40 protein-coding genes, 2 tRNA genes, 1 pseudogene and 2 riboswitches are annotated in these 43,623 nt (G+C 73.2%); of the genes and pseudogenes, 18 read left to right on the top strand and 25 right to left on the bottom strand.

Annotated elements, in window-relative coordinates:
- Positions 1–132: 132 nt before the first annotated feature.
- The 4 genes from Q6349_RS05390 to Q6349_RS05375 form a co-directional block, all read right to left on the bottom strand.
- A complete protein-coding gene (locus Q6349_RS05390; RefSeq protein ID WP_304603211.1) occupies positions 133–987 on the bottom strand; it encodes an aldo/keto reductase in 855 nt (284 codons plus the stop codon).
- A 227-nt stretch (positions 988–1,214) separates the two neighbouring features.
- Positions 1,215–1,287, bottom strand: a tRNA-Ala gene (locus tag Q6349_RS05385).
- Between the two features lie 96 nt (positions 1,288–1,383).
- Positions 1,384–2,535, bottom strand: coding sequence for a DUF4231 domain-containing protein (locus Q6349_RS05380; RefSeq protein WP_304603210.1), 1,152 nt, complete (start codon positions 2,533–2,535; stop codon positions 1,384–1,386).
- An 80-nt stretch (positions 2,536–2,615) separates the two neighbouring features.
- On the bottom strand, positions 2,616–3,254 hold the full coding sequence (locus Q6349_RS05375; RefSeq protein ID WP_369810856.1) for a GNAT family N-acetyltransferase: 639 nt from the start codon (positions 3,252–3,254) through the stop codon (positions 2,616–2,618).
- 64 nt (positions 3,255–3,318) lie between these two features.
- Here Q6349_RS05375 and Q6349_RS05370 point away from each other — a divergent pair, with 64 nt between their 5' ends.
- A complete protein-coding gene (locus tag Q6349_RS05370) occupies positions 3,319–3,975 on the top strand; it encodes a 5-formyltetrahydrofolate cyclo-ligase (protein ID WP_171247112.1) in 657 nt (218 codons plus the stop codon).
- A 16-nt stretch (positions 3,976–3,991) separates the two neighbouring features.
- On the opposite strand, the gene Q6349_RS05365 is transcribed toward Q6349_RS05370, so the two are convergent.
- Positions 3,992–6,649, bottom strand: coding sequence for a penicillin acylase family protein (locus Q6349_RS05365; RefSeq protein ID WP_370375398.1), 2,658 nt, complete (start codon positions 6,647–6,649; stop codon positions 3,992–3,994).
- 71 nt (positions 6,650–6,720) lie between these two features.
- On the opposite strand from Q6349_RS05365, the gene Q6349_RS05360 reads away from it, so the two are divergent.
- The 3 genes from Q6349_RS05360 to mscL all read left to right on the top strand — a co-directional run bounded on the left by Q6349_RS05360 (position 6,721) and on the right by mscL (position 8,346).
- Complete coding sequence (locus tag Q6349_RS05360; RefSeq protein ID WP_304603209.1) at positions 6,721–7,038, top strand: FmdB family zinc ribbon protein; 318 nt, start codon at positions 6,721–6,723, stop codon at positions 7,036–7,038.
- A 94-nt stretch (positions 7,039–7,132) separates the two neighbouring features.
- A complete protein-coding gene (locus Q6349_RS05355; RefSeq protein ID WP_304603208.1) occupies positions 7,133–7,792 on the top strand; it encodes an SAF domain-containing protein in 660 nt (219 codons plus the stop codon).
- Positions 7,793–7,944: 152 nt separating this feature from the next.
- Positions 7,945–8,346: a large conductance mechanosensitive channel protein MscL gene (mscL, locus tag Q6349_RS05350; RefSeq protein ID WP_369810854.1), complete on the top strand. Its 402-nt coding sequence runs from the start codon at positions 7,945–7,947 to the stop codon at positions 8,344–8,346.
- A 64-nt stretch (positions 8,347–8,410) separates the two neighbouring features.
- Here the strand turns inward: mscL and Q6349_RS05345 are convergent, their stop codons facing one another.
- Together Q6349_RS05345 and Q6349_RS05340 are read right to left on the bottom strand one after the other, a co-directional pair.
- A complete protein-coding gene (locus Q6349_RS05345; protein ID WP_304603207.1) occupies positions 8,411–8,626 on the bottom strand; it encodes a hypothetical protein in 216 nt (71 codons plus the stop codon).
- 31 nt (positions 8,627–8,657) lie between these two features.
- Positions 8,658–12,788: a hypothetical protein gene (locus Q6349_RS05340; protein ID WP_304603206.1), complete on the bottom strand. Its 4,131-nt coding sequence runs from the start codon at positions 12,786–12,788 to the stop codon at positions 8,658–8,660.
- Between the two features lie 296 nt (positions 12,789–13,084).
- Here Q6349_RS05340 and Q6349_RS05335 point away from each other — a divergent pair, with 296 nt between their 5' ends.
- Positions 13,085–14,299, top strand: coding sequence for an MFS transporter (locus Q6349_RS05335; RefSeq protein ID WP_246246580.1), 1,215 nt, complete (start codon positions 13,085–13,087; stop codon positions 14,297–14,299).
- A gap of 104 nt (positions 14,300–14,403) precedes the next feature.
- Here Q6349_RS05335 and Q6349_RS05330 read toward each other — a convergent pair whose 3' ends face one another.
- From Q6349_RS05330 to Q6349_RS05320, 5 genes and pseudogenes are all read right to left on the bottom strand, one after another.
- Positions 14,404–14,919 carry a DinB family protein gene (locus Q6349_RS05330; protein ID WP_304603205.1) on the bottom strand — a complete coding sequence of 172 codons (516 nt, stop codon included), beginning with the start codon at positions 14,917–14,919 and terminating at the stop codon, positions 14,404–14,406.
- A gap of 119 nt (positions 14,920–15,038) precedes the next feature.
- Positions 15,039–15,422 carry a zinc ribbon domain-containing protein gene (locus tag Q6349_RS15300; protein ID WP_370375607.1) on the bottom strand — a complete coding sequence of 128 codons (384 nt, stop codon included), beginning with the start codon at positions 15,420–15,422 and terminating at the stop codon, positions 15,039–15,041.
- Positions 15,423–15,447: 25 nt separating this feature from the next.
- Positions 15,448–16,470, bottom strand: a pseudogene (locus Q6349_RS15295) (RNA-guided endonuclease TnpB family protein); the annotation flags it as partial.
- A gap of 46 nt (positions 16,471–16,516) precedes the next feature.
- Positions 16,517–16,589 (bottom strand) — tRNA-Arg (locus Q6349_RS05325).
- 84 nt (positions 16,590–16,673) lie between these two features.
- Positions 16,674–17,912 carry an ROK family protein gene (locus Q6349_RS05320; RefSeq protein WP_304603204.1) on the bottom strand — a complete coding sequence of 413 codons (1,239 nt, stop codon included), beginning with the start codon at positions 17,910–17,912 and terminating at the stop codon, positions 16,674–16,676.
- Between the two features lie 95 nt (positions 17,913–18,007).
- On the opposite strand from Q6349_RS05320, the gene xylA reads away from it, so the two are divergent.
- On the top strand, positions 18,008–19,171 hold the full coding sequence (gene xylA / locus Q6349_RS05315; RefSeq protein WP_304603203.1) for a xylose isomerase: 1,164 nt from the start codon (positions 18,008–18,010) through the stop codon (positions 19,169–19,171).
- A gap of 122 nt (positions 19,172–19,293) precedes the next feature.
- Positions 19,294–20,790: a xylulokinase gene (locus Q6349_RS05310; RefSeq protein WP_304603202.1), complete on the top strand. Its 1,497-nt coding sequence runs from the start codon at positions 19,294–19,296 to the stop codon at positions 20,788–20,790.
- Between the two features lie 10 nt (positions 20,791–20,800).
- Here Q6349_RS05310 and Q6349_RS05305 read toward each other — a convergent pair whose 3' ends face one another.
- Positions 20,801–21,370, bottom strand: coding sequence for a dihydrofolate reductase (locus Q6349_RS05305; RefSeq protein ID WP_304603201.1), 570 nt, complete (start codon positions 21,368–21,370; stop codon positions 20,801–20,803).
- A 2-nt stretch (positions 21,371–21,372) separates the two neighbouring features.
- On the bottom strand, positions 21,373–22,191 hold the full coding sequence (locus tag Q6349_RS05300) for a thymidylate synthase (RefSeq protein ID WP_304603200.1): 819 nt from the start codon (positions 22,189–22,191) through the stop codon (positions 21,373–21,375).
- Positions 22,192–22,233: 42 nt separating this feature from the next.
- On the opposite strand from Q6349_RS05300, the gene Q6349_RS05295 reads away from it, so the two are divergent.
- From Q6349_RS05295 to Q6349_RS05270, 6 genes are all read left to right on the top strand, one after another.
- Positions 22,234–22,836, top strand: coding sequence for a hypothetical protein (locus Q6349_RS05295; protein ID WP_304603199.1), 603 nt, complete (start codon positions 22,234–22,236; stop codon positions 22,834–22,836).
- Positions 22,837–22,872: 36 nt separating this feature from the next.
- On the top strand, positions 22,873–23,340 hold the full coding sequence (locus Q6349_RS05290; protein ID WP_171247100.1) for an OsmC family protein: 468 nt from the start codon (positions 22,873–22,875) through the stop codon (positions 23,338–23,340).
- An 11-nt stretch (positions 23,341–23,351) separates the two neighbouring features.
- Positions 23,352–23,834 carry an SRPBCC family protein gene (locus Q6349_RS05285; protein WP_304603198.1) on the top strand — a complete coding sequence of 161 codons (483 nt, stop codon included), beginning with the start codon at positions 23,352–23,354 and terminating at the stop codon, positions 23,832–23,834.
- Positions 23,835–23,844: 10 nt separating this feature from the next.
- The gene (locus tag Q6349_RS05280) at positions 23,845–24,672 is read left to right on the top strand and encodes a hypothetical protein (protein WP_304603197.1); all 828 of its coding nucleotides are present in this window, start codon (positions 23,845–23,847) and stop codon (positions 24,670–24,672) included.
- A gap of 10 nt (positions 24,673–24,682) precedes the next feature.
- A complete protein-coding gene (locus Q6349_RS05275) occupies positions 24,683–25,969 on the top strand; it encodes an aminotransferase class I/II-fold pyridoxal phosphate-dependent enzyme (protein ID WP_304603196.1) in 1,287 nt (428 codons plus the stop codon).
- 259 nt (positions 25,970–26,228) lie between these two features.
- Positions 26,229–27,278, top strand: a complete 1,050-nt coding sequence (locus Q6349_RS05270; protein ID WP_304603195.1) for a hypothetical protein — start codon at positions 26,229–26,231, stop codon at positions 27,276–27,278.
- Between the two features lie 145 nt (positions 27,279–27,423).
- On the opposite strand, the gene Q6349_RS05265 is transcribed toward Q6349_RS05270, so the two are convergent.
- From Q6349_RS05265 to ehuB, 4 genes are read right to left on the bottom strand one after another with little or no spacing between them, the layout of a single operon-like run.
- The gene (locus tag Q6349_RS05265; RefSeq protein WP_171247096.1) at positions 27,424–28,212 is read right to left on the bottom strand and encodes an amino acid ABC transporter ATP-binding protein; all 789 of its coding nucleotides are present in this window, start codon (positions 28,210–28,212) and stop codon (positions 27,424–27,426) included.
- Between the two features lie 28 nt (positions 28,213–28,240).
- On the bottom strand, positions 28,241–28,885 hold the full coding sequence (ehuD, locus tag Q6349_RS05260) for an ectoine/hydroxyectoine ABC transporter permease subunit EhuD (RefSeq protein ID WP_171247095.1): 645 nt from the start codon (positions 28,883–28,885) through the stop codon (positions 28,241–28,243).
- Positions 28,882–29,634 (bottom strand): ectoine/hydroxyectoine ABC transporter permease subunit EhuC, encoded by a 753-nt coding sequence (gene ehuC / locus Q6349_RS05255; RefSeq protein WP_304603194.1) that lies wholly within the window; start codon positions 29,632–29,634, stop codon positions 28,882–28,884. The genes ehuD and ehuC overlap by 4 nt, the downstream gene beginning before the upstream one ends.
- A gap of 4 nt (positions 29,635–29,638) precedes the next feature.
- Positions 29,639–30,601, bottom strand: a complete 963-nt coding sequence (gene ehuB, locus Q6349_RS05250) for an ectoine/hydroxyectoine ABC transporter substrate-binding protein EhuB (RefSeq protein WP_304603193.1) — start codon at positions 30,599–30,601, stop codon at positions 29,639–29,641.
- A gap of 240 nt (positions 30,602–30,841) precedes the next feature.
- On the opposite strand from ehuB, the gene Q6349_RS05245 reads away from it, so the two are divergent.
- The gene (locus Q6349_RS05245; RefSeq protein WP_304603191.1) at positions 30,842–31,597 is read left to right on the top strand and encodes a GntR family transcriptional regulator; all 756 of its coding nucleotides are present in this window, start codon (positions 30,842–30,844) and stop codon (positions 31,595–31,597) included.
- A 19-nt stretch (positions 31,598–31,616) separates the two neighbouring features.
- Here Q6349_RS05245 and Q6349_RS05240 read toward each other — a convergent pair whose 3' ends face one another.
- Positions 31,617–33,095: a serine hydrolase gene (locus tag Q6349_RS05240; RefSeq protein WP_304603190.1), complete on the bottom strand. Its 1,479-nt coding sequence runs from the start codon at positions 33,093–33,095 to the stop codon at positions 31,617–31,619.
- 106 nt (positions 33,096–33,201) lie between these two features.
- On the opposite strand from Q6349_RS05240, the gene Q6349_RS05235 reads away from it, so the two are divergent.
- Both Q6349_RS05235 and Q6349_RS05230 read left to right on the top strand, forming a co-directional pair.
- Positions 33,202–34,221 carry an ATP-binding cassette domain-containing protein gene (locus Q6349_RS05235; RefSeq protein WP_304603189.1) on the top strand — a complete coding sequence of 340 codons (1,020 nt, stop codon included), beginning with the start codon at positions 33,202–33,204 and terminating at the stop codon, positions 34,219–34,221.
- Positions 34,218–35,042, top strand: coding sequence for an ABC transporter permease (locus Q6349_RS05230; protein WP_171247090.1), 825 nt, complete (start codon positions 34,218–34,220; stop codon positions 35,040–35,042). Before Q6349_RS05235 ends, Q6349_RS05230 begins: the two co-directional genes overlap by 4 nt.
- 58 nt (positions 35,043–35,100) lie before the next feature.
- Here Q6349_RS05230 and Q6349_RS05225 read toward each other — a convergent pair whose 3' ends face one another.
- The 5 genes from Q6349_RS05225 to Q6349_RS05205 form a co-directional block, all read right to left on the bottom strand.
- A complete protein-coding gene (locus Q6349_RS05225; protein ID WP_304603188.1) occupies positions 35,101–36,108 on the bottom strand; it encodes a DUF559 domain-containing protein in 1,008 nt (335 codons plus the stop codon).
- 123 nt (positions 36,109–36,231) lie between these two features.
- Positions 36,232–37,182 (bottom strand): universal stress protein, encoded by a 951-nt coding sequence (locus Q6349_RS05220; RefSeq protein ID WP_304603187.1) that lies wholly within the window; start codon positions 37,180–37,182, stop codon positions 36,232–36,234.
- 201 nt (positions 37,183–37,383) lie between these two features.
- Positions 37,384–38,226 (bottom strand): C40 family peptidase, encoded by an 843-nt coding sequence (locus tag Q6349_RS05215; RefSeq protein WP_304603186.1) that lies wholly within the window; start codon positions 38,224–38,226, stop codon positions 37,384–37,386.
- 2 nt (positions 38,227–38,228) lie between these two features.
- Positions 38,229–38,393, bottom strand: a riboswitch (cyclic di-AMP (ydaO/yuaA leader).
- A gap of 263 nt (positions 38,394–38,656) precedes the next feature.
- The gene (locus Q6349_RS05210) at positions 38,657–39,454 is read right to left on the bottom strand and encodes a C40 family peptidase (protein WP_304603185.1); all 798 of its coding nucleotides are present in this window, start codon (positions 39,452–39,454) and stop codon (positions 38,657–38,659) included.
- A gap of 2 nt (positions 39,455–39,456) precedes the next feature.
- Positions 39,457–39,620, bottom strand: a riboswitch (cyclic di-AMP (ydaO/yuaA leader).
- Between the two features lie 135 nt (positions 39,621–39,755).
- Positions 39,756–40,457 (bottom strand): metal-dependent transcriptional regulator, encoded by a 702-nt coding sequence (locus tag Q6349_RS05205; RefSeq protein WP_304603184.1) that lies wholly within the window; start codon positions 40,455–40,457, stop codon positions 39,756–39,758.
- Positions 40,458–40,496: 39 nt separating this feature from the next.
- Between Q6349_RS05205 and serC the strand changes: the two genes are divergently transcribed.
- Positions 40,497–41,624 carry a phosphoserine transaminase gene (gene serC / locus Q6349_RS05200; protein WP_304603183.1) on the top strand — a complete coding sequence of 376 codons (1,128 nt, stop codon included), beginning with the start codon at positions 40,497–40,499 and terminating at the stop codon, positions 41,622–41,624.
- A gap of 42 nt (positions 41,625–41,666) precedes the next feature.
- On the opposite strand, the gene Q6349_RS05195 is transcribed toward serC, so the two are convergent.
- Positions 41,667–42,980: an MFS transporter gene (locus Q6349_RS05195; protein WP_304603182.1), complete on the bottom strand. Its 1,314-nt coding sequence runs from the start codon at positions 42,978–42,980 to the stop codon at positions 41,667–41,669.
- Positions 42,981–43,064: 84 nt separating this feature from the next.
- On the opposite strand from Q6349_RS05195, the gene Q6349_RS05190 reads away from it, so the two are divergent.
- Positions 43,065–43,532, top strand: a complete 468-nt coding sequence (locus Q6349_RS05190; RefSeq protein ID WP_304603181.1) for a hypothetical protein — start codon at positions 43,065–43,067, stop codon at positions 43,530–43,532.
- The last annotated feature ends 91 nt before the right edge of the window (positions 43,533–43,623 follow it).

Raw genomic sequence — 43,623 nt, 5'->3', positions numbered from 1 at the left:
GCACCCCCCCGGGCCCCGGCGGCCCCCCCCCCCCGGAACCCGGGGGGGGCCCCCCCCGCGCGCGGGGGGGGCCCCCGACAGGACCGTCGGCCGGTCAGGCCCGCGCGGAGGCGGCGACCGGACCGGCCGGGATCACGCGCCGCTGTAGACGGGGAAGACGGCGCTCTTGCCGTAGTCCGTGAACTGCACCCGGAACAGCGTGTCCATGTCCTCGTCCGAGATCTCGAAGTCGACGTCGGCGTTGCTGCGCATGTGGTCGGGGTTGGCGGTCTTGGGCACCGGGAGCGTGCCGAGCTGCAGCGTGTACCGGATGCACAGCTGCGGGACGGTCACGCCGTACTTCTCCGCCATCGCCACGACGTCCGGGTCCTTCAGGATCTCGCCGTGCGCGATGGGCGAATAGGCCTCCACGAGGATCCCGTTGCTCTCGCAGAAGTCGAGAAGGTCGAACGGGGTGTTGCCGACGTGCACGAGCAGTTGGTTCACGTGGGGCGTGACCGTGCTGCCCTCGAGCAGGTTCTCCAGGTCCTTCTGCTCGAAGTTGGACACCCCGATCGACCGCAGCTTGCCGGCCTGGTAGGCGTCCTCGAGCGCGCGCCAGGCCTCGCGGTTGCCGTCGGCGTAGTCCCCGCCCCGGAAGTCGTCCCAGGGCTGCGGGCTGTGGATCAGCATCAGGTCGACGTAGTCCAGGCCCATCGTCTCCAGCGACGCGTCGATCGACGCGACCGCCTCGTCGTAGGACTTGACCTCGGCGGCCAGCTTCGTCGACACGAACAGGTCCTCGCGGGGAACGCCGGCGGTGCGGACACCCTCACCGACCCCCCGCTCGTTGCCGTAGGCCTGCGCCGTGTCGATGTTCCGGTACCCGATCGCGACGGCGTCGCGCACGGCCTGGGCCACCACGTCGTCCTTGATGAACCAGGTCCCCAGGCCGATCCGGGGGACGGTCACGTCGTTGGACAGGGTGTACGTCTCGTTCAGCATCATGGTGGATCGCTCCTTCGGTTCGTGCGACGCCGTCCACGCTAGAACGGGCCCCGAGAACCTGCGAGGCACCACTGGTACACCTCTCGGGGGCGAACCCCACGACGCCGGCAGGACCGTCGCGCGCCAGGGCACGGCGCGGGGAGCGTCCACCCGCATCGACGTGCAGGAACGGGCCGGAGAGACGACGAAGGCCCGGAACCGCAAGGGTTCCGGGCCTTCGTGCCGGGTGGAGCTAGGGGGATTCGAACCCCCGACCTTCTCATTGCGAACGAGACGCGCTACCAACTGCGCCATAGCCCCGTGAAGCGGTAGTCAGATTAGCACCTGGCCACCGCTTCCGACCAAATCGGGGCGGCCCCGACGACGTGACGTGCGTCGCAGCGACCGACGGCGACCTCAGCCCGCCGCGCGCCGCCGCGCCAGGATCTGGTCCAGCGGCAGGCCCAGCGTCTCCGACCGCGGGCGCGGGTCGTCACCGGCCGACGGCTCCGGCGTCGTCGCAGCCGGTCCGTCCGCCGTCGACCGTCGGCCGGCACGGTCCTCCACGGTCCACCGCTCGCTGCGGACCCGGCCGCCCTCGCCGTGGGTCGAGCCGGCGAGCGAAGCCAGCAGCCCGGCCGTCGTGGAGCCGCGCGGCGGAGCCTCCGGCTTGGTCACGTAGGTCGGCAGCGGGACCGGGACCGGGTCCCAGGGAGCACCGCCGACGCGCCACGCCGTCCCGTCCGTGCCGTCCGGCGACCCCGGGCGCTCGTCGGCGGAGCGCTCGCTGACGTCGTCGGACGTCGGAGCCTGCGGAGAGGACCTCGGTTCGTCCTCCTCGGCGGGCTCGGCCGGCCGGTCGGAGGAAGGGGCCACGGTCTCCCGCCGGTCCCGGGCCGACGTGGCCGACGGCGGCGGCTGGACGCGCGGGATCATCTGGGTGTTCGTGTCCGAGGGGTGCACCGCGTACCCGGTCACCCGGGCACGGTTGCGCGGCGCGTACGGCCCGCCGTGCGCCAGCGTGCGGCGCTGGGTCGCACGCTGCTGCTCGGCACGACGCTCGGCGCGCCAGCGGGTGTCCGACCGGCGCGAGGTCATCACCGCCAGCCGGCCCAGCACCAGCACCACCGCCAGCAGCACGGACGGCACCGCGGCGACCGGCCACGGCACGGACCCGAGGGCCACGAGCGTCCACCCGGCCGCCGTCACGAGCGCCAGCACGACGCTCAGCGCGAGCCGGCGGCGCGCACGGGCCGCCCGGCGCTCCAGCACGGCGAGCCGTGACGCCCGCACCTGCGGCGTCATGCCCGACGCCGGGCCGGAGGTGTGCGCGGACACGCGAGGCGTGCTGCCCGTCGTGGGCCCGTGCCCCGCCGCGCGGTTCGTGGGCATCACTCGTCCCTTTCCTGCTCCGTCCGCCACCGTCAGCATCCGCAGGCCGCCGGAGAACCGGTCGTCGACCCTGGCCGCGGCGAGCTCGGTCCGTCGGCGCAGCTGAAGCGGCACCCAGTAGCCGAGCCAGAGCACGAACAGTGCGATGACTGCGAGCCCGGCCGGCGACGTTTCCATGACCTGACGGTAGGCGAGGTGGGCACGCCCGGGCCGCACCACGGGGCGGCGTGTCCGCGACCTGGACGGCGCGCGAGCGTTCAGGCCTCGTCGCGGGTCCGCTGCCAGCGGCTCAGCAGCCCCCCGGGGACCTCCTCGGTGGTGAGCGCGAACGTGCGATGGTCCCGCCAGTCCCCCTGGATGTGCAGGTACCGCTCGCGCACGCCCTCGTCGCGGAACCCGAGCTTGGCCACCACCCGCAGGCTGGCGGCGTTCTCCGGGCGGATGTTGATCTCCACCCGGTGCAGCCCGACCACCTGGAAGCAGTAGTCGGTCACCATGGCCACCGCGGTCGGGGTGATGCCCCGGCCCGCCTGCTCCCGGGAGATCCAGTAGCCGATGCTCGCCGAGCACAACGACCCGTACTGGATCGACGACACGGTGAGCTGGCCGACCAGCTCACCGTCCAGCTCGACGGCGAAGGGCAGCGCCGTCCCCGCACGGGCCTGCGCGCTCAGGGCCCGGACGTACTCGCCGAACGACGACGTCCCGGGCCGGTCCCCCGGCGTCGTGGCCTCCCAGCGGTCCAGCCAGTCCGCGTTCGCACGCCGCAGCCGCATCCACGCGGCGCCGTCGCGTCGGCGCAGCGGCCGCAGCACCACCGCACCACCCGAGGGCATGTCCTCGCGCAGCGTGACCGGCCAGGGCTTGGTCACCGCCCACCCTCTCGTGTCGCTCATCCGACCCCCGTCCACGCCCGGCATGCCGGGCCCCTCGACTCCCGGACCCTGCCACAATGAGGGCATGCACGGCGACCGCAGGCCTCTGACCACCCCGCAGCCGTACCCGATCGTCGACGGCATGGAGACGGGCGACGCCAAGGACGAGCTGCGCCGCGCGATCCGCCACCAGCGCCAGGAGCGCTCGCCGCGGCTGCGCGAGGAGGCGGCGGCCGCGTTCGCCGAGGTGCTGGCCACGCTCCCCTCGGTCACCGAGGCCGCCGTCGTGGCCACCTACGCCTCGCGGCCGACCGAACCCGGCACCGCGGCACTGCTCGAACAGCTCGCCGGCCGCGGCGCCCGGGTGCTGCTGCCCGTCCTCGGCGCGGGACTGGCGCGGGACTGGGCCGAGTACACCGGGCCGGAGGACCTGCTGGAGCGCGCCCCGGGGCGGCCGCCCGAACCGGGGGGCCGCACGCTGGGCGGGGACGCGATCGCCGACGCCGACGTCGTCATCGCCCCGGCACTGGCCGTGGACACCCAGGGCGTACGCCTCGGGCAGGGCGGCGGCTGGTACGACCGGTCGCTGAAGCGGGCCCGCCCGGGCGTGCCGGTGGTCGCGATGGTGTTCCCGGAAGAGTTCTACGACGCCACCGAGCGCCCGCTCCCCGTGGAGGACCACGACGTGCCGGTGCACGCCGTGGCCACCCCCGAGGGCTGGCAGCCGCTGCCCGCCCGCTGACGGGGCGGGCAGCGGGTCAGGGCACCAGGGTCGCGGTGTCCTCGGCGCTCTCCTCGACGGCCTCGCGCGAGAACGGCCAGGCGAACGTCTCCCCCGCCGCCCAGGCGGAGAGCTGGTCGTCGTAGTGCGGCGAGGCCGGGTGGCCCGACGTCCCCGTCACCGTCACCCAGGTCGACGCGTCCAGGTCGGCGAGGTCGACGACCATCCGCATCGAGGGTCCGGTCTGCACCGCGAAGCTCCCGGTGGAGGCGTCCCACCCGGTGGCGTTGACGATCGAGCTGCCGCCCGCCATCTCCACCGCTCCGGGGTTGACGTAGTCGCGCACCACGCCGGGGACGTCCGGACCTCCGAGGACCGGGTGCTCCAGGGAGAGCTCGTGCAGCGCTCCCCAGCTCCAGTCGCCGGGGTCCTTCGAGAGCTCGACCGTGAGGTCGTGACGCGCCGTGACCAGCGCCCGGGTGAGCAGCTCGTCACGCGTCTCGAGCACGTTCAGCGTGGAGCGGTCGTCCCAGAACGGGTCGTCGGGCCGCTCGAGCATGTCCCGCACCACGACGAGCCAGCGGGAGCCGCCCGAGGGCAGGGCGTCGGCGGGCAGGTCGTCCCAGAAGGTGGCCGAGAGCAGGTTGCGCCACACGGCGTTGAAGTACGCGGCGGCCGCCGAGTCGGCGTCCGTGCGGTAGTCCCACCCGGCCAGGAGCTCCTGCCCCGCCGCGTCGTAGGGGTCGTCGATCTCCATCTCCAGCAGCACCGGCACGAGGGCCGCGGCGAACGGCGACCAGTCGTCGAGCATGATCTCGTTCATGTCCTCGACGGTGAACTGCCGGCCCGCGCTGATCTGCTCGGTGAGCAGGGTGCGGATCCGTTCGGACCGGAACCCGTGGTCCCAGTCCTTCCCCAGCTCGGGTCCGACGCCGTCGGGCAGCACGGCCTGGTTCGCCGCGACGATGAACCCCTCCTCGGGATCGAGCGCGCGCGGCATGTCGGCCGGGTCGACGTACCCCGTCCAGTCGAACCGGGGGTCCCAGCCGGGTCGAGGCCAGGTGCCGTCCGACGGCACGGGCCCGTCGACGTCCCGACGCATCGGCACCCGCCCGGGCGCCTGGTAGCCGATGTGCCCGTCCGTGGTGGCGAAGACGATGTTCTGCGCCGGCACGTCGAAGAGCGCGGCCGCCTCGGTCACGTCGGCGGCGTCGCTCGCGACACCCAGCGCGAACACGGCATCGGCCGTCCGCCCGGGTTCGAGGGCGGTCCAGGCCAGCGAGACGGCGTACTCGCCGAACTCCGTTCCGTCCTCCGTGGGCGATCCCACGACCGCGCCGACGTCGAGCACGTCCGAGACCACCGGCCCGTGCTCCGTGGACCGCACCGGCAGCTCGACGGGGTCACCTCCGTTGACGCGGATGGTCTCGGTGCGCGACTCCATGTCGACCCACTCCTCGGCGTCGGCGTCGCGCAGCCAGGTGTCGTTGCGGACGCGTTCGACGAAGAAGTCGGTGACGTCGGCACCCAGGTTCGTCAGGCCCCAGGCCAGGTCGCCGTTGTGGCCGATGATCACCCCCGGGAAGCCCGCGAAGGAGAACCCGCTGACGTCGAACGGGCACGAGTCGTCGACCTGCTCGCAGTGCAACGAGACCTGGGACCAGATCCCGGGCGCGCCCAGGGACAGGTGCGGGTCGTTCGCCAGCAGGGGTTCGCCCGAGGCCGTCAGGTCCCCCGAGACGACCCAGGAGTTCGACCCGGAGGCCTCCCCCCGCCCGACGAGCACCGGGACGGAGTCCAGCGCGGCCGTGGCGGACTCGATGGCCGCGTCGAGGGCCTCGGTGCCCCACGGCAGCTCGGTGGAGGTCCGGGCGACCGTGTCGGCGTCGGAGGCCCTGAGGTCCTCCTCGGCGAGGATCGGCGTGTTGCCGGCCGCCGCGTAGGCGGGGAAGAGCTCGTCGACCAGCTCGACGTCCTCGAGCGTGCTGTAGGCCTTGGCGCGGGCCAGCTCGTCGTCGTAGTTGCCGCGCAGGTCCCACGCCATCGCCTTGAGCCAGGCCAGCGAGTCGACCGGGTCCCAGGGGTCCGGGTCCGCGACGTCCACGGTGACGCCCAGCACCGTGTACTCCACGGCGAGGTCCTCCGGGGCACGGTCGGCCAGGTAGGCGTTGACGCCCTGGGCATAGGCCTGCAGGTAGGAGCGGGACTCCGGGGAGATGAGGTTCCACTCCTCCTCGGCGACGTCGCGCCACCCGAAGGTCCGGATGACCTTGTCGGCGTCGATGGCGGCGGGGACGTCCCCGACCAGCTCGGCGAGCCGGCCGGAGGTGACGTGCCGCCGGTAGTCCATCTCGAAGAAGCGGTCCTGGGCGTGCAGGAAGCCCTGGGCGGCGAACAGGTCCTCCGCGGTCGAGGCGTAGACGTGCGGGACGCCCTGGGCGTCGCGCTGCACGGTCACCTCGCCGCTCAGACCGGGCACCTGCTCGGTCGCGGCGTGGTCGGGCAGCGGCCGCCGGGCGGTGACCACCGTGAACGTGACGGTCGCGACGACGGCCAGCACGACGAGCACGGCGATGCCGACGGCGGTGCGGCGCAGCCGCGACCGTCGGGGCGGGGCGGCGTCGTCCTCGGGCGGTTCGTCGCCCGAGCGGGGCGGGTCGGATTCGTGCGTGACGGGGTCGGTGCTCGCAGACACGCAGGCGAGACTACCGCCCGAGTATGATTGGCACTCGCAGGATCCGAGTGCCAGCCATCTGAGGAGAGACCGTGCCCACGTACGCCTACCGGTGCGCCGACTGCGGCCACGCCTTCGACATCCGCCAGGCGTTCAGCGACGACGCGCTCACCGTCTGCCCCGAGTGCGCCGGGCGGCTGCGCAAGCAGTACGGCTCCATCGGGGTGACCTTCAAGGGGTCCGGCTTCTACCGCACGGACTCGCGCGCCGGCGGGGGCAAGAGCTCGGGTTCCTCCTCCTCGGGCGGGACCTCGTCCCCGGGCGGGTCCTCCTCCGGCTCCTCCGGCTCCTCGGGCGGTTCCTCCTCGAGCTCCTCCTCCGGCGGGTCCTCGCAGGCCGCCTCCGCCTGACCTCAGGGGCCCCGCCCACCCACCGGCGCAGGTGTCCACAGACGGGTGCCCGGCTGCGCCGCGACCCCGCACCGCCGGCCTAGCGTTCCCCGGCATGGACCTCACTGCGAACCGTCAGGTCGGTGCGTACCTGCGCCTGGTCGTGTGGCGGTCACGCTTCGTCGTGGCCGCCTGCTGCTGCGGGCTCGCCGCCTGGGCGGTCGTCGCGGCCGTCCGACCCGCGCCGCCCCCGACCCTGGACGTCCTCGTCACCGCGCACGACGTCACCACCGGCCACACCCTGACGTCCGACGACGTGACCACCGTGCCGGTCCCGGCCGCGCTGGCCCCGGCGACGCTGCTGCGCGACCCCGACGAGGCCCTCGGGCGGACGACGGTCGTCGACCTGGCGGCCGGCACCCCGCTGTCCGCCTCGGTGGTCCGGCCGGGCGGGCCGGCAGGGTCCGCTCCGCCCGGGACCGTCGTCGTCGCGGTGCGCCTCACCGAGTCCGGCTGGCTGCGCCCCGGGGACCGCATCGACCTCGTCGCCACCGACGACGGCGGGACACGACTGGCACGGCGCGCCCAGGTGCTGCCGCCGGCCGCGGAGGATCCCGGATCCAGCGCCGTCGACGAGCCGGGCGCCGGTCTGCTCGGCGTCCCGGGCGCCGGCGACTCCACCGGCGTGACGTTGGTCGCCGTCTCGCCCGAGGAGGCCCCCGCGGTATCGGCCTCCTCCGGGTGGGGCGCGATCGCCCCGGTCCTCGTGCCGTGACGGCCGGGCCGGCGACCCGTGCGCCGGGAGCCGCCCGCCGGCGCCCGCGACGGTGCGTTGCCTTGCGCGACGGCTCCCGGGCTGATCGGATGCCGGTCGACCGTCGCGCGCGGCGAACCGCCGCGCTCCGCACTCCGAAGGGACGCCGTCAGATGACAGGCATGCTGTCCGGGTTCAAGCAGTTCATCATGCGAGGCAACGTCGTCGACCTCGCGGTCGGCATCGTCATCGGCGGCGCGTTCGCCGGGGTCGTCAGCGCGCTGACCGACGGCCTGCTCACCCCGCTGATCGCGGCCGTCTTCGGCGAGGCCAGCCTGGCCGGGGTCGGGAACTTCACGCTCAACGGCGCCCAGTTCTCGATCGGGCTGTTCCTGGACGCCGTGCTCCGGTTCCTGCTCGTGGCGGCCGCGCTCTACGCCGTCGTGGTGCTGCCGATGAACAGGCTGGCCGAGCGGCGCGCCCGCGGTCAGGAGCCGGAGCCGGAGCCCGTGCCCTCCCCGGACGTCGTGCTGCTGACCGAGATCCGCGACCTCCTCGCCGAGCGCCGCGCCTGACGCCCAAGCGCCACCGGTCGGGCGACCGCCCGGCCGGAACCGACCTGCGGGGCCGGCGCCGGGGTCACCAGTGCGGGGGCACGTCCCCGCGCAGCCGGTCGTCGTTGGACCCGTGACCGCCGGACTCGTCCGTGCTGACGCCCCAGTGGGTCTCCTTCTCGCTCCCCCGGCGCACGGCCCGGCGGGGCCCGCGTCGGCGTGCGCCCGCCGGCACGGCGGGCGCCTCCGGGGTCCCGGCCGGGTCGACGGGGTCGACGGGGGGCTCGGCGTTCTCGCTCACGGGACCATTCTGCCCGCCCCGCGGTCGAGGATCAGTCGACCTGGTCCCGGTCCGCGACCGGCCCGACCGGGGAGTCGTCCGGCTCGCCCTCGTCGTCCAGCACCGGCACGACGATCTCCGGCGGCACGGGCACACCGCCCGGGGTGCCGACGCGCTCGTCGCGGACCCGCTGCACCAGCCGGCGCACCCGGTCCGCCTCGCCGTCGGGGTCGAGGAACACGGCCGCCGACCACACCTGCGTGACGGTCCAGCCGAGACCCTCGAGCCGCTGCGCGAGCTGCCGGTCACGCAGCCGCACCGACGGCTCGGCCACGTAGTCCTCGTCGTCGGTGAGCACGGCGACCAGCAGCTCGCCGGGCAGGTCCGGGTGCCCGACCACCAGGGGGACGTGATCGCCGTCGACGGTGCCGTAGTCGGTCTCGACGAGGTACCCGAGCCGCCACAGGCGCTCACCCAGGTCCGTGACCAGCCGGTCCGGGACGCGGCCCACGTCGACGCCGTTGCCCAGCTCGACCTGGTCGGCGACGCCCGAACGCCGCTCGGCCGTCTCCAGCACCTCGCGCAGCAGCCGCGGACCGGCACCGCGCAACCGGTCGGGATCCAGGGCCGCGGCGTCGAAGGAGCTCACCACGTGCAGGCGGCGCCGCGTGGCGCCGAGCGCGCCGAGCAGCATGGCCTCGCCGCCGTCCTCCCCGAGCACGCCGAACCGGTGCAGCACCCGGCCGTGCGGCGTCCGGCCGAAGCCGACGGACAGCAGGATGGTGTCGCGCGACAGCCCGGCGACCCCGGTGATGTCGGCGACGACCACGGGCTCGGGGCGCCGGCCGGAGAAGAACGGGGCGAGGGCGGGGTTCGCGCGCACCTCGGCGAGCAGGGCCTCGCGGATCCGGTCGGCGTGCGTCGCCGTGATCGTGACGATGCCGAGGGTCTCCTCCGGTCGCGTCATCGCGTGCTCGATGGACGCCTCGATGACCCGGTCCACCTCGGCCCGCGTGCTCTGCACCGAGCCGCTGGACTGGTCGGGCATCCCGCTGCCGTCGACGAGGTCGAAGCGGATCAGCTCCTCGGACCGCGGCACCGGGGCGGGGCGCAGCAGCTCGTCGTACCCGTGGGCGGCCAGGAGGCGGGTCAGGGCCGGGTCGCGACGGTTCTCCCGCGGCTGCAGCGTCAGGGTCGGCAGCAGCTCCGACAGGTCGGCGACGCTCGTGCCCGAGGCCGACCGCGGGTCACCGACCACGAGCACCTGCCGCCCGCGCGCCAGCGCGGGGAGCACCACCTCCGTCGGCACGTGCTGGACGGCGTCGATCACCACGAGGTCCGCGGTGCGGTGCGCCGGCATCAGATGCGGGACGAGCGTGGGCGTCGCGAGCACCACCGGCCGCAGCCGCCGCGCCAGGTCCCCGTACCGGTCCACCAGGTCGCGCAGCGAGGTCAGGCGTCCCCCGATGAGCTCGGCGAACAGGTCCTCGGCGCCCTGCCGGTCCGCACGCATCGCCGTGCCCAGGTGCGACCGGGTCGCCACCCGCACCGGCTGCGACAGCGCCGCCAGGTGGCGCGTGTCCAGGTCCCGGAAGCGCCGGGCCAGGGCGTCGAGCCCGGCACCGTCCTGCCCGGCCAGCACCGGGTCCTCGGCGAGGACCTGCTCGAACACGGTCGACCACCAGGCCAGGTCCAGCTCCGCGCAGACCCGGTCACCGGCCACGCGCCGCGTCGTCAGGTCGTCCACGAGCGCGCCGATCCCCGCCTCACGGGCACGGCGCAGCAGCGCCGTGCGCTCCGGCAGCGTCTCGAGGGCCTTCGGGTCCCCCGCGAGCTGGTGCAGCCGCTGGGCCAGCGCGTCCAGGTCGAGGTCGAGCAGACGCCCGCCCGCCGTCGTGGGGGCCAGGACCGGCTCGAGCTCGGTGAGGTCGATCCGCACCGCCTCGTAGGTGTCCTCGATGGTGGCCAGCCCCTCGGGCAGCGTCGGCCAGCCACCGCGCGCCGAGTGCTCCGCCCACAGGTCGCGCTGCGCGGAGACCTCCTGCAGCGCGCCGTGCAGGTCGGTGACCCGCACCCCGGGGCGCACCATGTCGCGGGCGCGCTTGCGCAGCCGGCGACGGGTGAACCACCCCATCTCGATCCCCTGCTCCCGACGCCAGGCGCGCGGGGCGGTCGCCTGCACCAGGTCGGTGGCGGTGCGTTCGAACACCATCGGGTGGAAGACGTCCAGCGTGCTGCGCATCCCGGCGAGCATGCGGAGCTGCTCGCCCCAGGCGCGGGTGGTACGAGGCACCTCCAGACCGGTGACCTCGCCGGTGTAGGCGATCTGGCGCCGCAGCTGCGGCAGCGTCGCGTCCTTGAGGCGTCGCACCCGGGCCAGCGCGTCCCGCGCGGCGTCCATCGTCAGCAGGTCGGCCCCGAACCAGGGCGTGCCGGACGGGCGCAGCGTGAAGGCCCCCAGCGTCGCGGCGCGCTCCAGGTCGGCCGCGAGCCGGTGCCGTCGCTCGGTGTCCAGGGCCAGCGCCGTCGTCGGGTCCAGCCGGACGCGGGTCGACGGCGACGGCCGCTCCGAGGTGAGGCGCGCCAGCTCCTGCAGCGCGTCGTAGGCGGAGACGCCCCACGGCGAGCGCCGCGCGTGCAGGGCGTCGATGTAGCCGGTCAGCTGGGCCCGCGCCCCGATGAGGGCGTCGCGGACCTCGGCCGGCCCGGTCGTGTCCAGGTCCTCCGGTTCGCTGGCCATCGCCGCGAGCAGCCGCCGGGCCATGTCGTCGCGCCAGGTCGGCCGGGGGGTGACGTCGAGCGAGAGGCCGCCCAGGCCGAGCTCGTCGAGCCGCTGGGCCAGGCTGTCCGCCGCGCGGCGGTGCCCCGTGACGTACAGCACCGACCGGCCGGCGGCGGCCGCCTCCGCCACCACGGCGGCGACGGTCCCGGCGACGTCGGCGCCCACCGGGGCGTCGACGAAGAGGTGGTGACCGGTCGCGGCCGCCTCGACCACCTGCCGCTGGTCCGGGTCCAGGTCGCCCACGCCCCGCTCCCGCGCCGGGTCGGGGTCCGTGCGCCGGGGCTCCGGCAGCTCGACGCCGGCGACGCGCTCGCGCGCCGGCTCGGCACCGGCGAGCGCGGCGACCAGCTCGTGACGGCCCAGCGCCGGCGCGAGCTCGTCGAGGTCGTCCACCAGCGCCTGAGCGGGGTGCACGAACGTGCCGGCCAGCACGCGGTGCTCCCAGCTGAAGTCGTCGAGGTGCTCGGCGGCGATGTCGGCGAGGCGCTCCAGCACGTCGTCGGGGTCGAAACCGGCCGCCGTGAAGGTCGCGCCGGCGAGCCCGGCCGCGTCCAGCCGGGCACCGCGTGCCCGCAGCGTGCGGACCAGCTGGGGGTTGACCTCGACCGTCGGCTCGAGCGTGAGCTCGTAGTCGGTCTCCCCCTCGCCGCGTGGGGCGAGCAGGACCGGGCGCAGCAGCACCGGGGCGTGCACGGTCCGGGTGCCGCCGGCGCCGTCCTCGCCGGACGGCACGCCTCGCGCCTCGGGCTCGCGTGCGGCGACGCTGACCACGGGGATGGAGGTCGTGACGGCCTCGGGCGGGGAGGAGGCGCTCGCGGCGGACGCGGCGCTGGTGCCCGACGCCGCCACCTCGGCGAGCGCCGTCAGCTTCCCGCGGCGCTCGGCGGTGGGCTCGCCGTCGGCGTCGACGGTCTCGGTCCACGTCGCCACGCCGATCGCGAGGTAGGTGGGGGCCATGCCGTAGCGGGCGGCGTGCTCGGCCGACCGCACCATGACGGCCCGGGCCCGGCGTCGTGCCGTGGGGAAGGAGTCGCCCTCGCGGACCAGGTTCGACAAGCGGGTGGCCCGCCCGGCGAACAGCTGCGCGACGCCCGAGGGGTGCGCGGCGGACAGGTCGACGACGGCCTCGCCGAGGAGCCCGACGTCGGCCACACCGGCGCCGCCGGCGGTCTCGACGAGCCCGGCGCGCCACCGGCGCACGGCGTCGACGAGCGGGGTCGTGGTCGTCGGTCCCGCGGCGGAGGAGGCGCTGCGGGCGGTGTCGTCGTCGGAGGTGGCGTCGGTCCGCGACGGCTCCGGCGCGGCGCCGTCGCCCGACCGGTCAGCCTGTCCCGTGGCGTCGTGCGGTCCGGCCGCGGGCTGGGCCCCGGTCGCGGCGGTGGATCGGCGCAACACTCTCACGCCAGCACGGTAGTCCGACCTCCCTCCCGGATCGTGGCGGGCACGCCGGGCCACCGGGGAATCACGAACGCCCCCTCGGTGGGGGCCGAGGAGGCGCCGTCCGGCACGAGTCCGGATGAAGACAGCGCGCACCGCGCAGGGGGCGGGCGGTGCGCGCTGCCACCCGAGAGTGTGCCGGTGATGTCGCTAACACGTCAATACACGGTGCGCACCTCGAAACGATTCGCGCGACCCTCCATCAGGTAATGACGTGGCATCACGCCTGGTCGGAGGCCTACCATCGGTCGGTGCGAAAGATGCTCGAGGCGATCGTCCCTGCCCGGCTGGGACGCAGCTTTCGCTGGCTCGTGTCGGCGAGCTGGACCAGCAACATCGGCGACGGCATCGCGCTGGCCGCCGGACCGCTGCTCGTCGCCTCCCAGACCGACTCGGCGTTCCTCGTGGCGCTCGCCGCGCTGCTGCAACGCCTGCCCTGGGTCGTGCTCGGGCTGTGGGCCGGGGCGCTCGCCGACCGGCTCGACCGGCGCCGACTGGTCATCGTCTCGAACGTCCTGCGCACCGTCGTCGTGGCGGTGCTGTGCGCGTTCATCCTCACCGACCACGTCAACATCACCGTCGTGCTCGTGGCGATGCTGCTCATGGGCGTCGCGGAGGTGTTCGCCGACACCACGGCCCAGACGCTGCTGCCGATGCTCGTGGACTCGCGCGACCTCGGCACGGGCAACGCCCGCCTGCAGGCCGGGTTCCTCACCGGCAACCAGCTCGTCGGACCGCCCGTCGGCGCGGCGCTGTTCGCCGCGGGGCACGCCTGGCCGTTCGTCGTGCAGGTCGTCACCCTCGCCCTCGCGATCGTGCTGGTGAGCCGGGTCGTGCTGCCGGCCGTCCCGCCTCCGACGACGTCCGGCACCCGCGGCGAGATCCGCGACGGGCTGCGCTGGCTGTGGAACCACCCGCCCGTGCGGACCCTCGCGCTGGTCATCTTCACCTTCAACCTCACCTGGGCCGCCCCCTGGGGCGTGCTGGTCCTCTACGCGCGCGACCAGGTGCAGATGGGGCCGGTGGGCTACGGCCTGCTCATCACGTCCTCCGCCGTCGGCGGGGTCGTCGCCACCGTGCTGTACGGCCGCCTGGAGCGGCGGTTCACGCTGGCCACCCTCATGAAGGTGTGCCTCTCGGCCGAGGTCGCCTTCCACCTGGTCCTGGCGCTCACCACGACCGGCTGGGTCGCCATGCTCGCGCTGTTCGCGTTCGGGCTCTACACGTTCGTGTGGGGCACCGTGTCGAACACGGTGCGTCAGCGCGCCGTGCCCACGGCGTACCAGGGACGCGTCGGGTCGGTGTACCTGCTGGGGCTGTTCGGCGGGATCGTCGTCGGCAACTTCCTCGGCGGGCTGCTCGCCGAGTGGTGGGGGATCACGGCCCCGTTCTGGTTCGCGTTCGTCGGCGCCGGGCTGACGCTGGCGCTCGTGTGGCGCCAGCTCGCGCACATCGCGCACACCGAGGCCCCCTGACCCCGTGTTGCTGTGGGCATGAAATCTGCAGCCCGGCGGCGGTGCGGAGCCGTGGATTTCATGCCCACAGCGGTAGGGCGGTGGCGGGCCGGCAGCCGGGCGGCCTACTCCCCCGTCGATCCGTCGATCAGCTCCCGCGCGACGTCGAGGTGGCCGGCGTGCCGCGCGTATTCCTGGAGCACGTGGAAGCAGATCCACAGCAGAGTCGGCGGGTCCTCGGCGAAGCGCCCGCCGACGGCGGCACGCTCGGCGAGCTCGTGCTCGGCCAGCACGGCCCGGGTGCGCTCACCCCCGGCGTGCAGCTCCTCGAGCAGCGCCGCCACGGTGACGCCGTCGGGCACCTGCCAGAGACCCTCGGGGTCGCCGCCCGAGTCGCCCCACGGATCGTCGACCTGCTCGCCGAGGAAGCCCCAGACGAACCAGCGGCGCTCCATGTGCACCAGGTGGATCAGCAGGTCGGCGGGCGTCCACCCGGACGGCAGCACGCTGGTGGTGAGCTGGGCGCCCGTGAGGCCGCCGAGCTTCCGCGCGACGGCGGCTCGGTAGTAGTCGAGATAGGCCACGAACTGGGCGGCCGGGTCGGTGGAGTCGAGGCGGGGTTCGACGTCGGAGAGCGGCATGCGGGCAGGGTACGGCGCGGCCGCCGGCAACCTTTCGCTTGCAGCGTGCTCGTCACCGACCCCGTCTTTGCAGCATGCCTGCGGTCGGCAGAGCACCGCCCTCCTCGGGCGTCCGGAGGTCAGGCCGACGCCCGAGCCCCGGTTCCCACGTCCTCCGGGCCCGTTTCGCCGCCGCGGAGGCGGCGGCCAGAGCGTTCCCGTCGGTGGGCGTTGATGACCGGGCCCTCTGCTGGAAGGTCCCGGGCCCAGACGTCTGCACCGTGGTGCAGCTCGGCCCAGGCGGCGAGGTTGGCCGCGGCGTTGAGGTCGCGGTCCAGGGACAGCCCGCACGTGCGGCAGTCGAAACGGCGCACGGCCACCCCACCCATGTCCTGCACGGACCGGCAGGCCGAGCAGGTCTGGGACGAGCGGTACCACCGGTCGGCCCGGACCAGCTCCCCACCGCGCCACGCCTGCTTGTAGGCGATCTGCCGGGTGAGCTGGTACCAGCCGACGTCGTGGATCGACTCGGCCAGGGCGCGCGAGCATGCCCCGCACGTCGAGATGCTCGAGGACGAGCCGGTCGTGGGTCTTGACCAGCCGGTTCGAGATCAGGTGCGCGTGGTGACGGCGCCGACGCGCCGTCCAGGCGTAGTAGCGGGCGAGCCGGGCGACAGCCCGCCGACGACGGCGGGAGCCCTGCCGCTTGCGGGTCACGGCGCGATGCAGTGCCCGACGGCGGCGCGCGGTGGAGCGCAGCAGCCGCGGCCAGGCGTCGATGCGGTCCACCTCGGTGCCGTCGCTGCGGGCAGCGACCGCCAGGGAAGTCAGCCCGAGGTCGACGCCGACCCACCGCGCGTCCGCCTCCGCCGCGTCGGCTCCCCGGCCCGGATGCCGCTGGGCCGGGTGCAGGTCCGCCGCCTCGACGTTGAGGGACACCCACCAACGACCCTGACCGCGCGAGACGGTGGCGAAGAGGATCCGCGCCCGGTCCTTCGCGAGCATGCGCCGCAGGCGACGCGTGTCCTCGCGGACCCGCAGCGTCCCGACTCCGGGCAGGAGGACCGACCGCGGCGTGGCCTCCCCGACCCGTATCGCGGGCTTGCCGCGCCGCGGGAACTGGTTGCGGATGCGGAAGGACTGCCGAGCGGTGGCCTTCTTCCGGAAGCCCGGGTGCCCGACCTTCCGGCCCGCACGCTCGCCCCGCCGGGAGGCCGACCATGCGGCCAGCCCGCGCCCCAGGTCGACGGCGGCCTCCTCGAAGACCTGCTGGTAGACCTCCCGTCGCCACACGAGGCCCAGGTCGGTGATCTGCGCGGCCCCGTCCGGGGCGACGGTGAAGACGCGCCCCGCCGCTTCGGACTTCTTCCACGCGTTGAACGTGGTGATGAGGTCGTAGCCGGTGCGGGGGACCGTGACGTCCTCGCCACTTTCCCGGGCTCGGCGGGCGTCGAAGACGAAGCGCAGGCACTGGTTGAACGCGAACCGCGACGCCCCGGCGTGCCGCTCGAGCACGCCCCGCTGCTCGACCGTCGGGTCGAGGCTGAAGCGGAAGGTCGTGTGCCGGGTCATCGCTGGTCAGCCTGCCAGGAGGCACCGACATTGAGTCGAACAGGTGTGCGCCCGGCGCGATTCGAACGCGCGACACCGCGCTTAGGAGGCGCGTGCTCTATCCCCTGAGCTACGGGCGCTCGCCGCCTCGATGACGACGCGCCGCCACAGCCGGAGCCCCGGCGACGCCCACAGCCTAGCGCCCGAGCCCGCCGGAGCAGGAATCAGCCCCACGCCGCCGGGTCGGCCACGACCTCGCGCAGCACCTCCCGCGCTCCCCCGGTCAGCGCCGCGTGCTCGCCGGCCACCGCGGCCCGCACCACGACCGGCGCGAACGGCGCCGCCAGCACCCGGTCGGCCAGCCCTGCCTCGACCTCGGGACGCAGCCACTCCTCCAGGTCCGTGTACACGCCGCCGAGGACGACAGTCGAGACGCCGGTGAGGTTCACGAAGTCGGCGAGCGCCGAGCCGAGCGCCTGCCCTGCCCGCACCACGGCAGCACGCGCCTGCCCGGCAGGAGCACCGCCGTCGGCCCGCAGCAGCGCGATCAGCTCGCCCAGCGGTGCATCGGCCGCCAGCCCGGCGGCCCGCAGAATCGCCTCCTTGCCGGCGTACTGCTCCAGGCAGCCGTGGGCGCCGCAGGTGCAGCGCGGCCCGGCGGGGTCGACGACGACGTGCCCGATCTCGCCGTTCCACCCCCGTTCGGCGAGGAAGAGCGCCCCGTCGACGACGATCCCGCCACCGATGCCGACGTCGCCGGAGACGTAGAGGAACGATGGCGGCACATCGCCGGCGAGCTCGGCGAGCGCGGCGAGCTTGGCCTCGTTGGCGACGACGACGGGCAGCTCGCCGAGGCCGAGCGGCGGCACCGGGTCGAGAGAGGACCAGCCGAGGTTCGGGGCGACCTCGAGCTCGCCGGTGCGGGCGTCGACGAGGCCGGGCAGCGCGAGCCGGGCGCCCGCCACCTGCATCCCGTCGGCCCGGACGCCCGCGACGACGTCCGATGCGAGGGCCCCGAGACGGGCGAGCACGGCGGCGGGGTCGGAGTCGTGGAAGCTTCCGGTCTCGACCCGCTCGGCCACGACGTCCCCGGCGAGGTCGAGGACGCGCACGCCCAGGTAGTCGACGTTGACCTCGAGGCCGACGCCGACGACGGTGCGCCGCGCCGGGACCAGTGGCACGGCGGGGCGCCCGGCACGCTGCGCGGGGACGGGAGGGAGCTCGGTGACGAGGCGTGCCGCGAGGAGCCGGTCGACGAGGGTGGACACCGTCGCACGGGTCAGCCCGGTGGCGGTGGCGACGTCGGCGCGGGACGGGGGGACTTGGTCGGGCGACCCGGGGGCCGCCGCGGCGTCGTAGATGGCGCGGGCCACGAGTCGCAGGTTGCGTTCGCGCAGCGTGTGCTGGCGGGATGCACTCGCGTCGTCAGCGGCACCCGGGCTACGCGTCGTCGGCTCGGTCACGTCTTGACTCTAGCCCAGCGACGGGTAATAGTTCATTCATAGAACAAACGCCGTGGCCGTCGTCGCCCGGCGACCGACTCGACGAGGAGAAACCCGTGAGCGACATCAAGTACTCCTTCGGCCTGTGGACCGTCGGCTGGCCCGCGAACGACCCGTTCGGTGCTGCGACCCGCCCCGACCTGGACCCGGCCGACTCCGTCCGCAAGCTGGCGGACCTCGGCGCCTGGGGCTTCACGTACCACGACAACGACGTGTTCCCCTTCGGCGCCTCGGAGTCCGAGCGCCAGGCCGGCATCGACGCCGTGAAGAAGGCCGCCCAGGAGACCGGCATGGTCTGCGAGATGGTGACCACCAACACCTTCAGCCACCCTGTCTTCAAGGACGGGGCGTTCACGTCGAACAACCGCGACGTGCGCCGCTTCGGCCTGAAGAAGGTGCTGCGCAGCGTCGACAACGCCGCCGAGATGGGCGCCTCGACGTTCGTCATGTGGGGCGGCCGCGAGGGCACGGAGTACGACAACTCCAAGGACCTCCACGCCGCGCACGCCCGCTACGCCGAGGGCATCGACACCGTCGCCGCCTACATCAAGTCGAAGGGCTACGACCTGCGCATCGGGCTCGAGCCGAAGCCGAACGAACCCCGCGGTGACATCTTCCTGCCGACCATCGGTCACGCCATCGCCCTGATCGACACCCTCGACAACGGCGACATCGTCGGCCTCAACCCCGAGACCGGGCACGAGCAGATGGCCGGCCTCAACTACACGCACGGCCTGGCGCTGGCGCTGTACTGCGGCAAGCTGTTCCACATCGACCTCAACGGCCAGCACGGCCCGAAGTACGACCAGGACCTCGTGTTCGGCCACGGCGACCTGCTCAACGCGTTCTTCACCGTGGATCTGCTGGAGAACGGGTTCCCGAACGGCGGGCCGCGCTACGAGGGCCCGCGCCACTTCGACTACAAGCCCTCGCGCACCGAGTACCTCGACGGCGTGTGGGAGTCGGCGAAGGCGAACATGGAGACCTACGACATGCTCGCCGCCAAGGCCGCCGCGTACCGGCAGGACCCCGCGGTCCAGGCGGCGTTCGAGCACGCCGGGATCTTCGACCTCGGGCAGTCCACCCTGGCCGAGGGCGAGTCCTTCGACGCCTTCCTGGCGGACGAGTCGGTCGACGGGCTCGACGTCGACGCCGCCGCCGAGCGCGACTACGGGCTGGTCAAGCTGCACCAGCTCGCGCTGAAGCACCTCATCGGCTGACCACCACCGTCCGTCCTCGCCACCCGGGCCGACGGCTACGGACTGCTGCAGTACACGGCGCTGTCTGCAGCAGTTCGTAGCCATCGGCCCCGGGGGAGGACCTCGATTCCTTCGGAGCAACGATGCCCCTCGTGGCCGGCGTGGACACCTCCACGCAGTCCTGCAAGATCGTCGTCCGTGACGCCGAGACCGGCACCCTCGTGCGCAGCGGCTCGGCGAAGCACCCCGACGGCACCGAGATCCATCCCGACCGCTGGTGGGACGCTTTCCGCGAGGCGGCACGGGACGCCGGCGGCCTCGACGACGTCGCCTCGATCGCCGTCGGCGGTCAGCAGCACGGGCTGGTCGCCCTCGACGCCGAGGGTCGGGTGGTCCGCGAGGCCCTCCTCTGGAACGACACCCGCTCCGCCCCGGCCGCCGAAGACCTCGTCACCGAGCTCGGCGACGGTGACCGCGCCACGGGCGCCCAGCGCTGGGCCGACGCCACGGGTTCCGTCCTCGTGGCGTCCCTGACGATCACGAAGCTGCGCTGGCTGCGGGATGCCGAACCCGAGAACGCCGCCCGGGTCGCCGCCGTCGCCCTCCCCCACGACTGGCTGAGCTGGCGCATCGCCGGCTACGGGCCGGCCGACGACTCCCCGCTCGGCCCGGACCTCGGCGCCCTGTTCACCGACCGTTCCGACGCTTCCGGCACCGGCTACTACGACGCCGAGGCCCCTGGGGACGACGACGGCACCACCGGTGCGTACCGCCACGACCTGCTGCGCCGCGGGTTCGGACGGGACGACGTCGCGCTCCCCCACGTCCTCGCCCCGTCCGTGTCCGGCGGGATCGCCCACCCGAGCGTGGCCGGTGCCGACGTCGACGGCGGTGCGCTGCTCGGCCCGGGCACCGGCGACAACGCGGGCGCGGCGCTGGGCCTGGGGATGCAGCCCGGCGACATCGCGATCTCGCTGGGGACCTCCGGCGTCGTCTCCGCCGTGGCGCCGCGGCGCACCGCCGACGGGTCCGGGGCCATCAACGGGTTCGCCGACGCCACCGGCAACGCCCTGATGCTCGCCGTAACGCTCAACGCCGCCCGCGTGCTCGACGCCGCCCGCAGCGTGCTCGGCGCGGGGTTCGACGAGCTCTCCGACCTCGCCCTCGCCGCGCCCGCCGGCGCCGACGGCCTCGTCCTCGTGCCCTACCTCGAGGGCGAGCGCACCCCCAACCGGCCCGATGCCACCGGCACCCTGCACGGCATCCGGCTGGCGACCTCCACCCGCGAGCACCTGGCGCGTGCTTACGTCGAAGGGATGCTCTGCGGGCTCGCCGACGGCCTGGACGCGCTGCGCGCCCAGGACGTGCCGGTCGAGCGGGTCCTGCTCATCGGCGGCGCGGCGCAGTCGCCGGCCGTGCAGACGGTCGCGACGCAGGTCTTCGGGCTCCCGATCTCCATCCCGGAGCCTGGTGAGTACGTCGCCGACGGCGCCGCGCGCCAGGCGGCCTGGGTGCTCGCGGCGGCGGCGTCACGGGGTGCGCAGGCGCCGGCGTGGTCGGCAGCGGTGGCCACCACGCTCGAGGCCGACCCGCGGCCGGGGGTCCGTGAGCAGTACGCCGCCGTCCGGGACCTGGTCTGAAGGCGCCGCGTCACGGACGCCGGCGGTAGGTGCGGATCCGGTACCGCAGCCCGTCCGCGCCCGACGACGCGACCCAGCCGCCGTCGTCGGCCCCGGTATCCGCGGGTTCGGCCACGAGCTCCCAGGCGTCCGGGTCGACGTCGGGGGCGAAGGCGTCGCCCGCGACCTCCAGGTCGACCTCGGTGACCACGAGCCGGTCCGCGAGCGCCAGCGCGTCCGCGTACACCCGGGACCCTCCCATCACCCAGACCTCGTCGCCGCCGGGTGCCGCGGCGGCCGCGGCGAGCGCCGTCTCGACCGACGCTGCCACGTGGACGTCGTCACGACGCTCCGGCACCGCGAGCGCCACGACGTCCGCAGGAGCACCGCGGGTGACGACGACGTTCGTCCGACGGGGCAGCGGCCGCACCCGGTCCGGCAGGGACTGCCAGGTGAGCCGTCCCATGACGACGGGGTGCCCCGACGTCGTGCGCTGGAAGTGCGCGAAGTCCTCGGGCACGTGCCACGGGATGCCGCCGTCGGCCCCGATGACGGGCCGCCCGGCGGCGTCGCGTGCCTGGGCCCAGATGAGTCCGATCACGCTCAGACCGCGACCGGGGCCTTGATGCCCGGGTGGTGCTGGTACCCGAGGACCTCGATGTCCTCGAAGGTGTAGTCGAAGATCGACTCGCACGGTGCGAGCCGCAGCTCGGGGTACGGGTACGGCTCGCGGGCGAGCTGGGTCCGCACCTGCTCGACGTGGTTGTCGTAGATGTGGCAGTCGCCGCCGGTCCACACGAAGTCCCCGACCTCGAGCCCGGTCTGCGCCGCGACCATGTGGGTCAGCAGCGCGTAGGAGGCGATGTTGAACGGGACCCCGAGGAACAGGTCGGCCGAGCGCTGGTAGAGCTGGCAGCTCAGCCGGCCGTCGGCGACGTAGAACTGGAACATGACGTGGCACGGCGGCAGGGCCATGTCCTCGATCTCGGCGGGGTTCCACGCCGTGACGACGTGCCGGCGGGAGTCGGGGTTGGTGCGGATCTGCTCGACGACGGCCGCGATCTGGTCGAGGTGGCGTCCGTCCGGGGTGGGCCACGAGCGCCACTGGACGCCGTAGACGGGGCCGAGCTCGCCGTCGTCGTCGGCCCACTCGTCCCAGATGGTCACGCCGCGCTCCTGCAGCCAGCGCACGTTCGAGTCGCCGCGCAGGAACCACAGCAGCTCGTAGGCGATCGACCTCAGGTGCACCCGCTTGGTGGTGATCAGCGGGAACCCGGCGGACAGGTCGTAGCGGAGCTGGCGCCCGAACACGCTGCGGGTCCCGGTCCCGGTGCGGTCACCCTTGGGGGTGCCGGTCGCGAGGACGTCACGCAGCAGGTCCTCGTACGGGGTGGGGATGCTCGACGCCGGGGCTCCGCTCATGTGCGAGAGTCTACGGACGCATCGCTCACGGAGGGGGACGGGATGCCGCGTCGCACGCTGCCCGGGCGGGGACTCACCACGGGCGGACTGGCCGGGCTGGTCTCGGTCCTGGTCGTGCTGCTGGTCATGGCCCGGATCGGCCGCCGGCTGGACGAGCCCGGGGTGTGGCTGATGATCGGCGTGGCCGCAGCCGTGGCGGTCCTCGGCGTGCTGGCCTGGTTCGGTTTCGTCGCGGCACGGGTGCGCGGCCAGGTGCGCCACGTGGCCCGTCACCGCCCGGGGGCGCCGCTGGTGGTGGGACGCCCGACGACGGCACTGACGGCCGAGGCGCGGTCCCTGCGTGCGGGGACGCGCGGCCTGCCGCCCGACTGCCCCGACCGGGAGCACGTCGTCTACGCGTTCCTGCCCGACCGGGTCGAGCTGTGGGTCCGCGGCGACGACGCCCCGCGCTGGTGGGTGACGCTGCCGGCCCCGGTGGCCACCGGCACCGTGCGGCCCGGCCGCCGGGAGCTGACCGCGCTGACCGTCCGCGACGCGGCGGCACGGCTGCAGCTCGTGCCGACGTCGCACGAGGAACGCGCCTGGCCGACGGCGGCGCACCGGGAGGCCGCCGTCGCGCGGACCCAGCAGCTGCTCGCGCGCTGACATCGGCACCCCGCGAGAAGGTGCGAGGATCGACCCATGACCGATCAGACTGTTGAGGACGCCCCGGCCGCCGTCACCCCGTCGCCGACCGACCCGCTGTGGGTCGAGCGCACCGGCACCCGCACCTACCGCGGGTTCAGCGCACGCGGCGCGACCGTGGAGATCGGCCCGTCGTCCGAGGGAGCCGTCTTCACCCCCGGCGAGCTGCTGAAGATCGCCCTGGCCGCCTGCGCGGGCATGTCCAGCGACACGAAGTTCTCCCGCGTGCTCGGCGACGACTACGAGACCACCATCCGGGTCGAGAACGGCAAGGACATGGAGGACGACCGCTACCCGGTGCTGAGCGAGATCTTCGAGATCGACCTGTCCGGCCTCGACGAGAAGACGCGCGCCAAGACGCTGCTGCTCGCCCAGCGCTCCATCGACCGGGCCTGCACCGTGGGCCGCACGCTCAAGGCCGGCGCCGAGGTGCCGCCCGCCGAGTTCCTCCCGCCCCAGGACTGAGCCGAGGAACCATGCACCCGCACCGCGTCGAGGTCTCCCGCGTCGTCCCCGTGCCGGCGAACGTCGCGTTCGCCTGGGTCGCCGACCCGCGCACCCACCCCCGGTTCATCCCGCTGACGCACCTCTCCCCCGAACCGACGGCCCCGCTGGGCCCTGGGGACACGTTCACGATGGTGAGCGGTCCGGGGATCAGGCGCGGCCTGCCGGGGTTCCCGGACCGCATGACCATCACCGCCGAGCAGCGGCCGTCCACGCGGGCCGGGACCATCGGACGCAGCGCGGTGCGCAAGGAGGGTCCGTACCTGCGGGGTGTGGCCGGGTTCGACGTCGTCCCCGTGGACCTGGACCGCACCCGGATCGTCTGGTGGGAGGAGGCCTACCTGGCGGGACCCTGGCCGCGCCGCGCCAACGAGGTGCTGGTGGGACTGTTCCTGCGCGGCATGATGCACGCGTCGCTCTTCCGTCTGAGTCGCCTTCTGCAGCGACGTCGGTAAAGTCGCGGAGATGACCACGCCGCACGACGCACAGCCCCCGCAGGAGCTGGAGTCCTGGACCCGGTACCGGCCGACGCCGGTGCTGGACGCGCTGCTGACCAAGGCCGTCACCATCCCCTCGGCAGCGATCCACCGGCACGTCGACTCCGTGCGCCGCCGCAACCCCCAGGCGGACCCTGCCGAAGTCATCCGGATCCTGGAGAAGGAGTACCTGACGCTCGTCGCGACGGCGGGCGGCGCGGTCGGCGCGGTGGCGGCGGCCCCCGCGGTCGGCACGAGCGCGGCTGCCGTGCTGACGACGAGCGACATCGCGACGTTCTTCGCGTCGTCGGCCGTCTTCTCCCTGGGTGTCGCCAGCGTGCACGGCATCGCGATCGAGGACGTCGCCCGGCGGCGCGCCCTGCTGCTGGCGACCGTGCTCGGCGAGGCCGGCGCCCGTGACGTCGAGAAGGCCGCGGCCGGGTCCCAGATGGCCTGGGGCAAGGTGCTCCTGACCTCGATGCCGCAGTCCACCCTGAAGCGGGTCAACCGCGTGCTCACCCACCGGTTCCTGCGTCGCCAGCTCGCCAAGCAGGGCACGCTGGCCCTGGGCCGGATGATCCCGTTCGGCGTCGGTGCCGTCGTCGGCTTCGCCGGCGGCCGTGCCCTGGGGCACGGCGTCGTCGCGCAGTCACGCAGTGCGTTCGGCGTCCCGCCCGGCCGGTTCCCCCCGGTGATCGAGCAGCCCCCGGCCGACCTGATCGAGGGTCCCCAGGCACCGACACGTGGACGTCGCCGCAGTTTTCGGCGCCGGAATGTGGCCGTTCCCGACGACGACCGCGGCACCACCGGCGCGTAGGCTCGGAGGCGTGAGTACCTCACCAGCCGACCATGCCGCCGTCGACCCCGCGCTCGCCGCACGCCTGCCGGAGCTGCGCGAGCAGTACGCAGCCCTCCAGGCCCGGGACCTGTCCCTGGACCTGACGCGGGGCAAGCCGTCCGCCGAACAGCTCGACCTGTCCGAGCCGCTGCTGGCGCTGCCCGGCGAGGGACGACACACCTCCGCCGCCGGCACCGACGTGCGCAACTACGGTGGCCTCGACGGGCTGCCGGAGCTGCGCGAGATCTTCGCCGAGCTGCTCGGCGTGCCCGTCGACCAGCTGCTCGCCCAGGACAACGCGTCGCTGCGCCTCATGTACGACTCCGTCGTGCAGGCGATGCTGTTCGGCGTCCCGGGCGGCGAGGGTCCGTGGTCGCAGCAGGGCGAGATCACGTTCGTGTGCCCGGTGCCCGGCTACGACCGCCACTTCGCGATCTGCGAGGAGCTCGGCATCCGCATGGTGACGGTGCCGATGACGCCGGAGGGCCCGGACGTCGACGCCGTCGCCGAGCTCGTCGCGCACGACCCGTCCGTCAAGGGCATGTGGGCGGTGCCGACGTACGCCAACCCGGACGGGTCGGTGATCACCGAGGACGTCGCCCGCCGCCTGGTGTCGATGCCGACCGCCGCGCACGACTTCCGCATCTTCTGGGACAACGCCTACGCGGTGCACCACCTGACCGAGCACGAGACGCCGACGGCGGACGCGATCGGCCTGGCCGTCGAGGCCGGCAACCCGGACCGCGTGCTGATGTTCGCCTCGACCTCCAAGGTCACGTTCGCCGGGGCCGGGGTGTCGTTCTTCGCGTCGTCGCCGGCCAACGTGGCCTGGTTCAAGCAGCACCTGGCGTTCCGCTCGATCGGCCCGGACAAGGTCAACCAGCTCCGCCACGCGGCGTTCTTCGGGGACGCCGACGGCGTGCGGGCGCACATGGCGAAGCACCGAGAGATCCTCGCGCCGAAGTTCCGTGCCGTCGTCGAGATCCTCGCCGACCGTCTCGGGGACACGGGCGTGGCGACCTGGACGGAGCCGGCCGGCGGCTACTTCGTCTCCGTGGACGTCGTGCCGGGCACGGCGTCGCGGGTGGTGCAGCTCGCGCAGGAGGCCGGGATCAAGCTGACCCCGGCCGGCGCGACCTTCCCGTACGGCGAGGACCCGCGGAACGCGAACATCCGTCTCGCCCCGTCGATGCCGCCGCTGGAGGAGGTCCGCGTCGCCATGGACGGCGTCGCGACCTGCATGCTGCTGGCCGCCGCGGAGGCAGCCTCCGCCTGATCCGCACCCTCGCTGTGGGCATGAAATCTGCGGTTCGTCGTCGCCGACGACCGCAGATTTCATGCCCACAAGCGTGTGCAGGGTCGTGAGGCGTCCGTCACAGCACGGAACCTCCCCGGCTCCTCACCGCGGGCGGCACAGCCGCCGACCTAGGCTGCGGGTGAACGCCCGCGGCCGACGCCGGAACCGCAGCAACGCACGGCAGGTCAGCCGACGGGTGGCGCGGGCTCCGCCGTCCCTTCGCACCCAGGAGGCGCCCGTGACCGCGACCAGCCCTCCCCCGACCGACGAGCGCCCGGCCCGCACCGAGGGCCCGGAGAAGCCGTCCGAGTCCACGGCCACGAAGCTCTCGATCACCCAGATCGTGGCCAGCGCGCTCGCCGCCGTCAGCACCACCGTGATGCTCTCCTTCTTCGGCATCGCCGGCACGATCATCGGTGCCGGCGTCGCCAGCGTGCTGACGGTGGTCGCCAACTTCCTCTACACGCGCTCCATCGAGCGCACGCACGCCCAGCTCAAGCCGGTCATGGGCCAGATGGCGCGGACCCGGCCGGGGACGCGCGCCGTCAGCGCCGTGTCCACCGCGGCCGGGACCGTCGTCACCGGGCCCGCCGACGACGGCACCCCTCCGGACGGCACCGGGCCGACCGCCGGCACCGGGCCGAACGCCATGGCGCTGCCCGCCGAGGGGACCGACACGGCCGGCCCGCACGACGCCGCCCGACCGGCCGACGAGGCACCCGCCGCGGGCACGCCTCGCAACGCGTGGCTCCGGCTGATCGACCGTCACGGCACGGTCCGGGTCCTCGCCGCCTCGGCCGGGGTCCTGTTCGTCGTCGTCATGGGGGTCGTGCTCGTCACCGAGCTCGTCCTCGGCAAGCCCCTGTCGGCCGCCGTCCAGGGGGTCGAGGGGTCCGGGACGAGCCTGAGCCGCACGGTGGACCGGGACGCCGCCGAGACCATCGGCTCGGGCAACAGGATCACGGACGACGAGGAGTCCGGACCGGCCTCCGGCACGGAGGACTCCGGCCCGGAGGACGGCACGACGACGGACGGTTCCACGGACGGCTCGGCCACGGAGACCGAGGACGGCTCGACCGCCACGCCGACGCCGAGCCCCGGAACGACCGAGCCGGTCGAGCCGACCGACCCGGCCGAACCCACCGACCCTGTCGATCCGACAGATCCGGTCGAGCCGACCGACCCGGCCGAACCCACCGACCCCGCGTCGCCCGGCGACGGCGGGGCCTCGTCCGGGACCGAGCCCGGAACCGACGTCGGGTCGAGCACGGACGGCACCGCGGGCTGACCGACCGCGATCGGGGGCAGACCGACGGCGACCGGGTGGGCCGACGGTCCACCCGGCCCGGACGACGAACGGCCCGGGGTGTCCAGAAGAACTGGACACCCCGGGCCGTTCGTGCACGTCACGCGGGTGGTGCGCCGCGCGGAGCTCAGCCGCCGAGGACGGCCTTGAGGAACTCCTTGGTCCGGTCGTGCGTCGGGTTGGTGAACATCGTCTCGGGGTCGGCCTCCTCGACGATCTGCCCCTTGTCGAACATCAGCACGCGGTCCGACACCTCGCGGGCGAACTGCATCTCGTGCGTCACCAGCAGCATCGTGATGTCCGTGGTCTCCGCGATCTCGCGGAGCACGTCGAGGACGTCAGCCACGATCTCCGGGTCGAGCGCCGAGGTGACCTCGTCGAGCAGCAGGATCTCCGGGTCCATCGCCAGCGCGCGGGCGATCGCCACGCGCTGCTGCTGACCGCCCGACAGCTCGTTGGTGTTGAAGTCCCGCTTCTCGGACATGCCCACCTTCTCGAGCAGCCGTTCGGCGTCGGCGACGGCCTCGGCCTTGGACTTGCCGAGCACGTGGATCGGCGACTCGATGATGTTCCCGAGGACCGTCATGTTCGGGAACAGGTTGAACTGCTGGAAGACCATCCCGACCCGGTTGCGCACCACGCGGCGACGCTTCTCCGGCACGGCGACCCACTTGTCACCCTTGTACTCGTGGGTGTACGGGTCACCGTCGATGAGGATCAGGCCGCCGCTGAGCTCCTCGAGGGTCATCAGCAGGCGCAGGATCGTCGTCTTGCCCGACCCTGACGGGCCGATCAGCGTGATGCGCTGACCCTGCGGGACCGAGAAGTTCAGCCCGTCGAGCACGACGTTGTCGCCGAAACGCTTCACGACGTCCCGGAACTCGATGGCGGGCACGTCGCCCGAGGTGTTGGTCATGGTCTGGCTCTCTGCGGAGTTGGTCGGGTCAGGCAAGGCGGATCTCCATCCTGCGCACCAGCAGCGAGGTCGGGTAGCTCACCGCGAGGAAGAGCAGACCGACCATCGTCAGCGCCTCGATGTACGAGAACGTGTTGGCACCGTAGTCCTGCCCCGCCTTGTACATCTCGTTGACGGAGATGGCGAAGAGGAACGGCGTCTCCTTGAACATGGAGATCGCGTAGTTGCCCAGACCGGGCAGGGTGTTGCGGATCGCCTGCGGCAGGATGACGGCACGCCAGGTGCGCCCCTTGGCCATGTTCAGGGCCGTGGCGGCTTCCCACTGACCCTTCGGCACGGCCTCGATGCCGGCGCGGTACACCTCGGACATGTACGTCGCGTAGTGCACGCCGAGCACGACGAAGCCGACCACGTAGCCGGGCACCCAGGTCAGCAGCAGGTAGACGAACACGAGCTGCACGAGCAGAGGCGTCATGCGGATGAAGTCCACGAGGAACTTCAACGGCGCCGTCACCCACCGGCTCGGCGTGCGCATCGCCAGCGCGATGAAGAGACCCAGGATCGACGCGATGAGCATGCCGAGCACGGTGATCTGGATCGTGACCGAGAGCCCTTCGAGGAGGAGGGGGAGAACCTCCCAGGCGCGGTCCCAGTCCCAGATGCTGTCGTTCATCGGGCACCCCCCGTCGGCTCAGGGACCTTCGGGGTGTACAGGCCCCGGGGCTTGAGCCCGAGCGTCTCGCGGAGGCTCGGTCGGGTACCCCGGCCGAGCCGACGCTTGGCACGCTCCTCCAGGATGTTCATCCCCCAGGTCAGCAGGTACGCGATGATGAAGTAGACGAGCAGACCGGCCGTGTAGCTGAAGAACGTGTCGGCCGTGGCGCGGCGCAGCTCGACGGTCCAGAAGTTCACGTCCTGGAGCGTGATGTAGTACGCCAGCGCCGAGCCCTTGACCAGCTGGATCAGCAGGTTCGCCAGCATCGGGATCATGAGGGCCCACGCCTGCGGGAAGATGACGCGGCGCACCTTGTGGAACCACGTCATGTTCAGCGCGGTGGCGGCTTCCCACTGGCCCGGCGGGACGGACGCGATCGAGCCGCGCACGACCTCGGAGGCGTAGGCGCCGTAGTTGAGGCCGAGGGCCACGACGGCCACGGCGAGCGCCTCCATCTTGAAGCCGAACACCGGCAGCACGTAGAAGAGCCAGAAGAGCTGGACCACCAGCGACGTGCCGCGGAAGAACTCGACGACGACGCGGGACGGCCCGCGCACCCAGAGGGACCGGGTGCGCGAGCCGAACCCGAGCAGCACGGCGATGACGATGGCGAGGAGAGCCCCGCCCAGTGTCATCTGCAACGTGACAAGAACTGCGTCTCCGAGAAGTGGGAGCCTCTCGACGAGTTCCTGGATGTCATCGCTCATGCGTTCAGTAGTCCATGCCCAGCTCGTCGGCGAGGTCCGACAGGTCCTGCTCCGGGTCGCAGAGCTGCTCGGCGGTCAGGCCGGACGGCGGGAACTCCGTCTCGCTGAAGCCGAAGGGCTCCATGACCTCGAGCCAGGCGGCCTCGTCCTCCAGATAGGTGGAGAGGCCGTCGTTGTACGCGGCGAGGAGCTCGGTGTCGTCCTGGCGGAAGACCTCCGCACCGGCACCGATCTGCGGCTCACCGTTGATCGTCGCGACGAACGCCTCGGTGGCCTCGACCGGCTGGTCGGTCTCCTCGGCGAGGGCACGCAGGGAGATGCCGGTCAGCGCGTAGGCGTCGGCACGACCGGACACGACGGCGTCCAGGCCGGCCTGGCGGTCCGGGACCTCCATGGCGTCGACGTCGGTCTCGCTGGCGTAGCCGGCCTCGATGGCACCCGACGTCACCGCGAGCTTGAGGCCGCTGCCCTCGACGGACTGCCAGTCGGTCAGTCCCTCCGGGTTGCCCTCGGGCACGAGGAAGGCCGTGGTGTACATGATCGTCGGCTCCGCGAACGCCACCTGCTCGCAGCGCTCGGGAAGGATCGACATGCCGGCGCTGACGGCGTCGAAACGGTCGGCGTTGACGCCCGGGATGAGGGCGCCCCACTCGACCTGGGTGCCGGTGACCTCGTCGATGCCGAGCTCGCCGTAGATGGCACGGCCCAGCTCGATGGTGGCACCGGTGAGCTCGCCGTCCTCCTCGTAGCTGTAGGGCACCTCGCCGAAGAACCCGACGTTGATGGAGCCGGCCTCCTGCAGGTCGGCGAGCGTGGACATCGACTCGCCGTCGCCGCTGTCACCGCCGCTGTCGCCGCTGTCCGAGCCGTCGTCGACGCTCGAGCACGCAGCAAGGGCGGTCAGAGCGAGAGCAGAGCCGGCCGCGGCCAGGGCCCGGCGGCGATGCGTGGTCCTGATGGACTGCACGGGAGTCTCCTTCCGTCGCCCCGGACGCGTGACGCTGCGGGGCTGGATGTGTGGACAATTCGTTACGGTAGCCGCGTTCTGAACGATCCGACAATGGGCGTGTCGTTGCGTCTGATTGTCCTACAATCGCAGAATCGGCGTGATCACGCCGCTCGGCACGGCGGAAGTCACCCGGCGATACCTGCTGGCAACATCCACGGCCCCGGATCGTTGTCGTGTCGTGACCTCGGAAGGAGCTCCATGCCCCCGTCACACCGTCCCGCACCCGGTGCCGCACCGACCCTCTCGCGCGTCACCCGGCCGTCCACGGTCGACCTCATCACCGTCGAGCTGCGCAACGCGATCTACACCGGCGCGCTGCGGGTGGGGTCGCCGATCCGGGAGATCGAGGTGGCCCGGCAGCTCGGTGTCAGCCGGGGCCCGTTCCGCGAGGCGGCGCAACGGCTGGTGTCGGAGGGTCTCGTCGTCGCCACACCGGGGCGCGGCCTGTCGGTGCGGCAGATCGGCCGCGACCAGGTCCGCCAGCTCTACGCGGCGCGCGCGACGGTGGAGACCTCGGCGGCCCGGATCGCCGTCGACCAGGCCACCGACCAGCAGATCGCCGCCGTCCGCACGGCGCACGAGGAGCTGGCCCGCGCCGACGCGACCCACGACGCGCTGCGCGTCGGCGCCGCAGACCTCAACCTGCACTGGCAGCTGGTGGCGGCGAGCGGCAACGCCTGGCTGATGGGGTGGATGAGCACCCTCATCGTCGAGGTACGCATCGCCAGCTTCACCGTCAGCGAGGTGTACGTCGTGCGCAAGGACGCCGCCGAGGCGCACGCGCCGCTCGTGGAGCGGCTCGAGGCCCGTGACGCCGACGGGCTGGAGGCGGCGATCCGGGCGAACCTGGACGACGCCGTGATGCGACTCCTCGCCCCGGAGTCCGTCGGCGCGGAGACCCTCGAGGACCCCAGCCCGCTGCCGCCCCCGCACCTGGACCCCCTGCACCTGTGACCGGTCGGGCCGGCGGCACCTAGCCCGCGGCGTGCGCCCGCCGCTGCCGCTCGAACGCGTCCGCCGGCCACGACGTCATCCCGCCGACGACGACGGCGCTCGGCAGACCCGCCGCGTCGCGCAGCACCTGGATCGGCTCGCCCACGGGGCCGAAACCGGCGTGCGGCTCCGGCCGCAGCAGGTCTCCGTCGACCGTGAGCCGCTCGGCACCGTCCAACGGGTCCGCGCGTCGCGGGTCGATCGCCCACACCCGGTCGCCCAGCCGGGCGAGGTCGGTCATGCCCCACAGGTTCGCGAACCGGCCGGTCCACCGGTCCAACGGGTGCGCGGCGGCGGCGTCGTCCGGAGCGTCGTCCCCGGCATCCGGGTTCTTCCCGTGCTCGGGGTCCGTCCCGTCCAGCGCCGCACCGACCAGCCCGAGCATCCCCAGCGCGAGCACGTCGGCCGGGCCGTCGATCGCGTTCGTCAGCACCGCGACGGCGATCCGCTCCTCCGGGTCGAACCAGGTCCGCGTGATCTGCCCCGGGAAGCCACCCGAGTGCCCGACCAGCCGCCGTCCGTCCACCACGCGGCTCTCGAAGCCCAGGCCGTAGCCGCGCCGGGCGCTGTGCGGACGGTCGATCACCGACTCGTCCCGCTGCAGCAGCCGGCGGGTCTCGGGGCGGACCAGCGTCGCCCCGCCCGCGTGCGCGTCGGCCCAGCGCACCAGGTCGCGTGCCGTGGAGCAGAAGCCGGTGGCCGCGGCCAGCGCTCCCGTCGTCACCGCAGCGACCGGCAGCCTGCCGTCCGCGAACGTCGTGGCCAGGCCCGGGGCGGCGAGAGCGCGGGCGCTGTGGCCGACGACGGCGCGGCGGGCGACGTCGTCGTCCAGCTCGGGCGAGGTGTCGGCCAGGCCCAGGGGCTCGAGCAGGTCCGCCCGGACGTGGTCCGCGTACGACGCGCCGGTGACCTCCTCGATCACCATGCCGAGCAGGCCGTAGGCGAGGTTCGAGTACTTGAAGTGCTCGCCGCGGCCGTACACCTGGCCGTGGTTCAGGACCTCGTCGAGCAGGGTCGCACGGTCCGGGAACGGGGTCGCGAGCTGCCAGTAGTCGGCGTCGCGACCGTCGCGCAGCATCCCGCCGGTGTGCCCGAGGGCCTCGCGGACCGTCACCTGCCCGACGTCGGTACCGCCGAGCTCGGCGACGTGCCGGGACAGCGGGTCGTCCATCCGCAACCGGCCGGCGTCGACGAGCCGGGCGACCGCAGTGGCGGTGAACGTCTTCGAGTGCGAGGCGACCCGGAAGACGTGGTCGGTCCGCAGCGGTGTGCCGGAGGTGAGGTCGGTGACGCCCCACGCACCGTCGAGCACGAGGTCGCCGTCGACGCTCACCGCGTACTGCACGCCCGGCAGCCGGGCCAGTCCCGCCTGCGTGGCGACCCAGTCGGCCAGGTAGGCGACGTTCAGGCGGTCGGCGGTCGCGCCGACGCGCGCCCGGGGCGAGGTGCGGGAGATCATGGCGAAACCCTAGCGACCCCGGGATCCGGTGTCGGCCGGCGATGAATCCTCTGTCGGTCCCTCGTCCTACGTTCTAGATTGACGTCAGGACCATCGAGGAGACCCCATGACCGCATCGCCTCAGCTCGCCGTCGAGGCCGCCGGACTCGTCCGGCACTTCACCTCCGGCAAGAAGACCACCAAGGCGGTCGACGGGGTCGACCTGTCCATCCCGACCGGCAGCGTGTACGGCCTGCTCGGACCCAACGGGGCGGGCAAGACGACGGTCGTCCGCATGCTCGCCACCCTGCTGCGGCCGGACGCCGGCACCGCGAAGGTCCTCGGGCACGACGTCGTCGCCGAGGCCGACGCGGTCCGGGCGGCGGTCGGGCTGACCGGCCAGTACGCGTCCGTGGACGAGGACCTCACCGGCACCGAGAACCTGCTGATGCTGGCCAGGCTGTACGGGTTCCGGGGCCCGGCCGCGCGACGCCGGGTCGACGACCTGCTCGCCGCCTTCGGCCTGACCGACGCCGGAGGGCGCCAGGTCAAGACCTACTCCGGAGGCATGCGGCGCCGGATCGACCTCGCGGCGTCGCTCGTGCTGTCACCCCGCGTGCTGTTCCTCGACGAGCCCACGACGGGCCTGGACCCGCGGTCGCGCAACCAGGTGTGGGACATCGTGCGGGTGCTCGTGGAGGACGGCGCCACGGTTCTGCTCACCACCCAGTACCTCGAGGAGGCCGACCAGCTCGCGGACCGCATCGGGGTCATCGACCACGGCCGGCTCATCGCCGAGGGCACGTCCAGCGAGCTCAAGCACTCCGTGGGCCAGGGGGCGGTCGCCCTGCGCCTGGCCGACGCCTCCCGGCGCGCCGAGGCGGCCGGGATCGTGCACCGGGTGCTCGGCACGGAGCCGACGCTGCCCACCGACCCCTACGCCCTCACGGCCCGGGTGCCCGACGACGGCACCCACCACGTCGCGCAGGTCCTGCCGGCGCTCGGGGAGGCCGGGATCGAGGTGCCGGAGTTCTCCCTCGGGCAGCCCAGCCTGGACGAGGTGTTCCTGACGCTGACCGGCCGGCCCCTGCCGGAGGACGACCAGGGTTCCGACGAACCCGCGATGGAGCAGGAGATGTCCCGATGACCGCGACCGAGCTGAGCACCACGACGCTGCGGGAGGCCGTCGCGCTGGAGGAGCGACCGGCGCGGCCCTCCGCGGTCTCGACCTCCCTGACCTTCGGGTGGCGTGCCCTGCTGAAGATCAAGCACGTGCCGGAACAGCTCTTCGACGTGCTCGTCTCCCCGGTGATCTTCACGCTGATGTTCACGTACCTGTTCGGCGGGGCGCTGGCCGGGTCCACGGACGCCTACATCCAGTTCCTGCTGCCGGGGATCCTGGTGCAGACGATCATCATCGTCACGGTGTACACCGGCTACACCCTGAACACCGACATCACCAAGGGAGTCTTCGACCGGTTCCGGTCCCTGCCGATCTGGCGGCCCGCCCCGATCGTCGGGGCGCTGCTCGGGGACCAGGTGCGGTACACGATCGCGTCGATCATGTGCATCGGGCTCGGGCTGCTCATCGGGTTCCGGCCGGCCGGCGGCGTCCTGGGCGTGGTCGCGGGCGTCGCGCTGCTGCTCGTCTTCGCGTTCGCGCTGAGCTGGATCTTCACCATCCTGGGCCTGCTGCTGCGCACCCCGAACGCCGTGATGGGCGTGTCGATGATGGTGCTGATGCCGCTGACGTTCGCCTCGAACATCTTCGTCGACCCCTCGACGATGCCGTCGGGCCTGCAGGCGTTCGTGGACGTCAACCCGGTGTCCCACCTGGTGACGGCGATCCGTGGCCTCATGGCCGGCGTCCCCGTGACCGGCGACATCGTGACGGTGCTCGTCTCGGCCGTGGTGATGACGGCGATCTTCGCGCCGATCACCATGTACCTGTACCGGAACCGCCGCTGACCCCTGCCAGTTGTGGGCATGAAATCTGCAGCCGACACGCCCGGTCGACCGGCAGATCTCATACCCACAACGGGGTGGCGGGTGGCGCGGAGGGCACGTACGGGACGGCCACGGTCCGGGGTGCTCGGGGCGGCTGCGGCGGCACCGGCCCGGCGAGCAGAGCACGCACGCGGTCGACGGCGGACCCCGCCCCTGCCGTGAGCGCCTCGACGAAGTCGTCACCGACCACCACGACGACCGTGTACCCGAGCCGCTCCGTCCACCGCCGTCGCCTCACGTCGTCGCGCCACTGCGCGCGGTCGCTGCGGTGCTGGTCGCCGTCGTACTCGACGATCACGCGGTGGTCCGGATACAGCAGGTCGCAGCGTTTGACGTAGGTCCCGTCGGCCAGCCGGAGGGTGGCGTTGACCAGCGGTTCCGGCAGGCCGGCGTCGGTGAGCCGCAGGCGGGTCCGCGTCTCCATCACCGAGTCGGTGCCGGGTCGGACCCGCGGGACCTGGGCGCGGACCTGGGCGATCCCCTTGACCTTCCGCGTCCGTCCGGCGAGGTCGGCCAGCTGCGCGGGCAGCACGAGCTCGCGCCGGTGCCGCATCATCGCGTCACCGAGCACGACGACGTCGTCCGGCACCCGGAGGCCTGCCGCGACATGCACGAACGTCTGCGCCGGCGTGGTGACCGGGAGCCCTCGGACCACCATGGTGTCCAGGAGCTCCTGCCGTGACCGGTGGGCGACCACGTCCTGACGCTGCGGCCGGCCTGCCTCGCGCGAGGTGACGACGTGCGGCGGCGCGTCGTCGCCCGCCTCGTGCCGCAGGGTCCACGGCACGTCGACCCCGAGCAGCCGCAGCGCCGTGACGTGGCTGAAGACGACACCGTCGTCCAGCACGGCCATCAGTGCCCGGCACCGTCCCTCCAGGTCGGAGACGGACGCGGCAGGGGCGCGGACGCCGTGGAACGGCGCGTCGAGGTCGACCCGGCGCAGCGCGGCGGGGTCCGCCCCCTGAGCGAGCGCGTCGGCGACGCGGAACGGTTCACGGGTGGGTCCCTCCGCCGTGGTTCGCAGCACGCCACGACCGTGGCAGAGCCATGCCCCGCCGCGGGCCCGTCATCCACAACCCCGCGTTGTGGGCGTGGAATCTGCAGGCGCGGACCCGTGTCGGGCTGCCGATTTCATGCCCACAACAGGCGGTCAGGCGGCCGAGTCGGCCTGCAGCTCCTCGTCGCACCGGCGGGTGACCACGAGCACCGGGCACTTGGAGTGGTGCAGCACGGCCTGGCTCGTCGACCCGAGCAGCAGCCCGCGGAACCCGCCCCGCCCCCGCGAACCGACCACGACGAGGTCCGCCGCGCCCGAGAACTCCGTCAGGAGCTCGGCACCGGACCCGTCCAGGACGTGGCGCTTGATCGTCAGCCCCGGGTGCTCGGCCGCGACCCGGTCGACGATGACGTCCAGACCTGCCTTGACGTCGTCGAGGATCTGCTCGTGGTCGATCTGGGACGGCAGCCACGCCAGCACGCCGGCCCCGCTGCCCAGCGGGACCCCGGCCACGGCGACGAGCTCGGCGTCCCAGGTCTCGGCCTGCTCGACGGCGTGCCGCAACGCGATCTCCGCGGTCGGCGACCCGTCGACCCCGACGACGATCCGCCGCACGTCGTGGATCCGGTCGCCGTCGCGCCGCTCCGGGTCGTCGGTCTCGGCGACCTCCTGCCGGTAGGGCACGACCACCGTCGGGCAGTGCGCGTGGGCCGGCAGCGCCGAGGACACCGTCCCCAGCAGACGCTCCGTGAATCCGCCGCGCCCGCGCGTCCCCACGACGGCCAGGCACGCCTCCGCGGACATCTCGACGAGCACCCCGGCGGCGTCCCCGGTGGCGACCGTCCCCGTGACCGGGACGCCGATCCCCTCGACCCTTGCCGTGGCCTCGGACAGCACCGCCTTGGCCCCCTCGGCGATCGCGGTGTCGTCGAGGGCCGCGTAGCCGCCGTCCAGGGAGGCGGCCGTGAAGGACGGCAACGAGTAGCTGCACACGACGTGCAGGCTCCACCCGACACGTGCCGCGTACGCCGCGGCCCAGTCCAGGGCGTGCATGCTCGCGTCGGAACCGTCGACCCCCACCAGGACGACCTCAGGACGTGTCATCTCGCGCCTCCCGTCTGCGTCCGGACCTCGCCGTCCGGCATCCGCCTGGTTCAAGCCTAACGAAAGCGCCCCGCAAGACGCAGCAAAGGCCGCCCGGCGACACCGCGTGGCGCGCTCGGGGGCCGGGCCGTGCCCGGACGCACGACGCCCCGGCACTCACGAGGAGTGCCGGGGCGTCGGGGCGGACGGTCGAGGCGTCGGTCAGCCGGTGACCCGCAGGAAGGTCGGGCTGGACTGCCAGAGGCTGGACTGGCGGACGGTCCAACCGCCGGGGCGCGTGGCCTCGATCTGCTGGCCGTTGCCGATGTAGATCGAGATGTGCCCCGGGGACCAGATGAGGTCGCCCGGCTGCGCCGACGACTGCGAGATCTGCGTCGTGTTGGACGCGCTGAGGATCGCGCTCGAGGAGTGCGGCAGCGAGACGCCGACCTGCGCGTACACGTAGGTCACCAGGCCCGAGCAGTCGAACCCGGACGGCGAGGCGCCGCCGACGACGTACGGCGTGCCGAGGTAGCGGGCCGCGATGGACACGACCTGCGAACCCCGCGAGCTGTCGGCCGTCGGCGTCGAGGAGCTGGAGCTGGAGCTCTCGGTCGAGCTCGACGAGGACGAGGACGACGACGAGGACGAGCTCGACGTCGACGTGGGCTCCCGCTCGGCGGAGCGCGAGGTGGTCGTCTCGCGCACGGGCTCCGGCTCGGGCTCGGGCTCGGGGGCCGCCTTGATGTCCGCCTTCTCGGCGATCTTCGGCGTCACGCGCTCGACCTGGACCTTGGCACCGGAGTCGACGGTGACCACGGGCGCGGACTCCAGGGCCTCGCGGGCCTGGTCGGTCAGCGAACCGAGGTCCACGGTGCTCAGCTTCTTGGCCGCGTCCGAGTCCACGGGCGCGGCGTGCGCGGCGGTGGCGCCACCGATCGTGGAGACCAGCAGACCGCCGGCGGTGGCCATCACGGCAGCACGACGGCTCGCGGCTGCAGATGGTGCGGTGATGGGGCGGCGGGCGGCCAGGTGCCGACCGCGCGTCGTGGTGCGTGCGTTCACGTCTTCCCTCTCCTGTCCGCCTACGAAGTCAGCTGTCGGGTTCGGGTGGGAGAAATCACCCGGCCCCACGGTTCGGACGAACCGTGGGACTTCACCCCGAGGACACCGTGTCCGGTGCCCGAGAGTGGGTCCCCCGCCCCTGCCTAGGGTCTCGGTTCCCGACCGGCGGCAGGGCTCGGCGTCCGGTCGAGGTCCGGCAGACTGCTCCACCGGACGCGAGAACGGTATCTGATACACGCCCCGATGTCACGTTTCGATCACGATCTGCGGCGATACACGTCCGAGGGGCCCCGCAGAGGGCACTGCGCCCCCCGCTGAGTCCCTCGAGGGGTGTCCGGCGTCCGGGACCCCCGGGAGCACCTCGCGGCACGACAGAGGGCCCTGCCGCGCTCTGCGCGCGACAGGGCCCTCGGCACGAGGTGCCGGCGTCTCAGCCGACTCGGATGAAGGTCGGGTTGGACTGCCAGATGTTCCGGAACTGGATCGTCTTGCCCGGACGCGGGGCGTCGATCTGCGTGTTGCCACCCGCGTAGATGGAGATGTGGCCCGGGGTCCAGATGAGGTCGCCCGGCTGCGCGGCGGAGCGGGAGACCACGCTGCCGGCGTAGCGCTGGTCCGAGGACGACCGCGGCAGCGAGATACCGGCCTGGGCGTACACGTACTGGGTGAACCCGGAGCAGTCGAAGCCGGACGGCGTGGTGCCACCGGAGACGTACGGGACGCCCACGTAGCGCGAGGCGATGGAGACGATCGTCGACCCGACGGCGGAGTCCGGCACGGCCGTGGTGGCCGAGGAGGACGTCGTCGTCGAGGAGGAGGAGGACGAGCTCGAGAGCGACTCGCGCTCGGAGGAGCGCGACGGCGCCGCCTCGCGCACGGGCTCCGGCTCGGGCTCCGGCGCGGCCTTGATGTCCGCCCGCTCGACGATCGTGGGCGTCACGCGCTCGACCTGGACCTTGGCCTCGGCGTCGACGGTGACCACCGGGGCCGCCTCGAGCGCCTGGCGCGCCTGGTCGGTCAGCGCACCCAGGTCCACGGTGCTCAGCTTCTTGGCCGCGTCCGCGTCCACCGGCGCCGCGTGGGCGGCGCTCGCGCCACCGATCGTGGAGACCAGGAGACCACCGGCGGTCGCCACCACAGCAGCCCGACGGCCTGCGGCCGCGGAGGGGGCCGCCATCATGGGGCGGCGTGCGGCGCGGTGCTTACCGCGCATGCTGCGAGCAGTCACGTTCAACCTCTCCGTTCGCCTACGAGGTCAGCTGTCGGGTTCGGGTGGGAGAAAACACCCGGCCCCGCGGTCCGTACGAACCGTGGGACTTCACCCCGAGGACACCGTCACCGGTGCCCGAATCGTGGGTCCCCCGCCCCTGTCGTGCGGTCATCCGTGGGAACCAGGACGGTGACAGGGTTAGGCGCCCGTCCCGGTACTCGCGCGAGACACCCGCGCGAGCGAGTCTGACCGTACCGGAACCTCCCCGCCGATGTCACGCTCCGGTCACGTCTCGCGTCCGACGCGTCGCGTCGAGATCTCAGCGGGCTGCGACGAAGAGGTGCTTGGCCAGCTCCTCCGGCAGCTCCAGGGCACCGTCACCGTCGACCAGACGGACGACGAAGTCGTCGCCGGCGCGCTCCACCTCGATGCTCGCGCCCGGGAAGAGGCCCGCGTCGGACAGCCGCAGGAGGAACTCGTCGTCGACCTGGACCGGCTCGGCGATGCGGCGCAGCACGACCGTCGCGGAGGCGTCGGCCCCGGACTCCAGGTACAGCGGCAGGGACTGCACGCCTTCGAGGAACGGCAGCTCCTCGTACTGCTCCCCCAGCTCCGACAGCCCCGGGATCGGGTTGCCGTACGGGTCGTGGTGCGGGTGGTCGAGCAGGGTCACCAGCCGACGCTCGACGAGGTCGCTCATGACGTGCTCCCACCGGCAGGCCTCGTTGTGCACCTGCGGCCAGTCGAGCTTGATGACGTCGGTGAGCAGACGCTCGGCCAGACGGTGCTTGCGCATGACCCGCACGGCCTTCTCCTGACCGTCGGCGGTCAGCTCGAGGTGCCGGTCACCGGTGACGACGACCAGACCGTCCCGCTCCATCCGCGCGACCGTCTGGGAGACGGTCGGGCCCGAGTGCCCCAGACGTTCCGCGATCCGGGCGCGCAGCGGCGTGATGCCTTCCTCACCCAGCTCGTAGATCGTCTTCAGGTACATCTCGGTGGTGTCGATCAGGTCCGTCACGTCCGCTCCCGTCTTGAGGCCCGGGCCTAGTCTATTCGCATGACCCTCCAGATCCCCGCGTCGATGCTGCCCTCCGACGGCCGCTTCGGCTCCGGCCCGTCCAAGGTGCGCACGGGCCAGGTCGAGGCCCTCGTCGCGGCCGGCGACCCGGCACGCCCGGTGCTGGGCACCTCGCACCGGCAGGCCCCGGTCAAGGATCTGGTGCACCGGGTGCGCACGGGCCTGACCGAGTTGTTCGACCTGCCCGCGGGGTACGAGGTGGCCCTCGGCAACGGCGGGTCGACCGCCTTCTGGGAGGTCGCCACGGCGTCCCTCGTCCGACGGCGGGCCCAGCATGCCGTGTTCGGGGAGTTCGGGGCCAAGTTCGCCGCCGCCACCGCCCGGGCACCCTTCCTCGACGACCCCGAGGTGGTCGAGGCCGCACCCGGGACGGTGGCCCACCTGACGCCGTCGGACGCCGTGGACGTCTACGCCACCCCGCACAACGAGACCTCGACCGGGGCGGTCGCTCCCGTGCGCCGCCCGGGCGGCCCCGACCAGCTCCTGCTGACCGACGCGACCTCGGGTGCGGGCGCGCTGCCGGTCGACCTGCACGAGACCGACGTCTACTACTTCGGCCCGCAGAAGGCCTTCGCCGCCGACGGCGGCCTGTGGCTGGCGCTGTGCTCCCCGGCGGCCGTGGAGCGCGCCCGGGAGGTGGAGTCGTCCGGCGACGGCCGCTGGGTGCCGGAGTTCCTGTCGCTGACCACGGCGCTGGAGAACTCCCGCCAGGACCAGACGCTGAACACCCCCGCCGTCGGGACGCTGGTCATGCTGGCCGACCAGGTCGAGTGGCTGCTCGAGCACGGCGGGCTGGACTGGTCCGTGCGCCGCTGCGAGCGCTCGGCGCAGGTCCTGTACGGCTGGGCGGCGGCGACGCCGTGGGCGACACCCTTCGTCACCGACCCGGCGGAGCGCTCCCCGGTGGTGGGCACGATCGACCTGGACCCGTCGGTCGACGCGGGGGCCGTCGTCGGGCTGCTCCGCGACCACGGGATCCTCGACGTCTTCCCCTACCGCAAGCTGGGCCGCAACCAGCTGCGCGTCGGCATGTTCCCCGCGGTGGACCCGGACGACGTCGCGGCGCTCACGGAGTGCATCACCCACGTGGTCGACCGGCTCGGCTGACGAGGCTGACGGGGACGGCGAGCGCGGCCGGCGCGCCCGACGTCAGGCCGGCCGGGCCTGCTCCGCCGGGACCGGCTCGTCCCCGGCCGGGACCGGCGGGTCGAGATAGACGACCTCGAGGTGCGGTCGGCGCAGCAGCCGGTAGCGCACCGTGACGCGCCAGGACCGCATCGCCCAGACGGTGGCCGCGAGCGCCACGGCGAGGGTGGTGATCGACCCGACGAGGATCGACCAGCGCGGCCCGAACGCCTCGCCGATCCAGCCGACGACGGGTGAGCCGATCGGCGTGGAGCCGAGGAACACCATCATGTAGAGGGCCATGACCCGCCCGCGCATCACCGGGTCGATCGAGGTCTGGATGGTGGAGTTGGCCGCGGTCATCATCGTCAGCGCGGACAGGCCGACCGGGATGGTCGTGACGACGTAGAGCCAGTAGGTCGGCATGAGGGCGTTGACCGCCGTCGCGACCGCGAAGGCGAAGGCCGCACCGATGACGAGCCGCACCCGCGGGCGCTCGCGCCGGGCGGCGAGCAGCGCGCCGGTCAGCGACCCGATCGCCAGCACGGAGCCGAGCAGCCCGAACTCGCCGGCGCCGCGGTCGAACTCGACCCGCGCCATCATCGCGCTGGTGAGCTGGAAGTTGAGGCCGAAGGTGGACACGACGGCCATGACCACCATGATCACGACGATGTCGGAGCGTCCCCGCACGTACCGCAGGCCCTCGAGGATCTGCCCCTTGCCGCGCGGTGCCCGGTCCTTGACCCACATGGCGGCGGGGCGCATGAGCGCCACGGCCGCGATCGTGGCGGCGAAGGTGAGGCCGTTGATGACGAACACCCAGCCGGAGCCGACGGCGGCGATGAGCAGGCCGGCGGCGCCCGGTCCGACCAGTCGGGCGGCGTTGAAGGACGCGCTGTTGAGGCCGACGGCGTTGGACAGCCGCTCCGGGGGCACGAGCTCGGCGACGAAGGCCTGGCGCACGGGGTTGTCGAAGGCGGTCGCGACCCCGAGGCCGAGCGCGAAGGCGTACACGTGCCAGAGCTCGGCCGCGCCGGACAGCACGAGCACGCCGAGGCCGAGGGCCAGGACGCCCATCGCGCCCTGCGTGGCCATGAGGAGCTGCCGGCGGGGCAGCCGGTCGGCGAGCAGCCCGGTCCAGGGGCCGATCAGCAGGAACGGCAGGAACTGCAGGGCGGTGGTGATGCCGACGGCGACGCCGGAGTCGTCGGTGAGGTCGGTGAGCACCAGCCAGTCCTGGGCGATGCGCTGCATCCAGGTGCCGATGTTGGCGACGAGGGCAGCGCCGAACCACAGGCGGTAGTTCGGGTAGCGGAGGGAGGAGAAGGTGGCACTCATCAGCGCCCGGGTCAACCATCGCACGGCGAGATGTATTCCCCCGGGGGTTCAGTCCGGTTCGTCCGTTCCATTACCCTGTCGCGGGTGCGCACCGAAATGACTCTTGCAGACACCCTTCACACCCTCGGCCTCCTCGGCGGCACGACCCTGCCCCGCTTCGTCACCGACGTCGGCGGCCGGGGCGACGTCCTCGAGGTCGTCGCCGACGCCCGTGCGGTGAACAACCTCCCGGGCCCCCTCAAGATGGCGACGCGGCTGGTCCCGGCCGTGCGGACGCGACTGCGCGTCGAGGAGTTCGACGGCGGCGTCGCGGTGCTGAGCGTCGACGCCTCCGCGGGCGGGCTGCCCGCCCACAAGCTGCTCGGCCTGGCCAAGAGCCGGATCGAGTCGGTGCTGGCCGCCAAGGGCCTGCCGCCCGGCTCGGTGGAGATCCGCCCGGACGCGCGCATCGCGCTGGACGTGCAGCGTCTCGTGGCGCACCGCTACCCGGGCACCACGGTCACCAACATGACCTTCGCCGACGGGCAGGTCGCGGTCGACACCGCGGCCTGAACCACCCGGCCCGCCCGCTCCGCCCCGCTCGGGGCTGTGGGCAGGAAAGATGCCGCCTCGCACCGGTGCGAGGCGGCATCTTTCCTGCCCA

It is taken from the genome of Isoptericola sp. 178 (assembly GCF_030586525.1).
In the GTDB taxonomy this organism is placed as follows: domain Bacteria; phylum Actinomycetota; class Actinomycetes; order Actinomycetales; family Cellulomonadaceae; genus Isoptericola; species Isoptericola sediminis.
Note: the sequence above shows the minus strand (reverse complement) of the source record. Positions and strands in the feature narration are given on the sequence as shown.

Excerpts from the sequence above, each read along its gene's own strand:
- Q6349_RS05370 (WP_171247112.1), top strand. The coding sequence starts at position 3,319 with ATGCACGGCGACCGCAGGCCTCTGACCACCCCGCAGCCGTACCCGATC.
- Q6349_RS05195 (WP_304603182.1), bottom strand. The coding sequence starts at position 42,980 with ATGAGTGCCACCTTCTCCTCCCTCCGCTACCCGAACTACCGCCTGTGG.
- Q6349_RS05355 (WP_304603208.1), top strand. The coding sequence starts at position 7,133 with ATGGACCTCACTGCGAACCGTCAGGTCGGTGCGTACCTGCGCCTGGTC.
- Q6349_RS05245 (WP_304603191.1), top strand. The coding sequence starts at position 30,842 with ATGCCCCCGTCACACCGTCCCGCACCCGGTGCCGCACCGACCCTCTCG.
- Q6349_RS05310 (WP_304603202.1), top strand. The coding sequence starts at position 19,294 with ATGCCCCTCGTGGCCGGCGTGGACACCTCCACGCAGTCCTGCAAGATC.
- Q6349_RS05335 (WP_246246580.1), top strand. The coding sequence starts at position 13,085 with ATGCTCGAGGCGATCGTCCCTGCCCGGCTGGGACGCAGCTTTCGCTGG.
- Q6349_RS05235 (WP_304603189.1), top strand. The coding sequence starts at position 33,202 with ATGACCGCATCGCCTCAGCTCGCCGTCGAGGCCGCCGGACTCGTCCGG.
- Q6349_RS05280 (WP_304603197.1), top strand. The coding sequence starts at position 23,845 with ATGACCACGCCGCACGACGCACAGCCCCCGCAGGAGCTGGAGTCCTGG.
- ehuC (WP_304603194.1), bottom strand. The coding sequence starts at position 29,634 with ATGAGCGATGACATCCAGGAACTCGTCGAGAGGCTCCCACTTCTCGGA.
- Q6349_RS05230 (WP_171247090.1), top strand. The coding sequence starts at position 34,218 with ATGACCGCGACCGAGCTGAGCACCACGACGCTGCGGGAGGCCGTCGCG.
- Q6349_RS05375 (WP_369810856.1), bottom strand. The coding sequence starts at position 3,254 with ATGAGCGACACGAGAGGGTGGGCGGTGACCAAGCCCTGGCCGGTCACG.
- Q6349_RS05240 (WP_304603190.1), bottom strand. The coding sequence starts at position 33,095 with ATGATCTCCCGCACCTCGCCCCGGGCGCGCGTCGGCGCGACCGCCGAC.
- Q6349_RS05290 (WP_171247100.1), top strand. The coding sequence starts at position 22,873 with ATGACCGATCAGACTGTTGAGGACGCCCCGGCCGCCGTCACCCCGTCG.
- Q6349_RS05380 (WP_304603210.1), bottom strand. The coding sequence starts at position 2,535 with ATGGAAACGTCGCCGGCCGGGCTCGCAGTCATCGCACTGTTCGTGCTC.
- mscL (WP_369810854.1), top strand. The coding sequence starts at position 7,945 with ATGACAGGCATGCTGTCCGGGTTCAAGCAGTTCATCATGCGAGGCAAC.
- ehuD (WP_171247095.1), bottom strand. The coding sequence starts at position 28,885 with ATGAACGACAGCATCTGGGACTGGGACCGCGCCTGGGAGGTTCTCCCC.
- Q6349_RS05265 (WP_171247096.1), bottom strand. The coding sequence starts at position 28,212 with ATGACCAACACCTCGGGCGACGTGCCCGCCATCGAGTTCCGGGACGTC.
- Q6349_RS05285 (WP_304603198.1), top strand. The coding sequence starts at position 23,352 with ATGCACCCGCACCGCGTCGAGGTCTCCCGCGTCGTCCCCGTGCCGGCG.
- Q6349_RS05295 (WP_304603199.1), top strand. The coding sequence starts at position 22,234 with ATGCCGCGTCGCACGCTGCCCGGGCGGGGACTCACCACGGGCGGACTG.
- serC (WP_304603183.1), top strand. The coding sequence starts at position 40,497 with ATGACCCTCCAGATCCCCGCGTCGATGCTGCCCTCCGACGGCCGCTTC.
- Q6349_RS05390 (WP_304603211.1), bottom strand. The coding sequence starts at position 987 with ATGATGCTGAACGAGACGTACACCCTGTCCAACGACGTGACCGTCCCC.
- Q6349_RS05330 (WP_304603205.1), bottom strand. The coding sequence starts at position 14,919 with ATGCCGCTCTCCGACGTCGAACCCCGCCTCGACTCCACCGACCCGGCC.
- Q6349_RS05300 (WP_304603200.1), bottom strand. The coding sequence starts at position 22,191 with ATGAGCGGAGCCCCGGCGTCGAGCATCCCCACCCCGTACGAGGACCTG.
- Q6349_RS05220 (WP_304603187.1), bottom strand. The coding sequence starts at position 37,182 with ATGACACGTCCTGAGGTCGTCCTGGTGGGGGTCGACGGTTCCGACGCG.